Source organism: Pseudomonas sp. WS 5532 (assembly GCF_012985445.1).
Lineage (GTDB): Bacteria > Pseudomonadota > Gammaproteobacteria > Pseudomonadales > Pseudomonadaceae > Aquipseudomonas > Aquipseudomonas edaphica.
Map to the genome: position 1 here is coordinate 57,672 of NZ_JAAQWK010000021.1, position 56,397 is coordinate 114,068.

General features: G+C 60.8%; 50 protein-coding genes and 1 pseudogene (2 of these 51 running past the window's edge). 26 read left to right on the forward strand and 25 right to left on the reverse strand.

What is annotated here, in order from left to right; all coding sequences use genetic code 11:
• On the reverse strand, window positions 1–460 hold the 5' portion of the coding sequence (locus HBO23_RS26990) for a molecular chaperone (RefSeq protein WP_225933001.1). It extends 224 nt beyond the left edge of the window; the window shows 460 of its 684 coding nt (coding positions 1–460); the start codon lies at window positions 458–460; its stop codon lies off the left edge, out of view.
• A 194-nt stretch (window positions 461–654) separates the two neighbouring features.
• On the opposite strand from HBO23_RS26990, the gene HBO23_RS26995 reads away from it, so the two are divergent.
• Entirely contained in the window at window positions 655–1,176 is a 522-nt protein-coding gene (locus HBO23_RS26995) for a chemotaxis protein CheY (RefSeq protein WP_099549957.1), read from the forward strand.
• Between the two features lie 7 nt (window positions 1,177–1,183).
• Here HBO23_RS26995 and HBO23_RS27000 read toward each other — a convergent pair whose 3' ends face one another.
• Window positions 1,184–2,389 carry a DUF1835 domain-containing protein gene (locus HBO23_RS27000; RefSeq protein ID WP_170040406.1) on the reverse strand — a complete coding sequence of 402 codons (1,206 nt, stop codon included), beginning with the start codon at window positions 2,387–2,389 and terminating at the stop codon, window positions 1,184–1,186.
• A gap of 174 nt (window positions 2,390–2,563) precedes the next feature.
• Here HBO23_RS27000 and HBO23_RS27005 point away from each other — a divergent pair, with 174 nt between their 5' ends.
• Window positions 2,564–3,247: an ATP-binding cassette domain-containing protein gene (locus tag HBO23_RS27005; RefSeq protein ID WP_169988666.1), complete on the forward strand. Its 684-nt coding sequence runs from the start codon at window positions 2,564–2,566 to the stop codon at window positions 3,245–3,247.
• Window positions 3,244–4,038: an iron export ABC transporter permease subunit FetB gene (gene fetB, locus HBO23_RS27010; RefSeq protein WP_017139579.1), complete on the forward strand. Its 795-nt coding sequence runs from the start codon at window positions 3,244–3,246 to the stop codon at window positions 4,036–4,038. Before HBO23_RS27005 ends, fetB begins: the two co-directional genes overlap by 4 nt.
• Before the next feature lie 203 nt (window positions 4,039–4,241).
• Here fetB and HBO23_RS27015 read toward each other — a convergent pair whose 3' ends face one another.
• A complete protein-coding gene (locus tag HBO23_RS27015) occupies window positions 4,242–5,288 on the reverse strand; it encodes an L-idonate 5-dehydrogenase (protein WP_170040408.1) in 1,047 nt (348 codons plus the stop codon).
• 13 nt (window positions 5,289–5,301) lie between these two features.
• Window positions 5,302–6,075: a glucose 1-dehydrogenase gene (locus tag HBO23_RS27020; protein ID WP_099549962.1), complete on the reverse strand. Its 774-nt coding sequence runs from the start codon at window positions 6,073–6,075 to the stop codon at window positions 5,302–5,304.
• Window positions 6,076–6,367: 292 nt separating this feature from the next.
• On the opposite strand from HBO23_RS27020, the gene HBO23_RS27025 reads away from it, so the two are divergent.
• The 5 genes from HBO23_RS27025 to HBO23_RS27045 all read left to right on the forward strand — a co-directional run bounded on the left by HBO23_RS27025 (window position 6,368) and on the right by HBO23_RS27045 (window position 10,973).
• Window positions 6,368–7,240 (forward strand): LysR family transcriptional regulator, encoded by an 873-nt coding sequence (locus HBO23_RS27025; RefSeq protein ID WP_170040410.1) that lies wholly within the window; start codon window positions 6,368–6,370, stop codon window positions 7,238–7,240.
• Between the two features lie 105 nt (window positions 7,241–7,345).
• A complete protein-coding gene (locus HBO23_RS27030; protein WP_017139576.1) occupies window positions 7,346–7,978 on the forward strand; it encodes a glutathione S-transferase in 633 nt (210 codons plus the stop codon).
• A gap of 178 nt (window positions 7,979–8,156) precedes the next feature.
• Complete coding sequence (locus HBO23_RS27035; protein WP_017139575.1) at window positions 8,157–9,077, forward strand: LysR family transcriptional regulator; 921 nt, start codon at window positions 8,157–8,159, stop codon at window positions 9,075–9,077.
• Window positions 9,077–9,964 carry a LysR family transcriptional regulator gene (locus tag HBO23_RS27040; RefSeq protein ID WP_017139574.1) on the forward strand — a complete coding sequence of 296 codons (888 nt, stop codon included), beginning with the start codon at window positions 9,077–9,079 and terminating at the stop codon, window positions 9,962–9,964. The genes HBO23_RS27035 and HBO23_RS27040 overlap by 1 nt, the downstream gene beginning before the upstream one ends.
• Before the next feature lie 76 nt (window positions 9,965–10,040).
• Window positions 10,041–10,973: a pyridoxamine 5'-phosphate oxidase family protein gene (locus tag HBO23_RS27045; RefSeq protein WP_170040412.1), complete on the forward strand. Its 933-nt coding sequence runs from the start codon at window positions 10,041–10,043 to the stop codon at window positions 10,971–10,973.
• A gap of 34 nt (window positions 10,974–11,007) precedes the next feature.
• On the opposite strand, the gene HBO23_RS27050 is transcribed toward HBO23_RS27045, so the two are convergent.
• Entirely contained in the window at window positions 11,008–12,495 is a 1,488-nt protein-coding gene (locus tag HBO23_RS27050) for an aldehyde dehydrogenase family protein (protein ID WP_170040414.1), read from the reverse strand.
• 236 nt (window positions 12,496–12,731) lie between these two features.
• On the opposite strand from HBO23_RS27050, the gene HBO23_RS27055 reads away from it, so the two are divergent.
• Together HBO23_RS27055 and HBO23_RS27060 are read left to right on the forward strand one after the other, a co-directional pair.
• Window positions 12,732–13,901: a p-hydroxyphenylacetate 3-hydroxylase oxygenase component gene (locus HBO23_RS27055; protein WP_138452235.1), complete on the forward strand. Its 1,170-nt coding sequence runs from the start codon at window positions 12,732–12,734 to the stop codon at window positions 13,899–13,901.
• Between the two features lie 57 nt (window positions 13,902–13,958).
• Window positions 13,959–14,432 (forward strand): annotated as a pseudogene (locus tag HBO23_RS27060) (flavin reductase family protein); the annotation flags it as partial.
• 38 nt (window positions 14,433–14,470) lie between these two features.
• On the opposite strand, the gene HBO23_RS27065 reads toward HBO23_RS27060, so the two are convergent.
• Window positions 14,471–15,793, reverse strand: coding sequence for a hypothetical protein (locus tag HBO23_RS27065; protein WP_138452231.1), 1,323 nt, complete (start codon window positions 15,791–15,793; stop codon window positions 14,471–14,473).
• Window positions 15,794–16,009: 216 nt separating this feature from the next.
• On the opposite strand from HBO23_RS27065, the gene HBO23_RS27070 reads away from it, so the two are divergent.
• The 3 genes from HBO23_RS27070 (at window position 16,010) to feaR (ending at window position 19,092) form a co-directional block, all read left to right on the forward strand.
• Complete coding sequence (locus HBO23_RS27070; protein ID WP_170040416.1) at window positions 16,010–17,509, forward strand: APC family permease; 1,500 nt, start codon at window positions 16,010–16,012, stop codon at window positions 17,507–17,509.
• Window positions 17,472–18,038, forward strand: coding sequence for a DUF3156 family protein (locus HBO23_RS27075; RefSeq protein WP_170040418.1), 567 nt, complete (start codon window positions 17,472–17,474; stop codon window positions 18,036–18,038). Before HBO23_RS27070 ends, HBO23_RS27075 begins: the two co-directional genes overlap by 38 nt.
• A 112-nt stretch (window positions 18,039–18,150) precedes the next feature.
• Window positions 18,151–19,092 carry a transcriptional regulator FeaR gene (gene feaR / locus HBO23_RS27080; protein ID WP_138452224.1) on the forward strand — a complete coding sequence of 314 codons (942 nt, stop codon included), beginning with the start codon at window positions 18,151–18,153 and terminating at the stop codon, window positions 19,090–19,092.
• Window positions 19,093–19,212: 120 nt separating this feature from the next.
• Here the strand turns inward: feaR and HBO23_RS27085 are convergent, their stop codons facing one another.
• The 5 genes from HBO23_RS27085 to HBO23_RS27105 are packed head-to-tail and all read right to left on the reverse strand — an operon-like array spanning window position 19,213 to window position 23,281.
• A complete protein-coding gene (locus tag HBO23_RS27085) occupies window positions 19,213–19,968 on the reverse strand; it encodes an SDR family oxidoreductase (protein WP_170040420.1) in 756 nt (251 codons plus the stop codon).
• Window positions 19,958–20,761 carry an SDR family oxidoreductase gene (locus tag HBO23_RS27090; protein ID WP_138453179.1) on the reverse strand — a complete coding sequence of 268 codons (804 nt, stop codon included), beginning with the start codon at window positions 20,759–20,761 and terminating at the stop codon, window positions 19,958–19,960. The genes HBO23_RS27085 and HBO23_RS27090 overlap by 11 nt, the downstream gene beginning before the upstream one ends.
• Window positions 20,754–21,575, reverse strand: a complete 822-nt coding sequence (locus HBO23_RS27095; RefSeq protein WP_170040422.1) for a molybdenum cofactor biosynthesis F family protein — start codon at window positions 21,573–21,575, stop codon at window positions 20,754–20,756. Before HBO23_RS27095 ends, HBO23_RS27090 begins: the two co-directional genes overlap by 8 nt.
• An 11-nt stretch (window positions 21,576–21,586) precedes the next feature.
• A complete protein-coding gene (locus HBO23_RS27100; protein WP_138453175.1) occupies window positions 21,587–21,952 on the reverse strand; it encodes a cupin domain-containing protein in 366 nt (121 codons plus the stop codon).
• 30 nt (window positions 21,953–21,982) lie between these two features.
• A complete protein-coding gene (locus HBO23_RS27105) occupies window positions 21,983–23,281 on the reverse strand; it encodes an FAD-binding oxidoreductase (RefSeq protein WP_170040424.1) in 1,299 nt (432 codons plus the stop codon).
• Between the two features lie 208 nt (window positions 23,282–23,489).
• Here HBO23_RS27105 and hpaR point away from each other — a divergent pair, with 208 nt between their 5' ends.
• The gene (gene hpaR, locus HBO23_RS27110) at window positions 23,490–23,912 is read left to right on the forward strand and encodes a homoprotocatechuate degradation operon regulator HpaR (protein WP_138453172.1); all 423 of its coding nucleotides are present in this window, start codon (window positions 23,490–23,492) and stop codon (window positions 23,910–23,912) included.
• A 110-nt stretch (window positions 23,913–24,022) separates the two neighbouring features.
• On the opposite strand, the gene hpaI is transcribed toward hpaR, so the two are convergent.
• The 8 genes from hpaI to HBO23_RS27150 form a co-directional block, all read right to left on the reverse strand.
• Window positions 24,023–24,823 (reverse strand): 4-hydroxy-2-oxoheptanedioate aldolase, encoded by an 801-nt coding sequence (gene hpaI / locus HBO23_RS27115; RefSeq protein WP_170040426.1) that lies wholly within the window; start codon window positions 24,821–24,823, stop codon window positions 24,023–24,025.
• 16 nt (window positions 24,824–24,839) lie between these two features.
• Window positions 24,840–25,643 (reverse strand): 2-oxo-hept-4-ene-1,7-dioate hydratase, encoded by an 804-nt coding sequence (gene hpaH / locus HBO23_RS27120; RefSeq protein WP_170040428.1) that lies wholly within the window; start codon window positions 25,641–25,643, stop codon window positions 24,840–24,842.
• 11 nt (window positions 25,644–25,654) lie between these two features.
• Window positions 25,655–26,959 carry an MFS transporter gene (locus tag HBO23_RS27125; protein WP_138450187.1) on the reverse strand — a complete coding sequence of 435 codons (1,305 nt, stop codon included), beginning with the start codon at window positions 26,957–26,959 and terminating at the stop codon, window positions 25,655–25,657.
• A gap of 46 nt (window positions 26,960–27,005) precedes the next feature.
• A complete protein-coding gene (locus tag HBO23_RS27130; RefSeq protein WP_138450186.1) occupies window positions 27,006–27,398 on the reverse strand; it encodes a 5-carboxymethyl-2-hydroxymuconate Delta-isomerase in 393 nt (130 codons plus the stop codon).
• A gap of 16 nt (window positions 27,399–27,414) precedes the next feature.
• Window positions 27,415–28,272 carry a 3,4-dihydroxyphenylacetate 2,3-dioxygenase gene (gene hpaD, locus HBO23_RS27135; protein WP_138450184.1) on the reverse strand — a complete coding sequence of 286 codons (858 nt, stop codon included), beginning with the start codon at window positions 28,270–28,272 and terminating at the stop codon, window positions 27,415–27,417.
• A gap of 69 nt (window positions 28,273–28,341) precedes the next feature.
• Window positions 28,342–29,802, reverse strand: coding sequence for a 5-carboxymethyl-2-hydroxymuconate semialdehyde dehydrogenase (hpaE, locus tag HBO23_RS27140; RefSeq protein ID WP_138450182.1), 1,461 nt, complete (start codon window positions 29,800–29,802; stop codon window positions 28,342–28,344).
• A gap of 5 nt (window positions 29,803–29,807) precedes the next feature.
• Window positions 29,808–30,578 (reverse strand): fumarylacetoacetate hydrolase family protein, encoded by a 771-nt coding sequence (locus tag HBO23_RS27145; protein ID WP_138450180.1) that lies wholly within the window; start codon window positions 30,576–30,578, stop codon window positions 29,808–29,810.
• Complete coding sequence (locus HBO23_RS27150) at window positions 30,575–31,240, reverse strand: fumarylacetoacetate hydrolase family protein (RefSeq protein ID WP_138450178.1); 666 nt, start codon at window positions 31,238–31,240, stop codon at window positions 30,575–30,577. Before HBO23_RS27150 ends, HBO23_RS27145 begins: the two co-directional genes overlap by 4 nt.
• 128 nt (window positions 31,241–31,368) lie before the next feature.
• Between HBO23_RS27150 and hpaA the strand changes: the two genes are divergently transcribed.
• Entirely contained in the window at window positions 31,369–32,229 is an 861-nt protein-coding gene (gene hpaA, locus HBO23_RS27155) for a 4-hydroxyphenylacetate catabolism regulatory protein HpaA (RefSeq protein ID WP_138450176.1), read from the forward strand.
• On the opposite strand, the gene adeC is transcribed toward hpaA, so the two are convergent.
• Window positions 32,156–33,625 (reverse strand): AdeC/AdeK/OprM family multidrug efflux complex outer membrane factor, encoded by a 1,470-nt coding sequence (gene adeC, locus HBO23_RS27160; RefSeq protein ID WP_170040430.1) that lies wholly within the window; start codon window positions 33,623–33,625, stop codon window positions 32,156–32,158. The genes hpaA and adeC overlap by 74 nt on opposite strands.
• Window positions 33,625–34,419 (reverse strand): helix-turn-helix transcriptional regulator, encoded by a 795-nt coding sequence (locus tag HBO23_RS27165; protein ID WP_026013880.1) that lies wholly within the window; start codon window positions 34,417–34,419, stop codon window positions 33,625–33,627. The genes adeC and HBO23_RS27165 overlap by 1 nt, the downstream gene beginning before the upstream one ends.
• Before the next feature lie 504 nt (window positions 34,420–34,923).
• On the opposite strand from HBO23_RS27165, the gene HBO23_RS27170 reads away from it, so the two are divergent.
• Window positions 34,924–41,181: a non-ribosomal peptide synthetase gene (locus HBO23_RS27170; protein WP_170040432.1), complete on the forward strand. Its 6,258-nt coding sequence runs from the start codon at window positions 34,924–34,926 to the stop codon at window positions 41,179–41,181.
• Between the two features lie 231 nt (window positions 41,182–41,412).
• Here HBO23_RS27170 and HBO23_RS27175 read toward each other — a convergent pair whose 3' ends face one another.
• Window positions 41,413–41,715, reverse strand: a complete 303-nt coding sequence (locus HBO23_RS27175; protein WP_138454081.1) for a hypothetical protein — start codon at window positions 41,713–41,715, stop codon at window positions 41,413–41,415.
• A gap of 631 nt (window positions 41,716–42,346) precedes the next feature.
• On the opposite strand from HBO23_RS27175, the gene HBO23_RS27180 reads away from it, so the two are divergent.
• From HBO23_RS27180 to HBO23_RS27210, 7 genes are all read left to right on the forward strand, one after another.
• Window positions 42,347–43,189, forward strand: a complete 843-nt coding sequence (locus HBO23_RS27180) for a hypothetical protein (protein ID WP_170040434.1) — start codon at window positions 42,347–42,349, stop codon at window positions 43,187–43,189.
• Between the two features lie 525 nt (window positions 43,190–43,714).
• Window positions 43,715–43,882: a hypothetical protein gene (locus HBO23_RS27185; protein WP_170040436.1), complete on the forward strand. Its 168-nt coding sequence runs from the start codon at window positions 43,715–43,717 to the stop codon at window positions 43,880–43,882.
• A gap of 97 nt (window positions 43,883–43,979) precedes the next feature.
• The gene (locus tag HBO23_RS27190) at window positions 43,980–44,837 is read left to right on the forward strand and encodes an McbB family protein (protein ID WP_170040438.1); all 858 of its coding nucleotides are present in this window, start codon (window positions 43,980–43,982) and stop codon (window positions 44,835–44,837) included.
• Window positions 44,834–45,640, forward strand: a complete 807-nt coding sequence (locus tag HBO23_RS27195; RefSeq protein WP_170040440.1) for a SagB/ThcOx family dehydrogenase — start codon at window positions 44,834–44,836, stop codon at window positions 45,638–45,640. The genes HBO23_RS27190 and HBO23_RS27195 overlap by 4 nt, the downstream gene beginning before the upstream one ends.
• On the forward strand, window positions 45,627–46,826 hold the full coding sequence (locus HBO23_RS27200) for a YcaO-like family protein (protein ID WP_170040442.1): 1,200 nt from the start codon (window positions 45,627–45,629) through the stop codon (window positions 46,824–46,826). The genes HBO23_RS27195 and HBO23_RS27200 overlap by 14 nt, the downstream gene beginning before the upstream one ends.
• Before the next feature lie 8 nt (window positions 46,827–46,834).
• Window positions 46,835–47,578, forward strand: a complete 744-nt coding sequence (locus tag HBO23_RS27205) for an ABC transporter permease (RefSeq protein ID WP_170040444.1) — start codon at window positions 46,835–46,837, stop codon at window positions 47,576–47,578.
• Window positions 47,578–48,291 (forward strand): AAA family ATPase, encoded by a 714-nt coding sequence (locus tag HBO23_RS27210; protein WP_169988684.1) that lies wholly within the window; start codon window positions 47,578–47,580, stop codon window positions 48,289–48,291. The genes HBO23_RS27205 and HBO23_RS27210 overlap by 1 nt, the downstream gene beginning before the upstream one ends.
• Before the next feature lie 21 nt (window positions 48,292–48,312).
• Here HBO23_RS27210 and HBO23_RS27215 read toward each other — a convergent pair whose 3' ends face one another.
• The 3 genes from HBO23_RS27215 to HBO23_RS27225 all read right to left on the reverse strand — a co-directional run bounded on the left by HBO23_RS27215 (window position 48,313) and on the right by HBO23_RS27225 (window position 52,377).
• Window positions 48,313–49,830, reverse strand: coding sequence for a glycosyltransferase family 39 protein (locus HBO23_RS27215; protein WP_169988687.1), 1,518 nt, complete (start codon window positions 49,828–49,830; stop codon window positions 48,313–48,315).
• 26 nt (window positions 49,831–49,856) lie between these two features.
• A complete protein-coding gene (gene arnT / locus HBO23_RS27220; RefSeq protein WP_017139564.1) occupies window positions 49,857–51,515 on the reverse strand; it encodes a lipid IV(A) 4-amino-4-deoxy-L-arabinosyltransferase in 1,659 nt (552 codons plus the stop codon).
• A gap of 187 nt (window positions 51,516–51,702) precedes the next feature.
• Window positions 51,703–52,377 (reverse strand): histidine phosphatase family protein, encoded by a 675-nt coding sequence (locus HBO23_RS27225; RefSeq protein ID WP_026013879.1) that lies wholly within the window; start codon window positions 52,375–52,377, stop codon window positions 51,703–51,705.
• A gap of 275 nt (window positions 52,378–52,652) precedes the next feature.
• Between HBO23_RS27225 and HBO23_RS27230 the strand changes: the two genes are divergently transcribed.
• The 3 genes in view from HBO23_RS27230 to HBO23_RS27240 are tightly spaced (at most 1 nt apart) and all read left to right on the forward strand, a layout consistent with a single transcriptional unit that may run on beyond the window.
• Complete coding sequence (locus HBO23_RS27230; RefSeq protein ID WP_017139562.1) at window positions 52,653–53,309, forward strand: ABC transporter ATP-binding protein; 657 nt, start codon at window positions 52,653–52,655, stop codon at window positions 53,307–53,309.
• Window position 53,310: 1 nt separating this feature from the next.
• Complete coding sequence (locus tag HBO23_RS27235) at window positions 53,311–55,773, forward strand: FtsX-like permease family protein (RefSeq protein ID WP_170040446.1); 2,463 nt, start codon at window positions 53,311–53,313, stop codon at window positions 55,771–55,773.
• Window positions 55,763–56,397 carry the 5' portion of a lipocalin-like domain-containing protein gene (locus HBO23_RS27240; RefSeq protein ID WP_170040448.1) on the forward strand. The gene runs 430 nt beyond the window's last position, so 635 of the gene's 1,065 nt are visible here — the first part of the coding sequence; the start codon lies at window positions 55,763–55,765; its stop codon lies off the right edge, out of view. Before HBO23_RS27235 ends, HBO23_RS27240 begins: the two co-directional genes overlap by 11 nt.

The window sequence follows — 56,397 nt, forward strand, 5'->3', positions numbered from 1 at the left end:
TCCACACCAACTGCTGCAGCGCCTCGGCCGAGCCTCCCTTGAGCGCCGGTGGCCGATAGAACAGCTTGAGCCGTTGGCGTATCGCAAACTGCACGCTGTTGGGGTCGGCGGATTTGAGCGGAATCTCCATGATATTGAGCCAGAACAGCGATTCGCGATCGGCGGGCAGGCCTTCACCGGCATACAAGATGCGCAGCATGTGATGCTCGCCTGCGCCCAGTTGCACCAACGGCTCGGTGGCAGCAAACGGCACGGGGCTGTCGGCTGATTCGTCCTCGCTGGTGATCCAGGTTTGTACCACCACTTGCTGTGAGGCCGGGTTGACCACGCTGATGCCGGCGGCCTTGTCCTGGCCATAATAAATCAGGCGTGTGCCTTCGATCTTCAGCGCCGCGCCGGCCGGCGGTGGCGCGAGCACCAGCAGCCCGCCGGCCAGCAGCATCATTCTGAGTAAAAACATGAACACAAAAATTCCATGGCAACGTGTGGGAACGCAGCCATGGTAGGGGCGGGTGAGTGCGAGGGCTTTGAGGCGATTCTTAAAAGCGTGCAGTGCCCGTTTCAGAATCGCCTTAAAGGCATGTTCGAGCCCCGACAGTTACCGTGTTCGACGTTGAATGATCGACGCTGATGCCCAACTGTCAGGTTTACCCTATGTCCAATAAAGCCTTACGCCTTTTGATTGCCGATGCAGACCTGCTGCAGCGGATCAAGCTGGAGAAAATGCTCAACCAGCTGGGCTACCACCGCATCGCCCCCTTGAGTTCGTTCGACGAATTGCAGGCGTTGACGCGCTCCGGTTGCGTGGCATTCGACCTGTTGATCATCAATACGGCGCTGGTGCGTTCGCGGCAGGTCAACCTGTTGAAGTACTGCCATGACAACCCATTGATTCGCCATACGCTGATCTACGACGGGCAATGCGCACAGAGCTCGGTGGTGTCGGTGTCGGTGAGCCAGACCTTGCACCTGTCACTGTCGCAGTCGCCGGATTTCAACTCCCTGCGCCGCTGCATGGAGATTGTCGACCCCCTGCATAGTCTGCCGACGGTTGAGCGACCGATGTTGCGCGCTGTCGACAGCCGGGTCGCTGCACCCTCGACGGCTGCGCGTAGCGTTTACCTGGGCGACCCGGCAGTGATGGCGTGCGCCGTCGGGTTATCGCCCAAGCGCTGAGCCGGTCTCAGTTGCGCCAGGCAGGACGGTAGTCTTCGGCCAGCGCCCAATGCGGCTGGCCGGGCTTGAGGCACACGCCGCCGACCCAGCGCTCATGCCCGGCGTGGTCCAACCAATAAGCCTCGCCGCCCAGCACTCGATGCCCCAATGGTGTCAGCGCCAACTCGCGGCGCGGCCAGTCGCGCTCGGTTGCGGTTTCTATCAGCAAGGGGGTCGGGCCGTCGATCAATGGCCGCAACAGCGCGTGGAACATCATGTCGCCCAGGAACGGCAGCGGCTCACGCTTGGCCATCAGTTCGGCGAACACCCGGCCGAACGGCACCGGCCCGGCCTCGGCGATGTAGCGCAGCGACAAGCGTTCAGTCAGTGACAGGCCATCCTCAATGCCGGGCAACTCCTGCAACTGGCGCAACAACGCGTTGGCTAGAAAGGGCAGGGCCGGGTGGTTGCCGTGAGCCAGTTGCGCAAGCTTGACCGGCGAGCTGTCGCAGTAAGCCGCCCAGGCCTGTCGGGCCAGTTGCACCGCTGCGTCATCGATCAAGCGTCGTTGGGGCCACAACCACGCCAATACATCGGGCGCCAGCTGGCCGATGCCGATAAAGCGTTCGACACCCGGAATACGGTCGACTTCGATCAGCTCGAGCTTTTTCGGCGCGCGCTCAAGACCGGCCAGCGCGCGGACCAGAAACAGCTGATCATAGGCGTCCGCTTCGCACCACAGCACGCTGTGATCGGCGCTGGCCAGGGCCTGCAGGTGGTCGTATTCATCATTGACGCGGTGGGCGACTTCAGCAGCGTCCAGGGCAAAGGCCTGGCTGATAAAGGCACTGCGCATCGCGCGGAAATCTTCACTGGGCACATCGCGCACCGGCCCCATGCATAACGGATCGGTGAGCATGCGGAACTGCCCCTTGAACCCGGCCAGTTGCAAGCTGTGGGCAATGTCACTGCCACAGCGCCAGTGGGTGGTGCGGGCTTCATCGCTGGCAGCAAAGTCCGGGTGGCGGGCGGCGAAGTCGATGGCGTCGACATGCGCCTTGAGTTTGGGCCAACTGCTGAAACCCAGCTGCCTGGCGACCTGCCATTGGGCCTGGGACAAGGTGGCGTGCGGGTCGAGGGTTTTCAGGCGTGGCAACAGTTCCTTGGCGCGCTTGCGCTGTTGCTCAAGGTTGAGGCGGCCGTCGGTATTCGAGGATGAGAGGCGTTGCGACATACGATCTCCTTGCACAAACCTTTTCCGCTTTCAGGTTGGGAGTCGTAGAAATGTGATATTCAGTCAGGATCCTGGGCGCAGCCCTTTCCGCGGAAGGTGGCGTGGAGTGCGCCAGGCACGAAATATAGGCAGTGGAGTTGTGGATTGCAAGCCGTCGAGCCGAGTACCGAGTTGATGACAGACACCGTATTGATCGAAACCCGCGCCCTCACGCGCAGGGACGAGCGGCGCCAAGTGGCGTTGCTGCAACCCACGGATTTCAGCCTGAAACGCGCCGACCGTGTGTCCATCACCGGCTCCTCCGGCTCCGGTAAAAGCGTGTTCCTGCGCGCGCTGGCGTTGCTGGATGCGCCCACGTCGGGGCAGATCCTGTGGAACAACCAGCCGATCGCAAATGCGCAGATTCCCCACTATCGCAGCCACATCAGCTACCTGTCGCAACGCCCGGCGCTGCTGGAGGGCACGGTGGAGGACAACCTGCGTTTCCCGTTCAGCCTCAAGACCCTGCGCACGCGCAGCTTCGACCTGCAAGCGGTGACCAAACTGCTGGAACATGCCGGTAAAAGCCCGGACTTCCTGGGCAAAAACGCCGGCGACCTGTCCGGTGGTGAATCCCAGGTGGTGTCACTGATCCGCACCTTGCAACTGAACCCCGAAGTGCTGTTGCTGGATGAACCGACGGCCGCTCTCGACCCCACGTCCTCGCGCGATGTCGAGGCACTGATCAGCGCCTGGTATGCCGCCGACAACGCCCGCGCCTATATCTGGGTATCCCACGACCTCGACCAGGCCCGGCGCATGAGCGCCATTCACCTGCACATGAGTGCCGGTGTCCTGAGCGGAGCCGCCCAGCCATGAACTATCAAAACCTCACGGCATTGGACATGGGCATCGCCGCCTCGCTGATCCTCATTAACGGCGCGCTGTCGCTGTTGCTGCGTCTGGGCCTGGGCCGCCAATTGCTGTGGGCGGCCGTGCGTACCGTGGTGCAATTGCTGGCCATCGGTTACCTGCTGGGTTGGGTGTTCGAGTTTGCCTACTGGTATGTGGTGCTGCCGCTGATGTGTGCGATGACCCTGATCGCCGGGTTATCCGCAGCGGGGCGTGGGCGCCGCACTTACCGTGGGCAACGGGTCGACAGCATTCTGTCGGTGTGGGGCAGTTCGTGGCTGGTCACGGCGGTGGGGTTGTTTGCGGTGATCCGTATCCATCCGTGGTACGAGCCGCAGTATGCGATTCCGATCCTTGGCATGATCCTCGGTAATACCCTCACCGGCGTGTCCTTGGGCATTGAGCGCATGACCCAGGAACTGACCTCGGGGCGCAACACCATCGAGATGATCCTGGCACTGGGCGGTTCACGCTGGGAGGCCGCCCAGGAGGCGATCCGCCAGGCCGTGCGCGCCGGGATGATCCCGACGCTGAACCAGATGACCGTGGTCGGCATCGTCAGCCTGCCCGGCATGATGACCGGCCAGGTACTGGCCGGCGAAAGCCCGGTGGACGCGGTGCGTTACCAGATCGTGATCATGTTTCTGATCGCCGCGTCCTCGGCCTTGGGCACGGTAGGTGCGGTGCTGCTCACCTACCGTCGGTTGTTTTCCAACAGCCATCGGTTCTTGCGCGATCGGCTAGAGGAACGCGCTTGAGCCTCAGGTGCTGGTCTGGCCGTCCCGTCACCTGACGCCCGCTGCTCAACCCACATGACGCTTTTCTGTGGGAGCTGGCTTGCCTGCGATACGGGCACCTCGGTACATCAGGTACACGGAGGTGATGCAATCGCAGGCAAGCCAGTTCCCACATTTGACCGGGCCCCGTCCTGCCAGAAGGCCGCCACAACGGTGAATCAAGCTCAGTCAGCCACACCAAAATCCAGCACCACTTTCATCGCCTGGGTCTTGTCCGCCGCCAGTTCAAACGCCTGCACCGCCTGTTCAAACGGCACGGTGTGGGAGATCACCGGTTTCACATCGATGATCCCGCGATTGAGCAAATCCACCGCCTGGGCAAACTCGCTGTGAAAGCGGAAGGTGCCGCGCAAGTCGATCTCGCGGCTCACCAGCAGGTTCAATGGCAACGACACATCGCCGCCGAGTCCGACTGTCACCAGCACACCCCGTGGCGCGATGCATTCCAGGCCATTGCGCAAGGCCTGGGCGCTTCCGGAGACTTCGAACATTACCTCGAAATAGCCTTTTTCGGCGGTGTAGCGCTTGAGCGCATCCGCGCCGTCGGCAATGTTGTGAGTGCGCGTGGCGCCCATTTTTTCGGCGCAGGCGAGGGCGCTGGCAGACAGGTCCACGGCGACGATTTCACCGGCACCGGCGGCGCGCAGGCTACCGATCAGCAGGTTGCCGATGGGGCCGCAACCGGTCACCAACACGCGTTTGCCGAACACCGCGCCGGCGCGTTGAATCGCGTGCAGGCCCACCGACAGCGGCTCGGCCAGCGCACCTTCGGCCAGGCTCACGTGGTCGGCCAGCCGATGTGCCTGATGCGTCTCGATCACCAGGCTCTGGCGAAACGCGCCCTGAATATGCGGAAACGGCATCGCACTGCCGTAGAAACGCATGTTCAGGCAATGATTCGGCAGCCCTTGATGGCAGTAGCGGCAACCGCCGCACGGGCGCGACGGCGATACGCTGATGCGCTGGCCGACCTTGAACAACCCGGCATCCGCACCCACGGCGTCGATCACCGCCGACACTTCATGGCCCAGCACCATCGGCTCGCGCAGGCGCACGGTGCCGAAGCCGCCGTGCTGGTAGTAATGCAGGTCCGAACCGCAGATGCCGCCACGGGCGATGCGCACGCGCAGTTGATCGGGGGCGAGGGATTGCGGTTCGTCCTGGGGGTCGACCCGCAGGTCTTTGGAGGCGTGACAGACGATAGCGTGCATACAATTCTCCGGATTACAGCGAAGCGGTGATACCACCGTCGACGTACAGAATATGGCCGTTGACGAAGCTGGCAGCATCGCTGGCAAGGAACACGGCGGCACCGGCCAGTTCGGCCACGTCGCCCCAGCGGCGACTCGGTGTGCGTTGCACCAGCCAGTCGCTGAACTCGGGGTTGGCCACCAGGTTGGCGTTCAACTCCGTCTTGAAATAACCGGGGCCGATGCCATTGACCGTCAACCCATGCGGGCCCCAATCGATGGCCATGCCCTTGGTGAGCATTTTCAGCGCGCCTTTGCTGGCCGCATACGGCGCGATGCCGGGGCGGCCCAGCTCACTTTGCACCGAGCAGATATTGATGATGCGCCCACGCTTGCGCGGGATCATCGCCCGCGCCACGGCCTGCCCAACCAGAAAGGCACTGTCCAGGTTCGTGCTGATCAACTCGCGCCAGTGTTGTTCGCTGTAGTCCTCCAGCGGCCCACGCCGTTGCATGCCGGCGTTGTTCACCAGGATCTCCAGCGGGCCGAGGCGCGCTTCGATATCCGCCACGGCGGCCTGGATCGCCGTGCTGTCGGTCACGTCAAACGCCTGGGTGTGCACCGTCAACCCTTCGGCCGCCAGCAGCGCCGCCGCATCGCGCAAGGTGCTGCGGTTGCGCCCGTTGAGCACCACCTGCGCCCCGGCCTGGGCCAGGCCGCGGGCAATCGCCAGGCCGATACCGGCACTGGAGCCGGTGACCAGCGCCAGCCGGCCATCAAGGCGGAAGTTGTCTAGAACGCTTTGCATGGCTACCTCTCCTAACGCTTCACACTACCAACGACAGCAGCATGATGAACTCCAGGGCGACAAAGGGATGGACCTTGAGGTGGGTGATCAACAATATCTATCCGATAATCGTGATCAGCGCGACCCGCAGCAGATACGTGGGGTCCGTGTTCGGATTGTTATAGGCCACGCCCCGTCATATCGTGTATGAATTGGGCTTACTTCACCCCAGGCGCTGGGCAGCGTCCAATTTTCATTTGTGATCGGGTGATCACCGTTTGTGATAACCGTTTCTAATGGCTGAGAGAATTTAATGGAGTTGAAGCACTTGCGCGCCTTCGTGGTGCTCGCCCAGGAGCTGCATTTCGGTCGGGCAGCGGCGCAGCTGTCGATCGTGCAACCGGCGCTGAGCATGCAGATCAAGCTGCTGGAAAGCGGCTTGGGCGTGCGCCTGCTGGATCGTAACCGCCACTCGGTCACACTCACCGAAGCGGGGCGGGCGTTCTTGCCTGAGGCCCAGGCCACCTTGCACCAGGCCGCTCGGGCGGCAGAGGCGGCGCGGGCATCCCACCGCGGTGAAATCGGCCGGGTGCGCCTGGGGTTTGTGTCCTCGGTATTGCCGCAATTGCTGCCGCAACTGATACGCGCGGTGCATCAGCGTTACCCGCGTATCGAACTGGAACTCAAGGACATGCCCGGCCCCGACCAAGCCGCCGCGTTAAAGAATGGCCAGCTGGATTTCGGCCTGATGCGCCTGCCGGCCGCCCACCCCGGCGTGCAGACCCGTGCGGTCTTGCGTGAGAGTTTCTGCGTGGCGCTGCCGATGGACCACCCTTTGGCCGCCCTGGAGTCCATCCAGCCTGCCGACCTGCTCACGTGGCCGGTGTATATCCTCGCCAGGCGTTACGCGCCGGGGTTCTACGATGAGTTTATCCAGGCCGTCGGCATGCCCTTGGACATCGCCAGCGAACTGGGTGAGTTCACCACCATGCTCGCGCTGGTCTCCGCCGGGTTGGGCATCGGCGTGTTGCCGCAGCAGGCGGCGCGGGCGTTGCCAGTCAATTGCGTGTCGCGGCCTTTGCAATTGGGTGGGTTTCAGGCCACCACGGGGTTGGCCTGGACCGAGTTGGACAGTGCGGTGAAGACCACCTTGTTCAACCTGATCGTGGAATTGTTTGGCGAGTGATTGTTTCATCGAGTGAAATGCTCGATTGTAAAGTCTGGTGATTCCATCGATCAGGGCAGCGGTGGAGTATGTGTGGCGTCAACACCCCCACTTTTGGAGCCTCTCATGTCCCAGCCTGCGATCAAGCTTTATGGTTTCCCCTTGTCCGGCCACTCCCACCGGGTCGAGCTGATGTTGTCGTTGCTGGGCTTGCCCAGTGAATTTATCCTGGTCGACCTCAAGCAAGGCGCGCAAAAAGCGCCGGACTTTATCGCCCACCTCAACCGCTTTGGCCAGGTGCCGGTGATTGACGATAACGGCACGGTGTTGGCCGACTCCAACGCGATTCTGGTGTACCTCGCCAACCAATATGGCAACGGCCAGTGGCTGCCGAGCGACCCTGTCGGCCAGGCTCGCGTGCAGCGCTGGTTGTCGGCGGCTGCCGGCCAACTGCACGCCGGACCCGCTGCTGCGCGGTTGGCGGTGGTGTTTGGTGCCGAAGTCGATACAGTCGCGGCCATCAGCCGTTCCCATGCGCTGCTCAAGCTGGTGGACGAACAACTGAGCCAAAGCCGCTTTTTGGTTGGTGAGCAGCCGAGCATCGCCGATGTGGCGTTCTACACCTACGTGGCCCACGCGCCGGAAGGCAATGTGTCGTTGGCCGACTACCCTCAAGTGCGTGCCTGGCTTGCTCGCATCGAGGCGTTGCCGGGGTTTGTCGGCATGCCGCGCAGCGCCGTGGGTCTGCAAGCAAAGTAATGTGAACCCCCTGTGGCGAGGGAGCTTGCTCCCGCTGGGCTGCGCAGCAGCCCCAATAAGGGCAGCGCATTAATTCAGGCAATACGCGGTCATTTTTTTGGGGGCCGCTGCGCGCCCCAGCGGGAGCAAGCTCCCTCGCCACGGGTGAGTAGTTTTCAGCTAATGAGAAGGCGTGCCGATGGATCGATTTCATGAGATGCAGGTATTCCTGGCGGTGGCCGAGGAGGAGGGCTTCGCTGCCGCTGCGCGGCGCCTGAAAACCTCGCCGCCCAGCGTGACCCGAGCGATTGCCGCCATGGAACAGCGTATCGGCACGCAGTTGCTGGCACGCACCACCCGCAGCCTGCACCTGACCGAAGCCGGCCAACGTTACCTGGAAGATTGCCGACGCATCCTGGCCGAGCTCGATGAAGCCGAGGAAGCGGCGGCGGGCAGCTACTCCATCCCCGGCGGCCACCTGACGGTGACCGCGCCGGTGCTGTTCGGCGAGCTGTATGTGGCGCCGGTGCTGGGGGATTACCTGGACCGCTTTCCCTTGGTAAATATCACCGCCTTACTGGTCGACCGTGTGGTTAACATGACCGACGAAGGCGTCGATGTGGCCGTGCGTATCGGTCATCTGCAAGAACTTGGACAGCAGGCCATAAAGGTCGGGGAAGTGCGCCGGGTGGTGTGTGCATCGCCCGGTTACCTCGACCAGCACGGTCGGCCGCAACGGCCTGAGCAGTTGCGTGAAGCCAAGATCGTCACGTCATCCTCCAGCCAGCTGGTAAGTGAATGGGCGTTCGTCGACGCCGGGCAGCCGTTGACGGTACCCATCGAGCCGCGTCTGGTGGTCACGGCAAATAATGCGGCGATCAACCTGGCGCGCCTGGGTTGGGGCATGACGCGGGTGCTGTCTTATCAGGTCGCGGCAGCGGTGGCGGCGGGGGAGTTGGAGGTTGTGCTGGAGGCTTTTGAACCGCCACCGCTGCCGATCCAGGTGGTGTTCCAGAAAAGCGGCCGCGTACCGGCCAAGGTCCACACCTTTGTGGACTTCCTCACCCATCGCCTCGGGCAGGACGCTGCCCTGAACCCGGCGATGAAGCGCCGCGGCTGATGGAACGCTATCGCGACATGCAGCTGTTTGCAGCGCTGGCTGATCAGCCCAGCCTGGCTTCGGCGGCGCGCCAGGCCCAGGTTTCCGGCCCGACCCTGATCCGTGCGGTTGCTCGCCTGGAAGCCCGCCTGCGGGTGCCGTTGTTGCAACGCAGCACACGCGGCGTGAGCTTGACCGAAGCGGGCAGCGCCTATCTGGCCGATTGCGTGCGGTTGCTGGCAGCCGTCGATACCGCCGAGGCTTCGGCCAAGGGGCTGCACGTGCAGGCCCAGGGCAATTTGCAGGTGTTCTTGCCGTTTCTGTTCAGCCGTTATGTGATGGCGCCGGTATTGGCCAGCTATATGGACAACTACCCCGACGTCCGCCTGGTGGCGCGCTACCACGACTACTACCCGAACCTGCACGAAGAGGGGCTGGATGTGGCGATCCTGGTCGGCGAATTGCCCAATTCATCGCTCATCGCTCGGCCGGTGGGGCAGGTGCGGCATATCCTCTGCGCCAGCCCCGATTACCTCGCCGCCCATGGCGAACCCCGACATCCGAGCGAGCTTAAAAAGCATCGGCTGATTGCCAGTGCCGACCCGGTGGCCTGGGATTTCCAAGGCTTGCAGCTCAAGGCCCGCGCGCGCTTGAGCTGTGCCAGCGTGCAAGGTGCAATCAATGCGGCGGTGCAGGGTGCGGGGGTGATTCGTTGCGTGAGTTACCCGCTGCACCAGCACCTGCAGAGCGGCCAGTTGCGCCGTGTGTTGCCTGACTTTGAACAGCCACCGTTGCCGGTGCATGTGGTGTACCGCGAGGGCCGCAACGCACCGATGCGCGTACGCAGTTTTGTCGACCACTGTGTGGCGGCGCTGCGTGAGCATCCGGCATTTCAGTCGGTGAAATAGTGGATTGCCAAGTGTGGGCATTCTCACGTTGGCAGGTGGGGCGCAGCATGGGCGCATCCAACCTGAGGTGCTCAACATGAACCCAGTCGAACAATCTCCCTGGCATGCCGGCGAACGGCACCTGCAAGCAAGCGCTGGTGCGGCTGAGCGCATGGCCGTGGTCGGGCTCAAGGTGATTCGCGATCACTTGCCGGAGCAGCATCGCGACTTCTACCCGCTGTTGCCCTACCTGATGCTCGGCGTGGTGGATCCCCAGGGCATTCCCTGGGCGACCATGCTTGAAGGCGCGCCGGGCTTTGCGCATTCACCCGACCCACACACCTTGCAGATCGACAGTTTGCCGTCCAAAAGCGACCCGGCGCTTGGCGCCTTGCACTTAGGTGCCAGCGTGGGTTTGCTCGGCATTGACCTCAACACCCGGCGCCGCAACCGCATGAACGGCCGCATCGGTGGTTTGGACCACGAAGGTTTTTCGGTCGATGTGGTGCACACCTATGGCAACTGCCCCAAATACATCCAGTTGCGGCCCGTCGACGGCATCGCCCGCAAGCCCGGCACCACGGTCGAGCGCCTCAACAGCCTGGACGCTGCGGCACAAATGTTGATCCGCAGCGCCGACACTTTCTTCGTCGCCAGCTACGCCGACGTGGATGGCGCACGCTCGGTGGACGTTTCACACAGAGGCGGCAATACGGGGTTTGTGCGGGTTGAAGGCGACGTGCTGACCATCCCGGATTTTGCCGGCAACCTGTTCTTCAATACCTTGGGCAATTTGCAGCTCAACCCGGTGGCGGGGTTGCTGTTTATTGATTTTGAGTCGGGCGATGTGTTGCAGGTTGCCGGGCGCACTTCGCTGATCCTCGACGGGCCTGAGGTGGCCAGGTTCGAGGGCGCCCAACGGCTGTGGACAGTGACCGTGGAGCAGGTAGTACGCCGCCCGGCGGCATTGGCGCTGCGCTGGCATTTTGCGGAGTTTTCGCCGCATAACCTGGCGATGGGCGGTTGGTAACTTCTGTGGGAGGTAGTGTTTACAGCATGTGTAATCAGTACCGAATCATCACCGACTTAAGCTCGGTGTAATCCTCGATAAACGCACTGCCAAACTCGCGCCCAACCCCCGAAGACCGATTGCCTCCAAACGGCACCGCCGGGTCGAGCAGGGTGTGCATGTTCACCCACACAGTGCCGGCATTGACGGCCGGGATCATGCGCAGCGCCTTGCCGAGGTCGTTGGTCCACAGGCTGGCGCTCAACCCATAAGGGCCGTTGTTCATCAGTGCCAGCAGTTCGTCTTCGCTGTCGTAGGGCAGGAAGGTGGCGATGGGGCCGAAGGTTTCTTCGTTGAGCAGAGTGTCGTTGATGCTATTGGCCAGGATCACGGTGGGTTCGAAGTAGGAGCCGGGGCGCTCGATCAGGTTGCCACCGTGAATGATTGTGTTTTTTTCGGCGCGGGCCTGATTGATGTAGCCGAGCAGTTTTTGCTGGTGCTGCCGGTGAGTCACCGGGCCGAATTCGGTGCGTTCGTCCAGGGGCGAGCCGATGTTAAGGGCGCTGAGGCGCTGGCTGAGCGTGTCGAGCACGGCGTCGATCTGCGAGCGATGCACGAAAAAGCGTTCGGCCGCCGCGCAGATTTGCCCGGAGTGTAAAAAACCGGCTTCGATGATGCCGCCCACGGCTTTGTCCACGTCCATATCGCGCAGGAATCCGGCGGCATTTTTGCCGCCCAGCTCCAGGGTTGCGCGGGTCAGGCCTGCGCCCATGGCGCTGCGGCCGACGGCGATGCCAGTGGGCACGGAGCCGGTGAACGATACCTTGTGGGTGCCCGGATGCTCCACCAGGCCTTTGCCGACATGGCCGCCGCCCGTCAGCACGTTGAGCACACCGGCAGGCAACCCGGCGTCGATCGCCAGTTCAGCGATGCGCAGGATCGTCAGCGGCGTGAATTCGCTGGGCTTGATGATGATGCTGCAACCGGTGACCAGCGCCGAGGCGAGTTTCCAGATGGCGATCATGGTCGAGAAATTCCACGGCACGATGCCCACCACCACGCCCACCGGTTCACGCAGGGTAAAGGCGGTGTAGCGCTCGCCATTGAAGGAGGGCAGCGATGGCGTGAGCGTCTGGCCGCTGATCTTGGTGGCCCAACCGGCGTAGTAGCGCAAAAAGTGCGTCGCCTGGTCGACCTCGAATGCTCGGGAAATCTGGATGATCTTGCCCGACTGGCAGGTTTCGATCTGCGCCAGTTCTTCGCGGTTTTGCTCCAACAGATCGGCCAGTTTGAGCAGCACATTCCCGCGAGTGGCGGGTGCGGCCTGGGACCACTGCTTAAAACCCCGATTGGCAGAAGCCACCGCCGCGTCGATATCCGCCACGTCCGCATCGGCAACCTCTGCGATCACCTGGCCGGTTGCCGGGTTGGTCACTGTCAGCGTCTGGCTGGCGTGGCTGCGCACGCTGACGCCGTCGATAAACAGCCCATGTTGGCGACGTAAAAAAGTTTCGACGTGGGGCAGCAGCGCAATATCACTCATGGCAGGTTCCTGGCAGTTCACAAAGGAAAACTCGAGGGTAACCAACCCTCCTGGAGGCGGCTTGACTGTGCCTGCCAGGTTTTATGCCTGTGCCTGCCGTGCTTGTGAAAAGTACAACCTTGCCTGCCGAATGTGCATGTTGCGCCGCTGCCCCGCGGCCGATACTGGGCCTGCATCCAGCGCCGCTCTTGACCTCGGAGCGCCTGCCGGACTTCCAATAATAAGCAGGGCTATCCATGAAAAAGCCAAACCCGCTGCTCGAAGACCTCAAACCTCTCTTGCCTGCCATTGCCGCGAATACCGCACGTGCCGAACAACTGCGCCAAGTGCCGGATGAAAATATCGCCTGGCTCAAAAGTATCGGCCTGCACCGTGCCTTTCAGCCCAAAGCCTTTGGCGGCCTGGAACTCTCGCTGCCCGAGTTCGCCGACTGCATCGCCTTGCTCGCCGGCAGCTGCGCCAGCACTGCCTGGGCCATGAGTTTGCTGTGTACTCACAGCCATCAGTTAGCGTTGTTCAGCGTACAGTTGCAGCAAGAAATCTGGGGTGCGAACCCCGACGCCACCGCCAGCAGCAGTATTGCGCCCTTCGGGCGTGTCACCGAGGGCGAGGGCGGCGTGTATTTCAGCGGTGAGATGGGTTGGAGCAGTGGTTGCGACCATGGCGAGTGGGCGATTGTCGGCTGCCGTCGCCAGAACGCCGAAGGCAACCAGGATTACTGCTTCGCCGTGCTGCCGCGCAGCGACTACCAGATCCGTGACGACTGGTACGCCGCCGGCATGAAAGGCAGCGGCACCAAGACCTTGATCATCGACCGTGCCTGGGTGCCCGAGCATCGTATCCAGAAAGCCAAGGACATGATGGAAGGCAAATCCGCAGGCTTTGGCCTCTACCCCGACAGCAAGATTTTCTACGCGCCGTACCGGCCGTATTTCGCCAGCGGGTTCTCCACCGTGAGCCTGGGCGTGGCCGAGCGCATGTTGGAGGTGTTCCGCGAAAAAACCAAAACCCGCGTGCGCGCCTACACCGGCGCTGCCGTGGGCGCGGCGACCCCGGCCTTGATGCGCCTGGCCGAGTCCACCCATCAGGTCGCCGCCGCTCGCGCCTTCCTGGAGAAGACCTGGCAGGAACATGCCGAGCACAGCGCCGCGCACCAATATCCCAGCCGCGAAACCCTGGCGTTCTGGCGCACCAATCAGGCCTACGCGACCAAAATGTGCATCGAGGCGGTGGACCGTCTGTTTGCGGCAGCAGGCGGCAATGCCTGGTTCGAGCATAACGAGATGCAGCGCCTATTCCGCGATTCCCATATGACCGGCGCACATGCCTACACCGACTACGACGTTTGTGCGCAGATCCTCGGCCGCGAGCTGATGGGCCTGGAACCTGACCCGAGCATGGTCTGACGGGTTTGCCACCACACTAATCAGGGCGGCCGTTTAGCCGCCGTCCGGGAGTCTTGCATGTCTGACAGCAGCCTTTTCGACCCACGCGCCTTTCGTCGCGCCCTGGGCAATTTTGCCACCGGTGTGACCGTGGTCACCGCCGCCACCGCCTCCGGGCGTAAGGTCGGTGTGACTGCCAACAGTTTCAACTCGGTGTCTCTCGACCCGCCGCTGGTGCTGTGGAGCATCGACAAACGCTCCAGCAGTCACGAGGTGTTCGAGGAGGCCAGCCACTTTGCCGTGAATGTACTGGCTGCCGACCAAGTGCACCTGTCGAATAACTTTGCGCGCCCGCGTGAAGACCGTTTCGCCTTGATCGAATACGAACCGGGCGAGGGTGGCTCGCCCGTGTTCGCCGACTGCTCGGCGCGCTTTCATTGCGAGAAATACCAGCAGATCGACGGTGGCGATCACTGGATCATGATCGGCAAGGTAGTGGCCTTTGATGACTTCGGGCGTGCGCCGTTGCTTTATCACCAAGGCGCTTACGCAGAGGTTCAGGCGCTGCGTCCGTGCGCGCCCGAAGGGCTTCAAAACGGTACGGCAACCACCAACTGACTGTAGACATTGGTGCCGTTACCGACGACCTGGTTGCCGCCGGTTTCGGCATCCTTGTTGGGCTTGTACAGGCCCATCAGCGGCGTAATGATCAGGTGCTCGTTGACCGCCCACTCGGCGTACAGGTCCAGCTCACGGCCATCCAGGTTGAGCTGGCCACGGGTGCTGACGGTGCTGTAGTCAAAAAACAACGCGCCGAGGGTCAGGTTGTCCAGTGGCTTGAGCTTGAACGCCACGTGCTGCACCCCCGTGTTGCTGTTGTAGGGGCCGGAATAGTTGCCCGCCACTTCGCCCTGAACCCAGGTACCGTAGCCGCGATTGAAGCCTGAGAACATGCCGTCCCAGTTTCTTGAGTAGCGCGCATAGCGATAGGTCAGGTCGGGTGACCACGGCAAGCCAGCGAAGGTGTAGCCGGCCTCGGCGTAACCGGCGTTTTGCTGGCTGTCGCGGCGGTCCTGACGCGCCAGTTCAAAGGCAAAGTGCGCGTTATCGATACCGGCATTGCCGCTGCCGCGCAGGCTATAGAGGTTCATGCCCTTGCGCTGGCGTTGCAGGTCAGTGGCGTAGCGCTCATCCACGTCAATGCCGTGAATATAAGTCAGGCCCAAGGTGCCCGGCGCGGCGCTGTAATCGAGGGTGCTGATGGCCATTTCGGTCATGGCTTGCGCCGGGTTGTCGGACTTGAGCCACATCAGGCTGCCGTGCACGCCGTCCTTGCCGCCCAGGCGGATCACCGCCGCCTTGTCGAACGCGTGGCGCGCAGCAATGTAGTAGGCACCGCCGCGATTGAACTCGCCATCGCCCACGCCCTTGCCCAGGTTGGGGCCGTCGTCGTTGATGATAAAACCGTCCCCCAGCGTGATGATTTGCCGCCCGAAGGACAGGTCGACGCCATCCTTGCCCAGCGCCGGAAACAGGTCACCGGAGCGCCAGCCGGCGAAGGCTTCGTCGAATTTGGTGGTGCGCTCGGTGCCGTTGGTGACCCCGGACGCATCGCCATCGCCCCAGGTGCCGGAACTCACCAGGTTGGCGGTGCCGTACACGCCGCCAAAGTTGCCCAGGTTTTGCTCGACGCTCAGGCCGTACTTAATGAACGCCTCACGCCAGGTCGAGCCGCCGCTGCGCCCGTCGTAGTTTTTCGGGCTATTGAACATGCCGTACACGGCGAGGAAGTTACCGGTGACCCTGGTGTCGGCATCGCTGTACAGCTCGATGGCTTGAACCTTGCCGACCAGCAACGCGATGCCCAGCCCTACCGCCTGGCGCAAGCGACGGTTTTTCAGTGTGTGCTCCATTGTTATTGTCCCCAGCTTGGTTAAGAGTGAGGGCGCATTAGGGCGAGCGCTGCAGGCGCAAGTCTTTCATTTGCGTGCCAGGGAATTGACCCTGGCCGCCAGGCAATACGCCGTGGCAGGCAGCAACAAAACCGGCGGCAGACAGGGGCAAGACGACCAACTTGGGTGGGGCGCACAGTGCTGGCACATTAAAAAAACGCTTTCGAGGACCCCATTATGTCGATCAATGACCGACTCACCGCGCACCTCAACCGGGGCACGGTAGGTTTTCCCACCGCCTTGGCCAGTACCATTGGCCTGATCATGGCCAGCCCGGTGATCCTCACCGCCACCATGGGCTTCGGCATCGGCGGCAGCGCGTTTGCCCTGGCGATGCTGATCGCCGTGGTGATGATGCTGGCCCAGGCCACCACTTTCGCCGAAGCCGCCTCGATCCTGCCCACCACCGGCTCGGTGTACGACTACATCAACTGCGGCATGGGGCGGTTTTTTGCGATCACCGGCACCTTGTCGGCCTACCTGATCGTGCACGTGTTTGCCGGCACCGCCGAAACCATTCTAGCCGGCGTAATGGCCTTGGTGAACTTCGAGCACCTCAATACCTTGGCCGAGTCCGCTGGCGGTTCCTGGCTGCTGGGCGTGGGCTTCGTGGTTGTTTTCGGGGTGCTGAATGCCTTTGGTGTCAGCGCTTTCGGCCGGGCAGAAATCATCCTCACCTTTGGCATGTGGACCACCTTGATGGTGTTCGGCGTGCTTGGCCTGATCGCCGCGCCAGCGGTGCAGTTGGACGGCTGGTTCGGCGTGTCATTGGTCGGCACCGACACGATCACCGTGCTGTCCCTGGTGGGTATGGCGATGTTCATGTTCGTCGGCTGCGAGTTCGTCACGCCGCTGGCGCCAGACCTGCGCCAATCGGCCAAGGTCATGCCCCGGGCGATGATGCTCGGGCTGGTGGGCGTGGCCACGTGCATGTTCATCTACGGCGCTGCAATGAAGCGCCAAGTGGAAAACGTGGTGCTGGACGCTGCGTCGGGCGTGCACCTGCTGGACACACCCATGGCCATCCCCAAGTTCGCCGAGCAGGTGATGGGGCAGGTCGGCCCGCTGTGGCTGGGCATCGGCTTCCTGTTTGCCGGCGCGGCGACCATCAATACCCTGATGGCCGGTGTGCCGCGGATTCTCTACGGCATGGCGGTGGATGGTGCATTGCCCAAGGTCTTTACCTACCTGCACCCGCGCTTTAAAACACCGCTGCTGTGCATCCTGGTGGCGATGCTGATTCCGTGTCTGCACGCGCTGTACCTGGGCGGCAACACCGACAACATCATGCACCTGGTGCTGGCGGCGGTGTGTGCCTGGAGTTTCGCTTATCTGCTGGTAACGGTGTCGGTGGTGAGCCTGCGCATTCGTCGCCCGGATTTGCCACGGGCCTACCGTTCGCCGTGGTTCCCGCTGCCGCAGATCGTCTCGAGCATCGGCATCTTGCTGGGCATGTGGTTTATCACACCGCCGGGCATGAACCCGGCGGATATCTACGTGCCGTTCGGCGTGATGCTGGCGATCACCGCCGCCTATGCGTTGTTCTGGACCCTCGTGGTGCAGAAGGTCAACCCCTTCAAGCCGGCCTCCGTGGAGGAGGTGCTGGCCAAGGAATTCGGCAATGAACCGGGGCATTCCCATGAAGGTTATAGCGACTTTGCGGCAAAAGCTGTTTGAGCTGTTTCGCGCGGATCGTGCGCCTTCCGGCTATCGGCCTGGGGTAACGCTGGAGCGTCTGCGGCGCAATTTGGGGCTGGCGACACTGGAAGTGGAGGGTGTGGCGTTCGAGATTGTCGAACGCGCCGAATCGCAGTTGCTGATGCACCTGGTCATGACCGAGTTCGTGCTGCATGTGCCTGCGACGACAGGAGGCACGGGCAGTTTTGCGGTGCACCATGGCGGCGCGATTCGGCGCACTGGCGTGCGTGTACGCCGGCGTGCAGGCAACCAGGCGCTGGGCCGTGAATTGCAGGCGCGTTTGCTGGCGGATGAGGCGTTGTTTCGGGCTTTGATGCCGCTGGATTTCAAGCGCCTGCGTATCGAGTTGCAGGACCAGCAATGGTGTGTGCGCCTGGAACATATGGGCGGCAGCGAGGTGGTCAATCGCCTGCCGGCGTTTCGGCGTTACATTGCCCTGAGCCCTGTGCAGAGCGAGCATTTGCTGGTGACACTGGTGGGGCTGCAACGGGTGTTGTCGAACCTCTGATTGGCATCAATAGTGCTTCTGCAAGGGTAAACCGGTAGTTGTTGCGCGCATATAGATAACATGTTAACTATTGCAGCAGAACAACAAGAACAAGCCATTGCGGAGGCACCCCATGAGCATCCAACAGCAGGCACACGACGGGCTGGACAGCTGGAACCACGAACTGCGCGCTGCGTGTGGGCACTTCGACACGGAACTGGCCTTCAACCGCTCGCTGTTTATCGGCGAGATCAACAACTTGCCCCGTGGCCTGGCGATCCTGCGCACCAATGCCGGGCTGATCAAGCGCCCCACGCACCATGCCGACCACGACAACGACCAGGAGTGTTTCCTGGTCAGCCAGCGCAGCGGTTATTCGCAAATTGTGCAGAACGGCCAGATCCTGCAACTGGCGCCTGGCGAGATGCTGTTGATGGACTCGGTGGGCTCCATCGAGATTACCCCTTTTGGCTTGATCGAACACGCGTCGCTGTCGCTGTCGCGGCCTGAGGTGTGCAAGCACTTGGGCGGGGAGTCGCGCGCGTTTGGCAAAATTTCTTCGACCAAGGCCTGTGGGCGCATGTTGCATGTGTTGATGGACCAGCTGTGCAAGGACGATACGGCCGATGGGGCGGGCGAAGTGGCGGCGCTGCAGACGGCGTTTGTGTCGCTGTTGGGTTCGGCGCTGGAGCAGGGTGACGAGTGCCGCGAAGGGCTGGCGGCGTTGCAGGGCAATAACCTGCGCAGCTATGTGCAGAAGGTGATTGACGAGTCGCTCAGCCAACCCGGCCTGAGCCCGGTGGGTTTGGCCAACCGGCTGAATATTTCGGTGCGGCATTTGTATCGGTTGTTTGAGGAACAGGATGACAGTGTGTGCCGCTATATCCAGCGGGCGCGGCTCAAGCGCAGTGCGGATGACCTGACTAACCCGTTTTTGCGCAGTGAGTCGATTACGTCGATTGCGTATAAGTGGGGGTTTACGGATTCGGCGCATTTCAGCCGATCGTTCAAGAAGCAGTTTGAGCTGTCGCCCAAGGATTTCCGGTCCAGCCGGTTGCAGGCGGTGGGGGCGTAAGAAAATGCGTTGTGGGCTGGTGTGGGAGCTGGTTTGCCTGCGATGGCATCACCGCAGTGTGACTGACACGCCGAGGTGGCTGTATCGCAGGCAAGCCAGCTCCCACATTGGAATTGGGTTTTAGACTTCTGGCAGGGTTGAACCGCCATCCACCACTAAGGTCTGGCCAGTGATGTAGCCCGCCAGATCCGAAGCCAGAAACACCATCGCCCCAGCAATATCCTGCGCCGAACCCAGGCGCCCCAACGGCACGCGCCCGGCAATGCTGTCATTCAACGCAGCATCACCCAGGTTCCCCATCGCTGGCGTAGCGGTCATCCCCGGCTCCACACCATTGACCCGCACATTCAACGACGCCAATTCCAACGCCGCATTGCGGATAAAACCATTGACCCCGGCTTTCGACGCCGCATAGTGAGTGAGCCCCGGATAACCCACCCGATTGCCAGTGACTGAAGACGTCACCAGTACGCAACCACGGCCTTGCTCACGAAACATCGGCAACGCCGCCTGAGTCAGCCAGAACAACGCCGACAGGTTCACCGCCAAGGTGCGCTGCAGAATCTCTGGGGTAATGTCGTCAAACGCCGTCAACGGAAAATACCCGGCGTTGTGCACCAGCACATCCACCCGTGCCAGCCCCTGAACGCAAGCAAACACCGCGTCCGACTCCGCCAGGTCAACTCCGACGGCCTCCACGCGATAACCCTGTGCACACAGCTCAGCGGCCACAGCCTGGGCCTGTGCCAACATCCGATCGGCAATCACCACCTGCGCGCCACGTTGGGCAAACGCGTCGACAATGCCCAATCCAATGCCCTGGGCGCCGCCAGTTACCAGCACCACTTGCCCGCGGAAATCCAGGTCACGGCGCATGGCTGGCCTCCAGGCGCGTGAACGCCAAGGTCGGCACATCAACAATGCTTGAACCGCCGTCGGCCACTATCGTCGCCCCGGTGATGATCGATGCATCGCTGGACGCCAGGAAGCGGCAGACCTTGGCAATTTCCTCGGGCTGGGCGGCCCGACGCAGTGGCACGTCGGCGCAAACTCGTGCATAGGCCTGCTGCAAGGTATCGCCATAGGCGTCCATCAAGGGCTGCATTTCCGCATCGGCCATGGGCGTTTTTACCCAGCCGGGGCACACGGCATTCACCCGCACACCGTGAGGCCCGTAATCGCGCGCGAGCGAGCGGTTTAGCCCCAGTAGCGCATGCTTGGCGGTGGTGTAGCCGCAGACTTCCGGCCCCGCCGCCAAGGAGGCGATGGAGCCGATCAGTACGATGTTGCCCGCACTTGCCTGCAACAACGGCAAGCAGGCACGGGCGCTGTAGAACGCGCTGTCGAGGTTGCTGCGCAGGGCGCCTTCCCAGGTGGCGGAGCTGGTCTGGGTGGCGCTGCCCAAGCCATGGCCACCGGCGCAGGCCAGCAGCACATCGAGGCGCCCGTAGTGCTCATGGATCAGCCGGATAAACCCGTCCCAGGTGCCAGGACAGGCGGCATCGCCCACCAGGATCAAGCCGCCGGTGTCGCGCGCCACCTGTTCCAAGGGTTCACGGCGCCGCCCGATCAACACCAGCTGCGCACCTTGCTCGGCATACAGGCGCGCGCAGGCGGCGCCGATGCCGGTGCCGGCCCCGGTGATCACCACCGTGCGCGGCTCAGTCACGGGGGTACTCCGTGCGGTTAAGCACCTGGCAATACGAGCTGATCGGGAAGTTCGACAGCGCATCGAACGACGCCCCGGCATAGCCGAAGATCTTGCCGTCGCTGCGGTGCTGTTGCAGGTCGATCAACACCAGTCCGAGGGTGGGCACAATCTTCTCCTGCCACACAAACAGGTACAACTGCTCGGCGATCTTGTAGTAATGGCAGCGGTCGATGTCGCACAGGCCTTGCTCCACGCCCTTCAAGCATTGCCAGGCGTAGAAGCGCTCATTGAGGTAGATGTGCTCGTAGACCTCACTGGGGCTGTAGCGATATTGGTTACGCAGGCCCACCAGCTCATCGGTTGGCGCGTGCTTGCAGTGGCCGTCCTGCCACGGGCGGTCGAGGCTGCCGTGCAGGAAGTCGACCTGCACCGAGGTCAGCGGTTTGCCGGCCAGGGCTCGGTGGTAGAGACCTTCGTGGGTCTCTGCCGGGTCCGGCATACGCCCGATCACGGCAGTAAAGGACGCATTCGGCGTATCCAGCACCAGGCTGATCGACCAGCTTTGGCCAGCCTCATGCTTGATGAAGTCGACCAGGTACAGGCCCGCTCGAATCGAGGTGGCGCGGTAGGCTGCGCTGCCGCTGGAATGACCGTCGGCGGCGTGCCAATTAAGGCGCTCCGGCGCGAAACGGTGCTCGATCTGCCAGCCATTTTCAAAGTGCAGGGTGAAGGTCTTGCCGGCCAGCTCGGCCAGGTTCGGCAGTATAAAGGCTTGGGGAGCGAAACCGTCGGCCAGGGCGCCCACGGTGATCCAGTCTGGGGAACTCGTCATGGGAGGCCTCCTCAGGCAACGGCGAAGTAGTGTTTGACGAAATGCTCGCTGACCACTTCCCACAGCACGGGCGTGCCCTTGGTCACGAACCAGCTGTCGCCGGCCTTGAAACGCGTCGATTGACCGGTGGATTCGTCGGTCAGCACTACTTCGCCGCTGACCACCGTGGCCTGCTCGGCAAACGGGTAGACCATGCGGAACTTGCCCTGGGTCGTGCCAAAATATGCGCTGCTGACCGGGTCGGTGGGCGCGCCGAAGGTCATCTTGCCGAAGGCTCGCACTTCGCCTGCAAGGATCTCGGAGCCGAGGTCGGCCACGGTGCCCCAGGCATCGAGTTCAGACAGCTGGACGTTGTGCTTGATGGTGGTAAGGGTCATGGCAGTTGCTCCTGATGAGTAAAAAGGGGGTTAGCGGCGCCCGTTCCAGTAGCCGGAAAGTTGGTGCCAGGATTTGCCCGCCGTTAGCAACAGAGGGCGGATCGCGTCCTTGCCGATGATGGTCGGGCGGTGAATCGAACTGACCAGGTCATAGCGTGCCGAGCCTTCGCTCATACCTTCGGCCAGGACCTTGCAGATGATGTGGCTGGGGGTGACGCCAAAGCCCGAATAGCCCTGTACGAAAAACGCATTGCTGCGTCCCGGCAAGGTGCCTATCTGTGGGAACAGATTGGGGCTGCACGCCATCGGGCCGCCCCAGGCCAGATCAATTTTCACGTCCTTGAGGTAAGGGAAAATCTTCAGCATCAGGTTGCGGTTCCAGGCCTTGAGGTCACCGGGGATATGCTCGACCAAGGGTGTCGCGGCGCCGAACAGCAGGCGGTTTTCATTGGTCACGCGGTAGTAGTCGATCACTGGGCGAATATCGCTGTAGGCCCCGCGGATCGGGCTGATGCGCTGGATCAGCTCTTCTGACAACGGCTCGGTCATCATCTGGAACGCGTAAGTGTTGATGGTCGAGCGGTGCAGCTCGGGTTCGAGCTTGTTGAGGAAGCTGTCGCAGGCCCACAGCAACTTGCTCGCGCGCACCGAACCACGCCCGGTGCGCACGGTGATGCGCTCGCCATAGCTGACGTCCAGGGCCGGGCTGTTCTCGAAAATCCGCACACCGTGGCCCGCCAGCGCCGTGGCCTCGCCCAGCAGCAGGTTGAGCGAATGCACATGCCCGCCGCCCATGTGCAATAGGGCGCTGGTGTAGGCGTTGGAACCGATGATCTGCTGCACGTCGGAGCCACCCAGGAAGCGAATCTCGTGCTGGCTGTTGATTGACTTGAAGTCTTTCTCCCAGGCGCGCAGGGTTTTTTCCTGGCGGGCGTTGAAGCCCATGTAGCCGTAGCCGTGGCAGAAGTCCGCGTCGATGTTGTACTTGGCAATGCGGTTCTTGATGATGTCGGCGCCCAGGTCGCTGATCTCGAAGACCTGTCGCAGGCCGTCTTCGCCCACATCCTTCTTGATCTTCTCCAGGTCATGGCCGATGCCCGCCATGATCTGCCCGCCATTGCGGCCGGTGCCGCCAAAGCCCAGGTAGCGCGCCTCCAGCACAACAATGTTGGTGATACCTTTTTCCGCCAGTTCAAGGGCGGTATTGATGCCGGAGAAACCGCCGCCGATCACCACGACGTCGGCGTCGATATCCTGTTCCAGCGTGGGAAAGCCGAGGTTGTACTTCTTGGTTGCGGTGTAATACGTGGGGGTTTCAATGTTGATCATGGCGCAGCCTGAAAAGGTGAAGGAAGGCTCTAAAGCGGATGCCTCCATTAGGTACCCTGGCGGGATGGAAGTCTTGACCCTGCGTGCCCAGGCTTTTGATTCAGCGCGCCACGGGCAGCTGTTGCCAACAAGTTATAGCGCGCTGGGCGACCGGGAATGCTAGAGTTTCGTTAAATTATTAACTAAATAACCCGTGACCCTGATCCCTATGTCCAAACCTCGACAATCCTTGACGCTGGCGCTGCTGCAAGCCCGCGAAGCCGCCATGAGTTTTTTCCGCCCATCCCTGAATGAACACGGGCTGACCGAACAGCAATGGCGGATCATCCGCATCCTCGAACAGTACGGTGAGCTGGAGATTTACCAGCTGGCGGAACTGGCCTGCATCCTTAAACCCAGCATGACCGGCGTGCTGGTGCGCATGGAAAACGCCGGCATGGTGCACCGCCGCAAGGCCGAGCAAGACCAGCGCCGTGTACTGGTGACCCTGGCCGACAAGGGCAAGGCGAGCTTTGAGTCGATGAGCCAGTGCATGGAGGCCAACTACCAGCGTTTGCAGGATCAGTTTGGTGCAGACAAGTTTGAGGCGCTGCTGGGGCTGCTGGATGAGCTGAAGAACATCAAGCGCTGAATCACCACACATCCAAATGTGGGAGCTGGCTTGCCTGCGATGCGGACACCTCGGTATGCCTGGTAAACCGAGTTGATGCTATCGCGGGCAAGCCAGCTCCCACAGGTGTCTCAGTACACACTGCCTGTGTGGTTGGCAGTGGGAGCGCCGTTGAATTTCCCCGCCAACGCCTGCAACCCACGCATCAACACGGTGGTATCCACGCCCACCGCTACAAACGTCGCTCCCAGCTCGATATAACGCCGCGCCAAACCCTCATCGGCACTGAGAATCCCCGCCGCCTTGCCCGCCTGCACAATGCGCTTGATCGCATCTTCTATTGCTGCCTGCACGTCAACGTGCCCCGGATTACCGCGATGCCCCATCGACGCACTCAAATCCGCCGGGCCGATAAACACACCGTCCACGCCGTCGACCGCCGCAATCGCATCCAGATTGGCCAGGCCTTCAAGGCTCTCAATTTGTACCAACAGGCACATCTGCTCATCGGCCTGGTCGAGGTAACAGGCAATGCTGTTCCAGCGCGACGCCCGCGCCAACGCACTGCCAACCCCGCGAATGCCCTGTGGCGGGTAGCGCATGGCGCGCACCAGTTCGCGGGCCTGGGCGGCACTTTCCACCATCGGCACCAGCAAGGTCTGGGCGCCGATATCCAGCAGTTGCTTGATCAGCGCGCTGTCGCCGATGACCGGGCGAATCAGCGCCTGGCTGGGGTAGGGTGCGATGGCCTGCAATTGGCCGAGCATGCTGTGCAGCTGATTGGGCGCGTGTTCGCCGTCGATCAGCAGCCAGTCGAAACCGGCGTTGGCAGCCAGTTCGGCGCAGTAGGCATCGGCGAGGCCGAGCCACAGGCCGATCTGCACCTCGCCGTTGCGCAAGCGTTGTTTGAAGCGGTTGATGGGCATGTTCATGGCTAACCTCCAGGGCTCAAACGAAACGGCAGGCAATTGACCCGAGCATGTCGTAGTCGACATGGAAGGTATCGCCAGGGCGGGCCGCCACCGGGCGGGTGAATGAGCCACCGAGGATCACTTGCCCGGGCAGTAGCGTGACGTCGTACGCGGCCAGCTTGTTGGCCAGCCAGGCCACGCCCTTGGCCGGGTGGTTGAGCACCGCCGCTGACACGCCGGACTCTTCGATCACGCCATTGCGGTACAGCACCGCCGGCACCTTGCGCAGGTCGATCTCGGTGGGCCGCACGGCGCGGCCGCCCAGCACCACACCGGCATTCGCGGCATTGTCGGAGATAGTGTCGAAGACCTTGCGGGTAGCGTTGGTCTGCGGGTCGACCTGTTGGATGCGCGCGTCGATGATCTCCAGCGCCGGGATCACCCACTCGGTGGCGTCGAGCACATCGAACACCGTGCAGTTCGGGCCTTTGAGCGGTTTACCGAGAATGAAGGCCAGTTCCACTTCCACCCGTGGCACGATGAAACGCTCGAACGGAATGTCGCTGCCTTCGTCGAAAAACATGTCATCGAGCAGCGCGCCAAAATCGGGCTCGGTGATGTTCGACGAGACCTGCATGGCCCGCGAAGTCAGGCCGATCTTGTGGCCTTTCAAGCGGCGCCCGTCCTGGATCTTTTGCGCCACCCAGGCGCGCTGGATGGCGTAGGCGTCTTCAATGGTGATGCCGGGGTAGTCGAGGGAAAACTGGCGCACCTGTTCGCGGCTGCGTTCGGCGCGGTCCAGGTGGGCGGCGGCGGCGAGGATTTGCTGGGAGTCGAGCATGGCAACGGTCTCTAGTGTGGGTTGACGATGGCGGCGTGGGTGCGCAGCACCAGCAGGCCGCCGAGGGCGATAAACAGGGCGAGTACGTAAAGCGCCAGGCTGGCGCTCTGGGTCGCGTCGCGCATCCAGCCGATCAGGTACGGCGCGAGGAACGCGGCGATGCTGCCGAACGAACTGATCATGGCGATGCCGGCAGCTTGGGTGGTGGTCGAGAGGAACGCCGGCGGCAGCTGCCAGAACATCGGCAAGGCGGCACTGGCGCCCATGCCGGCGACCACCAGCCCGCCCATCACCAGCAGCGGGTTGCCCGGCGCCAGGCCCGCCACGGCGATGCCGACGGCGGCCATCTGCAGTGGCACACACAGGTGCCACCGGCGTTCGCGATGGCGGTCGGATGAGCGCCCGCAACCGATCATGAAGAAGCAGCCGGCCAGGTAGGGTACGGCGCTGAGCAGACCGACCTGGCTGTCGCGGCCGATGCCGGCGCCGTGGATCAGCGTGGGCATCCAGAAGGCGAGGGTGTTGACCGCCAACATCACCGCAAAGTACACCGCCACCAGCAGCCACACTTGCGGGTCACGCAGGATGCCGCCGAATGAAGTGATGGTCTTGCGCTGTTCCTCGCTGCTGAGTTGGGTGCGCAGTTGCTGCTTTTGCGCGTCCGTCAGCCAGCTCACTGAATCAAAACCATCCGGCAACCACTTGAGCACCACCAGACCGAGCAGCACCACCGGCGCGCCTTCGATCAGGAACATCCACTGCCAGCCGCGCAGGCTGCCGACATCATGGAAGTTTTCCAGGATCGCGCCGGAAATCGGCCCGCCCAGCACGCCGGCCATCGGCACCGCAATCGCGAACAGTGCGGTGACCTGGGCGCGGCGGCGTGCCGGGTACCAACGGTTGAGAAACACCAGAATGCCGGGGAAAAAACCGGCCTCGGCCACCCCCAGCAGAAAGCGCAACACGTAGAAACCACGCGCACTTTCGACCCACAACATGCCGGTGGACAACAGGCCCCACACCACCATCAGGCTGGCTATCCAACGCCTCGGCCCGACCCGGTCCAGGGCCATATTGCTTGGCACGCCAAACAGCGCGTAGGCGATAAAAAACAGCCCGGCGCCGAAGCCGTAGACCGTGTCGCTGAAGTGCAGGTCGCTGCTCATCTGCATTTTGGCAAAACCGATGTTGATGCGGTCCAGATGGGCGAACAGGTAACACACCAGCAACAGTGGCATTAGCCGCCAGGTGACTAAACGATGGGTGCGGTCGTGCTCAGCCAGCACGTGGCTGGCAGTGGAATTGGCTGTGCTCATGGTGTTGTACTTTTTGTTTGAGTGGCCGTGAGAGGGGCGGCGGGGCTTAGCCCGTCGGGTTGTTCAGGAACGCATGCACATTGTTCTGCTTGAAATTGAGCTGCGGGTGCAGCTCGACCATCTCGAATGACAGCGCCAGCAAGCGTTGCGCTTGCAACGGGGCAAAGTGTGCGGTGATCACCGCGAACAGCGCTTCGGCCACCGCCTGGCGGGTGGCAAGGTCGCGGCCATGGCCGACTTTTAGGGTCATGTGTACAAAGGCGTAGTCGTGCTTGCCGTCAGCCATGCGCCAGCTGTCCAGGCGCACGCCACGGCTGCGAATGCCGCCGAGTGGGAACACGCCAGTGTCGCCCAGCACGTGATGGACTTTTTCAAACAGGCTGGGCAGATCGGCCTGTTGCTCAATGTTGTCGGTGTACTCGGCGATAAAATGCGGCATGGTTTTTCTCCCAGGTTTACAGCGGGAAAATCGCGTTGATCTGGCCGGTGCCCGAACTGCCGAACGGCGGCGTGATGATCTCGGCAGGCTTGGCATAGTCCGGCCCCCCGAGCAGGCCCAGGAGCATGGCGGTGTCGTGCATCTTGCCTTCGCCAAAGCAGTGTTCGGCGTAGTCGGGCAGCATCGCGCAGAACTCCTCGAAGCGGCCTTGCTTCCACATCTCCACTACGTGCAGGTCCACTTGCTTGTCGAACTCACGGGTCCAGTTATGGATATTCGCCTCGGCCTGGCGGTCATCCGAAAAGCGGTGGGACAGTGAACCGGAAGCCAGCACCAGTACCTTGCGATCACTCTTTTCGATAGCCCGGCGCACAGCGGCGCCAAACGCGAAACTGTCCTCCAGGCGATGCCAGGCGCACCAGGCCGCGATGGAGATGACCTTGAATTTCTCATCCTCCGGCACGCCCATGTGCATGTAGCGCATGGGCACCAGGGTGCCGTATTCCAGCTCCAGGCTCGGGATGTTATGGGCCATGCTGCGCACGCCGGCGAGGTTGGCTTCAGCGGCAATCAGCTCACCCAATTGCGGGTCGCCTGGGTAGGCGTACTCCATGTTCTTGATAAAGTGCGGCAGCTCGTTGCTGGTGTAGGTGCCCTGGAACTGCGCGCCACAGTTGACGTGATAGCCGCTGTTGACCAGCCAGTGCACGTCGAACACCACGGCGGTGTCGGCGCCCAGCTCGCGGGCGCGCCGACCGATTTCCTTGTGGCCGGCGATCGCCGCTTCGCGACAGCCGTGATGTTTGCCGGGCAACTCCGACAGGTACATCGACGGTACGTGGCAGATCTTCGCTGCCAGAACCACTTCGCCCATGATCATTCTCCTGAGTACTTATTCTTGTAATACCAGTGAGGCCCCTTTGGGAGCTGGCTTGCTCTGGTGCTACACACCCCAACGCGGGATGTGATGGCTGCCCATGGAAATGCACACGTTCTTGATCTCGGCAAACACTTCAAAGCTGTACTGGCCGCCTTCGCGCCCGGTACCGGAGCCTTTGACGCCGCCGAACGGCTGACGCAGGTCGCGCACGTTCTGGCTGTTGATAAATACCATGCCGGCTTCAATTCCGCGCGCCAGGCGATGGGCCTTGCCGATGTCCTGGGTCCAGATATACGAGGCCAGGCCGTACTCGGTGTCGTTGGCCAGTTGCAGCGCCTCGGCCTCGTCCTTGAATGGAATCAGGCACACCACCGGGCCGAAGATTTCTTCCTGGGCGATGCGCATCTTGTTGTTCACATCGGCAAATACGGTCGGCTGGATAAACTGGCCTTTGCTCAAATGCGCGGGCAGATTGGCCGGGCGTTCCAGGCCACCGGCGAGCAAGGTGGCGCCTTCTTCCAGGCCAATCTTGATGTAGCCGGTGACCTTGTCGTAGTGCGCCTGGGTGATCATCGAGCCGACCTGGGTTTTCGGGTCTTGCGGGTCGCCGACGATCAAGCGTTTTGCGCGTGCGGCAAACTCGGCGACAAACTGCGGGTAGACACTCTCCTGGATAAAGACCCGGCTGCCGGCGGTGCAGCGTTCGCCGTTCAGCGAAAAGATCGTGAACAGCGCGGCATCCAGGGCGCGTTCAAGGTCGGCGTCTTCAAAGATCAGCACCGGCGACTTGCCGCCCAGTTCCATCGAGTACTTTTTCAGCCCGGCGGTTTGCATGATCTTCTTGCCGGTGGCGGTGCCGCCCGTGAAGGAGATAGCGCGCACGTCCGGGTGGCGCACCAGTGCATCACCGGCGGTGGCGCCGTAGCCCTGGATTACGTTGAGCACGCCGTTGGGAATTCCGGCTTCCACCGCCAGGCGCCCGAGTTCATTGGCGGTCAGCGGCGACAGCTCGGACATCTTCAGCACTGCTGTGTTACCCAGCGCCAGGCACGGCGCGGTCTTCCAGGTGGCGGTCATGAACGGCACGTTCCAGGGCGACACCAACCCGCACACGCCCACCGGCTGGTAGAGGGTGTAGTTGAGCATCTGATCGTCCACCGGGTAGCTGTGGCCGTCCATGCGCGTGCAGACTTCGGCGAAGAAATCAAAGTTGTGCGATGCGCGGGGGATCAGCACGTTCTTGGTCTGGTGGATCGGCAAGCCGGTATCGAGGGTTTCCAGCTCGGCCAGGCGCGGCACGTTCTGCTCGATCAACTCACCCAGTTTGCGCATCAGCCGGGCGCGTTCTTTGGCCGGGGTGTTGGCCCATTTCGGGAAGGCTTCTTTGGCGGCTGCAACGGCCTGCGCAACTTCCTCGGCGCCGCCGCTGGCGACTTCGCCAATGGCTTCGCCGGTGGCCGGGTTGTAGTTGATGAAGGTGTCTTTGCTTTCGACCTCACGGCCGTTGATCCAGTGTTTGATCATGCTGCTCACGCCTCTTTACGGGCGGAGAAAAACTCCGCTTCGCTGACAATTCGGTTGACCAGGCGACCTACGCCTTCGACTTCCACCACCACTTCATCGCCTGGCACCACATCGGCCAGGCCTTCGGGCGTGCCGGTGGCGATCATGTCGCCGGGTTGCAGGGTCATGAAGCTGGAGAGGTACTCGATCAGGTAGGGGATATCGAAAATCATGTCGCGGGTGCTGCCTTCCTGACGCAGTTCACCGTTGATCCAGGTGCGCAGGGTCAGGTTGCTCGGGTCGGGCACGTCCGCGACATCGACGATCCACGGGCCGACCGGGGTGGTGGCGTCACGGTTTTTCACGCGCAGGTTGGGGCGGTAGTAGTTTTCCAGGTAGTCGCGGACCGCATAGTCGTTGCACACCGTGTAACCGGCCAGGTAGTCCAGGGCATCCGCGCGCTTGACGTTGCGCGCGGTCTTGCCGATGACCGCCACCAGCTCGCACTCGTAGTGCATGTAGGCAACGTTATCCGGGCGCCAAGTGACTTGGCGATGGCCGGTGTAGGTGCCCACCGACTTGATAAATGCCAGCGGTTCGGTGGGCGGTGTGAAGGCCAGCTCGGCAGCGTGGTCGGCATAGTTCAGGCCCAGGGCGAACATGCTGCCGGTGGCCGGTGGCAGCCATTGCACCTGTTGTTCGGCGAGCAGGCGGCCGTCGTTGAGGCGCACGCTGCAATCAGCCTCTACCTGTACGTGATGGGTTTCGCCTTCAAAACGGATACGAGCGTGTTTCATGCGTGTGCCTCCGCCTGCACGGTGTTGGCCAGGCGACCGATACCGTTGATTTCAACCTCAACCTGGTCCCCAGGCTGCACATCCACGCGGCCCTCCGGTGTGCCGGTGATCAGCACATCGCCGGGGTATAGGGTCATGAACTCGCTGATCTCGGCGATCAATTGCGGGATGTCGCGCACCCAATGGGTCGTCGAGTTTTCCTGGCGCAGTTCGCCGTTGACGAACAACTTGAGGCTCAGTTGGTTAGGGTTTGCAACTTGATCACGCGGGATCAGCTCGGCGCTTAACGCGCAAAACCCGTCACGGCATTTGGCTTTGACGGCGGGGCGGTAGTAGCTGTCTTCCGGCAGGCTGAATTCATTGACCACCACATAACCGGCCACATGCGCCATGGCGTTTTCCAGGCTGACGCGGCTGGTGCGCTGGCCGATCACCACGCCCAGCGCCGGCCCCGGTTGCAGGCGTTCGCCCGCGGGATGCAGCACTACACCGCCATGCTTGTTGCGTGTGTTGGGGGTCTTGATAAACAGCACCGGCTTGGCAGGCGGCTTCTGGTAGGGCGCCTGCTGGAAGGCGGCGAGATGCTGGTCCAGCAGACCCTGGTAGTTCAGCGCAACGCCGAACAAGGTGCCGCTGGCAACATCATGCAGGGTACGGCTCATGCGTTTCTCCTGGCGGTGGCGACTGCTGCATAAGCAGTTCGTTAATGTGTTAACGTTATAATTAATATGTTAACTACCGTCAAGCGTGGCAAAATCCGGCGGGATCAAAACAATAAGAAGAGTGTTCTGTGAAACCGATTCCGAACATCAACATCGGGCAGGTCTACGACCAGCGTTACAGCGATGCCGAGGTGCATTACGACAAGCTCGGCAACCTGGCGGGGTTTTTCGGGCGCAATATGCCCGTGCATCGGCATGACCGGTTTTTCCAGGTGCATTTCGTCAAGAGTGGCGCGGTGCGGGTGTACCTGGATGACCGCCAGTTCGTGGAGTCGGGGCCGATGTTTTTCCTCACTCCGCCCACAGTGCCCCATGCGTTTGTTACGGAGCCGGATGCCGACGGGCATGTGCTGACCGTACGTCAGCAACTGGTGTGGGCGTTGATCGACGCCGACCCCAGCCTTGCATCGGGCGCCGCCTGCGTGGCGCTGACCGCCGATGCCGAAGGGCTGGATCAACTCTTCGGGGAACTCAGCAGCGAGATCAACGCGCAAAGGGCAGGGCGCGCCGCCGCATTGGAGAGCCTTACCCGCCTGATCATGATTCGCCTGCTGCGTCTGTGCGCCAACAGCCTGCCGGCCCGCCCGACACGGCATGAAGACCTGCGCATTTTCCATCGTTTCAACGAACTTATCGAAGCCCACTACCTGGAACACTGGCCGCTGGCGCGTTACGCCGAGGGGATTGGCGTGACCGAAGCGCGGCTCAATGAGGTGTGCCGACGCCTGGCCGACCTGCCGTCCAAGCGCCTGATCCTGGAGCGGCTGATGCAGGAAGCCAAGCGTCTGCTGCTGTTTACCGGCAGCTCCGCGAATGAAATCTGCTACCAGCTGGGGTTCAAGGACCCGGCGTATTTCAGCCGGTTTTTCCTTCGTTATGCGCAGGTGACACCGGGGGAATATCGGCTGCGGCAGTCGGGCTTGGGTTGACGCTCCAGGCGCCGCCCAGAGCCGTGTACAGGTTCACCTCCGCGACCAGTTGCGCCAGCCGATCGACGATCAGCGCCTGCTGCGAACTGAACAAGGAACGCTGCGCATCGAGGAACGTCAGGTTGCTGTCCACACCGCTGCGGTAGCGGTGCTGGGCCAGGTCGTAATAGGCCTGGTTGGCGGCGACAAAATCCCGTTGCGCGTCCAACTGGTCGTTAAAGGTTTGCCGGGCGGCGAGGCCGTCGGCGACTTCCTGAAACGCCGTTTGAATGGATTTTTCGTACTGCGCCACCGTAATGTCTTTCTGCAGTTTGGCGTAGTCGAGGCTGGCGCGCAGGCTGCCGGCGTTGAAGATCGGCAGGTTGATTTGCGGCTGGAAGGTCCAGGTGCCCGCGCCGCCCTTGAACAGCCCCGACAGCTCCTTGCTGGTGCTGCCGGCGTTGGCGGTGAGCGTCACCGACGGAAAAAATGCTGCCCGCGCCGCGCCGATATTGGCGTTGGCGGCTTGCAGTTGGTATTCGGCCTGGAGGATATCCGGGCGCCGTTGCAGCAGGTCGGAGGGCAAGCCTGCGGGCAGGCGCGCCACCAGGTCATCAGCGAGCGGGCGCGACGGCAGGTTTTCATCCACCGGGCCGCCCACCAGCAGGGCCAGGTTGTTGACATCCTGGGCGACCTGGCGCTCATAGCGGGCCACGCTGGCGCGGGTGCTTTCTACTGCCGTGCGGGCTTGCACCACATCCAGTGCCGAGGCCTTGCCCGCGGTTTTGCTGCGGCTGGTGAGCTGCCAGCTGTGGTCGTTGGCGGTCAGGGTTTGCTGCGCCAGGGTCAGCAGCTCCTGGTCGGCGCGCCAGGTCAGGTAGGCATTGGCGACGTTGGCCACCAGGCTCAGTTGCGCGCTGCGCCGCGCCTCTTCGGTGCCCAGATACGTGAGCATCGCCTGCTCGCTGAGGCTGCGCACCCGTCCGAACAGATCCAGCTCATAGCCACTCAGGCCCAGGGTGGCCGAATAGTTGGAAGTGATCGCCGACTTGCCGGTGCCGGTCAGATCGCCCGGCACTTTCTGGCGTTTGCCGGCGCCGCTGGCCGATATCGCCGGGAACAGGTCCGCTCGCTGGATGCGGTACTGCGCCTGAAACGCCTGCACATTCAGCGCCGCTACCCGCAGGTCGCGGTTATTGGCCAGCGCTGCGCCGATCAGCTGTTGCAGCGCCGGGTCGTGGAACAACTGCTGCCAGCCCGGCTCGACCGCCACAGTGCCGGCTTGCGCCAGGCTGTAGACCCCGCCTTGTGGGTACTGCGCCGGCACCGGCGCAGCGGGCCGCTGATACTCGGGGATCAGCGAGCAACCGCCGAGCACCCAGGCCATGCCAACGGTGGTGAGGGCGAATTTTTTCATCAGGCGCCAACCATCCATTTTGCCAGGCCATGGCGCCCGCTGACGCCCAGTTTGGCGGCGGCACGCTTGAGGTAGGTTTCGATCGAGCTGTTTTTCACGCTGAGTTTTTCCGCCATTTGCGGCACGGTGCCGCCGGTCAACAGGCCCAGGCACACCTCCTGCTCACGCGCCGACAGGGTGATATCGCTGAGGGACAGGCGCTTGTAGAACTCGCGCTGCAACTGTGACTGTTCCAGCTGGCTGTGGGCTGGTTCGGCCTGGCTGTGAGGGGCCTGGCGCAAAATCCGCGCATGCCGTTCCATCAACGGCAACAGGGTGTCCGACAAGCACTTGAGAAACGACAGTTCTGCCAGGGAAAAGCCTTGTTGGGTCGGCGGGCGGTAGAACGAAATCACGCAGCGTCGGTTGCCCTGGCGCGAGACCAGGTTGCACTGGTGCGAGGTGCCGCGTGGGTGTGCGCTGTTGGCCTTGGCCTTCATCTGGATCAGCAACGGGTCTTGCATGCGCAGCATTTCCCGTAGCAGCGGGTGGTCGTTCAACGCATGTACGGGCTGGGGCGCCAGCAGGTGTTTTTTCAACCCGGCGCTGCCCAGCAGCTGAATATCGATCGCGCTGTCACGCAGTTCGTCGAGTGTCCATTCACTCAGGTCGACCAAGTGAATCGGCACCCATTTATCCACCAGATGCAGCATGTTGGCGGCGAAATTTTCCTGGCCGCTGTTTGAAATCAATTCACCCATTTCGGCGTAGAACTGCGGGCTGTGGGCGCCGCCAATACTAGAAGTCAGACTCATAGCCATCTCATCCTTGATGTCGAAAACCGTCAACGGGTGCCCTGGGTCTGTGTGGGGCGGCCCGTACTCCTTGAACGTGACTCTTCTTCAGCGTCATTCGGCGTTCGAGATTTTATTTAGCCATAGCGATTTGTCCTACGTATGTAGCGGAAACGAGGGACACAAGCTGCCATAAAAACTACGTCATTAATTCGACGTTTCAGACGGAGAATTCCGCCAACGAAAAACCATGGCTAAAAATTAGAGCTGATTAACCAATTGATATTTATAGTAAAAATAAGTAATTGGGGCGTGTTGAGAAAAACTGACTGCGGCCATGTGTAGTCAATTTCCTACAGCGCTTTAATCGTTTCAGCAGTCAACCATCAGCCAAGCCCGTTTCCATCCATATGAATGTCCGGGTTTCGGGTGACAGACACCTTCGGATCGCCATGCTCAAATCCGGCAATTTTGGCGAAATGGGCCCGTGTGCGGCCGTGCCGGACTCCTATTGAGAAGGATCTTATGAAGCATTCCCCAAGCTTCCCCCTGACTGCCGCCCAGCAGGACATCTGGCTCGACCAACTGCGAGCAGGCGACTCGCCGTTGTACAACATTGGCGGCTATATGGATTTCGCCGGCCCCTTGGTGCCGGAACTGATCCAGCGCGCCGTCGAGTTGCTGGTGGCCAAGCACGATGCCTTGCGCACCCAGTTGCACACCGATACCGACGGCTTGCCTCGACAGACCTTCGACGCTGCGCTGACGGTGCAGGTACAACGGCACGACTTCTGCGCGCTGCACAACCCGCAGGCCGCGAGCCAGGCGCTGATGCAAGCGCAAATGGCCCGGCCCTATGCGATGAGTGGTGAACCGTTATTGCGGTTTGTCCTGGTCAAGCTCGATGACGACCACTACCGCCTCGGCATCCAGGCCCATCACCTGATTCTCGATGGCTGGGGCTTTGGCCAGGTGCTGCAATCCCTGGCCCGGCTGTACACCGACCTTGAACAGGGGCGGAAACCGGAGCCGTACGCCCCGTCCTATATCGACTTTATCGACACGGACCTGCGTTACCAGGCATCGGCCCGTTACGCCCGTGACCGCGCCTACTGGCTGGACAAATACCAGGTGCTGCCCGAGCCGCTGCTGACGCCGCGCCACAACGCCCCGGCGCCGAGCAACACCTGGGTGGAGCCGTTCCCGGTGGTGCTGCTCAACCGCATGGAGCAAGTCGCCAACCGTTACCAGGCCTCGGCCTTCCATGTGTTGCTGGCGGCGCTGTACGTGTATTTCACCCGCACCAGCCAGCGTGAAGAGTGGGTGGTGGGGCTGCCGATTCTCAACCGTTCCAACGCACGTTTTCGTTCCACCGTGGGCTTGTTCACCCAGGTCAGTGCAGTGCGTTTCCAGTTCGATGCGCAATTGCCGTTCAGCGCGGTAGTGCGCGGTGTGCGTGACCAGCTCAAGCAGGACTTTCGCCACCAGCGTTTTCCCCTGAGCGAGATGAACCGTGAACTAGGCCTGCGCCGTACCGATCGCGGCCAGTTGTTTGATTTGTCGGTGTCCTTTGAGCAGGACGATCACGACCTGCGCTTCGGCCAGGTCCAGGCCCGCGCGGTCAAGGTATCCAACTACCACGAGCCGCTGCCGATTGCCTTCCACCTGCGCAGCAACCGTTACCAGGACACTGCTTGCCTGCACTGCGTGTACAACGAGGCGTGGTTTCGCGAGGACGAGGTGCAGGCGTTGGCGCAGCGCTTTACCTGGCTGCTGGAGCAGGGGTTGGCAAATACCGCGTTGACGCTGGCTGAGTTTGCCTTGGTGACGCCGGCCGAACAGCTCCGGTTGCAGCAGTGGAATGCCACCGCACAAGCGCCTGCCAGCGCGCAAACACTGCATCGGCGCATCGAGGCGCAAGCAGCGCGCACGCCTGACGCCATTGCGGTGGTGCATCAGGACCGGCAATTGACCTACGCCCAGCTCGATCAACAGGCCAATGCCCTGGCCCACCAATTGCTCGAACATGGCGTGCAGCCGGATGACCGTGTGGCGATTGTGGCGCGGCGCGGGTTGGACACCGTGGCCGGGTTGCTGGCGATCCTCAAGGCCGGCGCCTGCTACGTACCGGTGGACCCGGCTCACCCGGCCGAGCGCCTGAGCTACCTGCTGCACGACAGTTCCCCGGTGGCGGTGCTGGCCCAGCACAACGTGCTGGCGCGCCTGCCGATGCTCGACGTGCCGATAATCCGTTTGGACCTGCCGACGCATGGCCGCAGTGACAGCCCACCGGTGGCGGTCACGCCGTCGAACCTCGCGTATGTGATCTACACCTCAGGCTCCACCGGTTTGCCCAAAGGCGTGATGGTTGAGCACCACACCGTGTCGAACCTGGTGGACTGGCACTGCCGCGCCTTCAACCTGCACGCGGGCAGCCAGACGGCCAGCGTGGCCGGCTTCGGTTTTGACGCAATGGCCTGGGAAGTGTGGCCGGCGTTATGCGTGGGCGCGACCTTGCACCTGGCGCCGGCACAGGACGACGCCCAGGACATCGACGCGCTGCTCGACTGGTGGCGTGCGCAGCCGTTGGACGTGTGCTTTTTGCCGACGCCGGTGGCCGAGTACGCCTTCAGCCAGCGCCTGCAACACCCGACCCTGCGCACCCTGCTGATCGGCGGCGACCGCCTGCGCAGTTTCAGCCGCGCACAAACCTTCGACGTGATCAACAACTACGGCCCCACTGAAGCCACCGTGGTCGCCACCTCCGGGCGCGTCGAGGCGGGCCATGCGCTGCACATCGGCGCGCCGATCGACAATGCCACGGTGTACGTGCTGGATGAACAGCGGCGCCCGGTGCCGATTGGCGTGGCGGGGGAGCTGTATATCGGCGGCAAGGGTGTGGCGCGGGGTTACCTGAACCAGCCTGAACTGAGCGCCGAGCGCTTTGTGGATGACCCGTTCAGCGAGGGCCGGATGTACCGCACCGGCGATCTGGCGCGCTGGCTGCCCGACGGCAACCTTGAGTACCTGGGCCGCAATGACGACCAGGTGAAAATCCGTGGCGTGCGCATCGAACTGGGGGAAATCGAGTCCGCGCTGGCCAGCCATCCGGCGGTCCAGGAAGCCGTGGTGCAGTGTCGCGAGGGCCAGTTGTTGGCTTGGTTTGTCGCCCGGCACAGCGTCGAAATCGAAGCGTTGCGTGCCCATCTGCAAGCCTCGCTGCCCGATTACATGCTGCCGGCAGCCTATGTGCAGTTGGAGGCGATGCCGCTGACCGCCAACGGCAAGCTCGACCGCAAGGCGCTTCCTGCGCCCACCCAGCAAGCCTTTGTCACGCGCCAGTTCGAAGCACCGTACGAAGGCGCGGAAACCCTGCTGGCGCAGATCTGGGCTGAACTATTGCAGGTGCAGCAAGTGGGGCGCCATGACCATTTCTTTGAACTGGGCGGCCATTCGCTGTTGGCGGTGCAGTTGGTGCAGCGCATGCGCCAGGCCGGCTTGCATGCCGATGTGCAGGTGTTGTTCGGCCAGCCGACGCTCGCCGCGCTGGCGGCGGTCAGTGGAGGCAGTGAGGTACAGGTGCCGGGCAATCGTATTGCGCCAGGTTGCAGCCACATCACCCCGGACATGCTCGCACTGGCCGAACTCGACCAGCCGAGCCTGGATCGTATCGTCGCCGGCATCCCCGGTGGGGCTGCCAATGTGCAGGAAATCTACCCGCTGGCGCCGTTGCAGGAGGGCTTGCTGTACCACCACCTCACGGACGCGCGCGACCCCTATCAGCAACATGCACTGTTCAGTTTTGCCCGTCGCGACCAGTTGGAGGCGTTTGCCCAAGCGTTGCAGCAGGTGATCAACCGTCACGATATTCTGCGCACCAGCCTGGTGTGGGATGCGCTTGAACAACCGATGCAAGTGGTGTGGCGCCAGGCGCAGTTGCGCGTCGAACCGCTGCAGGATCAGCACGCACCGCTGGATCTGCGCCAGGCGCCGCTGATGGCACTGGATTACGCCGAGGAGCCGCACAACCAGCGCTGGGTCGCCAAGTTGCGCTTCCATCACCTGGTCAACGACGCCACCTCGACCACTGTGCTGGTGGATGAAATTCGCGCCCACTTGCTGGGCCAGCAGGCGCAATTGCCGGAACCGGTGCCTTACCGCAACGTGGTCGCGCAGGCCCGCTCGGCAGCGCGCCAGGCGGCCCATGAGGCGTTCTTTCGCGAGCGCCTGGCCGACGTTGACGAGCCGACCCTGGCGTTCGGCTTGCAGGAGCGCCAGGCCAATCGCGCCGACATCGAAGCGGCCGAACGGCCCCTGGCAGACGCCCTCAACCTGCGCCTGCGCGCCCAGGCGCGAGCGCTTGGGGTGAGTGCCGCGAGCCTGTTTCACCTGGCCTGGGCCCAGGTACTCAGCCGGGTCGCGGGCCGCGATGATGTGGTGTTCGGCACCGTGTTGCTCGGCCGTTTGCAAGCCGGCGAGGGCGCCGACCGTGCCTTGGGCATGTTCATCAACACCTTGCCGCTGCGCGTGCGCCTGGCCGGGCAAAGCGTGGTCGCTGCGCTGGCAGACACCCATGCGCAACTGAGCGCGCTGGTCGCCCATGAACAGGCATCGCTGGCCCTGGCCCAGCGTTGCAGCGGTGCATCGCCGCTGTTCAACAGCCTGCTCAACTATCGGCACACGGCGGCGGACAGGGACCTGAACCTGGTGCCGGGCATTGCGCTGCTCAGCAGCGAAGACATCCTCAGCTACCCGCTGATGCTGACGGTCGACGACGTCGCCAGCGGCTTTCGCCTCACGGCCAAGGCGCCGCGCAAGGTCGGTGCCGAGCGCTTGCTGGATTATATCGAGACGGTGTTGTGCGGCCTGGCGGAAGCCCTTGAACACGCGCCGACCACACCCCTGCGCGAGGTACAGGTGCTGCCGGCCAGCGAACTGAAAACGCAGTTGCTGGACTTTAATGCGACCCACACCGACTACCCCGAAACCCTCACCGTCCAAGCCCTGTTCGAAGCCCATGCGCGGCAGATTCCCAATGCCATTGCGGTGCAGGCCGGCGAACGGCAGTTGACCTACCGCGAGCTCAACGAGCGTGCCAACCAGCTTGCCTTTCACCTGCGCGAGCGCGGCGTCCAGCCGGATTCGCGTGTGGCCCTGTGCGTCGAGCGCGGGCTGGAGCTGGTGGTTGGGTTGTTGGCGATCCTCAAGGCGGGTGGCGCCTATGTGCCGCTGGACCCTGGCTACCCGCGCGAACGCCTGGCCTACATGCTCAGCGACAGCCAGCCCGTGGCGTTACTGGTACACGCGGCCACCCGTGACTTGCCCGGCGAGGTGTCGATGCCCGTGATCGACTTCGACCGCTGCGCCTGGAACCAGGCACCTATCGGCAACCCGTTGGTGCCCGGTTTGAGCGTCGCCAACCTGGCCTACGTGATGTACACCTCCGGTTCCACCGGCACGCCCAAAGGCGTGATGATCGAGCATCGGGGCTTAAGCAACCTGATGCACTGGGGCTCCCGGTTGTGCCCGAATGCCCGGGGCGGCGCCTTGTTGCAACGTGCGCCGTTCAGCTTCGATGGCTCGGTGTGGGAGCTGTTCTGGCCGCTGACCAATGGCATGCGCCTGGTGCTCGCACGGCCCGATGGGCACCGTGAACCGGCGTACCTGGCCCAGGTGATCCGCGAGCAACAGATCAGCGTGATCAAGTTCGTGCCGGCGATGTTGCAGCAGTTTCTGGAACTGGAAGAATCCGCGCTGTGCACCAGCCTCACCGACGTGCTCTGCGGCGGCGGTGAGCTCACTGAAGCCCTGGCCCGAGGCGTGCAGGCACGCTTGCCCAACGTGCGCTTGCATAACGTCTACGGCCCCACCGAAGCCACAGTGGACAGCAGCGCCTGGACCCTGGAACCCGGCGCCGCCGTGCCGGCCCTGCAACTGCCGATTGGTCGGGCGATCAACAACACCCGCCTGTATGTGCTGGATGAACATGATACGCCGGTGCCCATGGGCGTCAGCGGCCAACTGCATATCGGCGGCGTCGGCGTTGCGCGGGGCTATTTGGGCCTGGAACAGATGACCGCCGAGCGCTTTATCGACAGCCCGTTTGTGGCCGGTGATCGGCTGTATCGCACCGGCGATCTGGTGCGTTACTTGCCCGATGGCAACCTTGAGTTCCTGGGGCGCAATGACTTTCAGGTCAAGCTGCGGGGCGTACGCCTGGAGCTGGGCGAAATCGAATCGCGCCTGGCCGCGCACCCGGCGCTGCGGGACGTGGCGGTGCTGATTCGTGATGAGCGTTTGGTGGCGTACTTTACCCTGCGCGGGCAAGCGCCAAGCCTGGAAGCCTTGCGTGCGTACGTGTTGGAACAGTTGCCTGAATACATGGTGCCGGCGGCCTTTGTGCAGCTTGATGAATGGCCGCTTAACCCGGCTGGCAAACTCGACCGCAAGGCCTTGCCGGAGCCTGGGTTGGAGGCGGTGGTGAGTCGCGCGTATGAGCCGCCGCAGGGTGAGGTGGAAACCCTGATGGCGGGCATCTGGGCCGACGTGTTGAAACTTGCTCGGGTAGGGCGTCACGACCACTTCTTCGAGCTGGGTGGGCATTCGTTGTTGGCCGTGAACCTGGTGGCGCGGATGCGCAAGGCCGGGTTAGAGGTGGATGCGCGCACCTTGTTCAGCCAGCCGACGTTGGCGCAATTGGCGGCCTGCACCACTGCTCAGGTACAGCGCGTAGAAGTGCCGCAAACCGCGATCCCCCAACTCAACCGCCGCCGCCGGATCTGAAGCCTGGAGGCGGGCGATGTGGGAGCCGGGCTTGTCGGGTCGCCGCATCGCCGCGATAGCGGTAGTTCAGGCAACGCCTCTGTTGCTGATACGCCGCTATCGCAGCATGGGTATCTACACAACGTTTGAAGGCAGCCAATTTCTCCACAACAGCCCACCTGCCACAAAACCGGTTGTGTAGATACCTATGGCTATCGCAGGCAAGCCAGCTCCCACATTTTTAGACCACAGTCAGGCAGTTGGTTTTGGAGGATTCAGGCACTCGATAGAGCGGTCCACCGTGGTCTTGGCCACCTCCAGCAAATGCCACACCGCCAGAATCTTCTCCCGCTGGGGGCTGGCCAGCAGATCACCGCAATTGAGCGCGGTCGCTGAAGCGCTGTCGAGCAAGCTGGCGGTGTAGAGCAGGGCGTCTTCGAAGCTCAGGTCTTCGATTTGAACACCCTTGGAGGGCAGGTAATGGTCGATGGCGCGATTGAAGGCGGCGCGGTCTTTGGTGCAATTGCGGGGTGGGTCGGGGACGACTTTTTTCATGGTGTACCTTCGCGTTAGATAAGGGACGGACACCCTTCGCGACTAAACGAGGGTGGCGGCTGTACGCAGGTTAGTCGACCGGCTCCAACGCGAAAATTCCGGCGCACCCGAAGGTGCCCTGCGCACAGCCACCATAAAACCTCATGGAGGACCATGCACGCGTTGGAAGGTCGGGCGACTAAACCCGATCACTGATAAGCAGTGACGGATCGCAGACTAGCCATCGATTCCAACAGGCACAAGGCGGCAGGGATTGTCTAGGAAACGTCCTGCAATTAAAAGAGACACGCCTTGCTGGCCCTTTACAAACCATGACCAAACGCCATCAACCGCAGGTTCCGATTTGATCGTTCCCACGCTCCGCGTGGGAATGCAGCCCGCGACGCAAGTGCGCAATGGTGGAGAGACGCAGCGCGTCCCAAGAGGCGTTCCTTTGCTGCGCGTGGGAACGATCGCCATCAACCGCAGGTTCCGATGGAACCTTTTTTGCCGTCACCACCAACACACTGTGCAGTTTCGCCTGAAACGTCGGCGTCAGCGTTTCGACGCCGTTGGATTTTGATGGACAACCTGGCTCATGACCCCAACGCTTGGACACTTTCAGCCTTTCATACAGACGCGCGCGCCGACGTTGCCTACCCCTCGCACAGAGGCCGACACCTCCAGCCTGCCGACGCGCGCGCAAACACGGCCGGCGGATGATCAACGCTCAGCGACGCAAATCTACAAGGACAACCCCATGCTGGGCACGGGCATCATGTCACGCGCCTATGGCTGGAACCCACAAAGGCGTGAGCGCCAAACCCGATTGATCACCCACTTGAAGCGACAGGTGGGCGACTTTACCGCCGCCAACCCAGACCCCGTGTCGCGCGCCGACGCCATGTATCGCCTGGCGCGGGTGATCCACCACATCGACAACGACCCCTGTCTGCGCCGGGTCAAAGGCAGTTATCCAGGGGATGGGCGCCTGGACGTGCAGGGTATAAAAGGGTTTGCGTCCGAGGTGGACCGCCTGACTCAGTTCGCCGAGCAAGGCTACCGCGTACTGGGGGAGGGCGGTCGTGGGGTCGTCTGGCCAAAGCCTGCCCCCCACGGCCGCGCAGCAGGTGACCGACGCGCGGTGCAGGCAATCACTGTGAATCCCTTGTTCAAGGCACTTGATAACGTGCTCGACGCGAACGAACGGCTCGCCTTCAAAGTGCTCGTAGGCGGTGACTGGAACGACCCCCGGTTACCCGCCGATGTTCGCGCAGCCAGTGCCGCGAATGCTGAACACCTCCTTGAATTCATTGATCAGCAAGGCGGCGCCCATTCCACGGCCAGTAACGGCGAAATAGACGGAAGGGTGGAGGACGTTCCTGACCTTCCTGCGTCTTACCTGACACGTGACCATTTCACTTACCCCGGTTCTGAAGCGCGGCGGCTGTCGGATTTTGCTTATGTCGGTTATGCCGTGTTTGAGAAGCGCTAGCCGTGTTGCCGACGGGCACGTACTGCTGGCGTTCAATATCCTGTTGCATCACTGCGCAAATCAACACCAGCGAGCGTGCAGTGATTGTCGCGGACTCATTCGGTCATGTCCGATGTGTTGCGTTGCAATTGGCACAGCTCGAATGTTTGAAGTTAATCAGGTTGGAGCGAAAAGTAATACCGTTTATCGGATGGCTTGCCTGTTTTCTGAAAAAACATCTTCTGTTGTGCATGGGTTTTTTAATGTGGGGCGGAGGGTGTTTATAGAGTGGTGGTTTCTAAATTATTAATTCTACACGAATAAAAAGTAGTCATTGAAAGTTGGTTTCTTGTTGTCGGTTGTGCGCAATCGTTAGTCTTCTGATTTTGTTGAGGGATATTTCCTATTGCCTAGCGCGACTTTTCCTACGTCTGCGCCGCGAGAGATTTGCATTTTTTTTTAGTAGGGCTAAATTGGTTTTGTTGCTTTTAATAAGCAGCTTAAACACAGCTTATATATTAATGCTCTGGAGAAAGAAAATGAATATTGTTGAAGAATTTGGCGAGTTTGTTTTTGATTTTGATGACGAGTTTGGTTTTACATCACATAGCGGCAACGCTGGTGGATCAGGAAGCCAAGGGGGGTGCGGTGGTAGTGGTGGATGTGGGGGTGGCGGGGGATGCAGTGGTGGAAGTGGTGGGCACAACTCTTTAACGGAGCAATCGCCTCCTACTGAGTAGGTCAAGCTATCTATGCCCAACTAAAAGAGGTTTTCCAGCCGTCGGTGGAAAACCTCTATGGGGGTCGAGCGATGAATATAACTATACCTAATTATGAAATATTGAATTTTGAAACGGAAAGCTTGGTTATCTCTGAAGCAGGCATTTCCAAGGTGCATTCACAGTCACTGCTGCAAGCACTTAGACAGATAAAGCTATCGAGTGTAATGACAAGGGAGGAATTGGACGAGGTTTTTTGTGAAAATGGTTTGAATGCCTGTGATGCATTTGAATTTTTGGAGAAAATCATACCTCTCATAGCGAGAGAGGAAATGTACTTCGAAAAGACGATTGTTGTACATGATTGGAGCGGTCGGGCAAATGTTGAAGATCTTTTCAGGCAGGAGTTGTCCGGAACGTTAGAAATAAGGAGGTTTTCAAGTGATATAGTCTCGTCGCTTAGTGGGGGGAGATATTTCATTGTGTTGATATGCCGCGCCTACGACTATTCCAATGTTAAAAAGCTACATTTCGATTTGTCGAAAGCATCACCACAAAGTGCGATCACCGTTTGTTGGCCTATGGGCGGTTTTTTTTGCATTGGCCAACCCTATATTGCGGAAATTGGAAACCCTTGCCATTTTTGCAATGTCGATAGACTGGTTCATAGTGCGTCGATTGTGTCGGTGAAAAATGACTGGGCACGTGTCTTGAATTTTTGTAAGGGTAAGCACGTCAGTGTGCCTTCTAAAGAACTTAGTTTCTATCAAGAGCTGATAGTGGTCGGAGCTATTGTCAGAAAGATTAAGTTTTTTACTGAGCCCGGAAGTGCACGTAAATATCAAGACGATGTATTGTATGTTTCATATCTCCAACTGAGTGATGGTCAGCTTTATGAAGAGCCCACTTCGCACTGGTACATGTGTGACTGCTTGGGGGAAGGGACATGAAAAACATACCGCATGATTATTATCTCAGGTTTCTAGACGGTTCTGTGCATGATGAAGTTCTTGATTTTCATAATAAGGGCAATTTTACTTTTCATAAGTCGTTGGAGAATCGCACAGTTCTCCATTTTCTTGATGAGAAGCATCTCGCACAATTAACGGGCAATGAACTGGTTCTTTATCCGGATATGAACTTAACAACTGAAATTACTTTGTTGGGCGAGGCTCCGGAAAATAAGTTGTGTAGAAATGAATCGTGTGAGCGTTTCCTATCTTCGGGGTTGAGATTTTCAGAAATCGAGAGTTTGATTTTTCCGCTGCTGTCAAGAAATGGAGAGTCATACAAAAGAGGGTATCCAAGTGGCGGAGCACTTTATCCCGTTGAGGTTTTTATCTGCTCACTTACTGAGGAGAACTATCAGTGGCCTGGGGCTGGAAAAATTTTGCATTTGCTTCCGAAATCAAAGCGATTTGAACTGTTGCAAGTTGAGCATGATGTCGAAAAAATAAAGTCCGCTGTTTTGGCATCGCCCAATAATATTGGTAGCCCGAGTTTAGCCATTATTTACGCAGTCTATATACCGAAAAACTTGTTTAAATATAGGTATCGCGGGTATCGAATGGCGCTCATGGAGGTAGGGTCAATTTATATGCTGGTGGAGCTCCAGGCAAAATCGCTTGGGTTGGCGTGTCGGTTATGGTCTGCCTATACGGATTCAATGGTCTGTAAGGTGCTTGGGTTGAATCCGGCCTTGTTTTTTCCTATGTGTGTTCATTTTATAGGTAGAAATCATGAAATTAATTAACCCAATGCACAAGCCTGATCTCCCATGCACGATGCTATTTCAACCTTCAGGATTAATCGATTTTCCCAACTCTGTAGAAGTTTTCGATGCGCTGTCAGCTACAGGTTCGGGTGTAGGGAACGGTTCGAATTCAATCAGATCCGCGTTGGGCGAGTATTTTGAACGTCGTCATTTTTATAGAGAGATACTTTCAAAAAAGCGGGGGGCTCTTAATGAATCACTCACCAATGCGGAGGTCGATAGCTTTACAGGTGCATTTGTCCAAACGGCTTCTAATGGTATTTCTATTGCAGCGCTTGAAAGCTATAAATTTTTTATGAGTGAGGTGGTAAGAGTATCGGATTTTTCCAGTTGTTTTATTCCAACTGTCTGCCTCTCCCTTTCCTCGCGGGGCCTTGAAAGTGACACGTTTATTTACCCTCAGAGAGATACGTGTGGGTGCAGTTTTCATTGGCGTTCAGAGGTCGCTTTTTTGGGGGCGATAAAAGAGTATCTTGAACGACAGTTTCTTCTGAGATTTTGGCTGACAAAAAAATGTCGTTCTTTGGTTTCTCCTGTTTATGTGGATAGCTCATTAGTTGGTCGGCGTGTTATACACCTTTATCACGCTTTGCTTGCAGCAGGAAAGCTTTCAGTTTTCGATATTTCAGATTCCAGGTTTCCAGGCGTTTGTATATTAGTCGTCTACGGTCAGAACAGGCCCCATCACAATGTAAACTATTGTGCAGGTATGTCTTATGCTTCTACAGAGTCCGAGGCACTTGAGAAGGCGTTGCTTGAGTTGTGGCAGACTTATCGATTTATGGATCTATTCGGTGCCGTTGACTCTGATATAAGTAAGGTTGAAGATCCGTATTTGCGATATTTTTTAAGTTGTAATTCATTTGCAACTTATCACGAGATTACCGATGTGTTGGTCGTCGAAGAATCTTCAGTGTCTCGCGCCGTGGGGTTTACATTGCAGGGTTTGTTGTCGGTATTGAAAGGTTTGGGTGTGGCGGGTTACTTCTATTCACGTTACTCGACAGTTAACGGTGTCGGATGTTTTTTTTGCCGGTATCTTTCACCTGATCTTTTTTTACATATGGATAATTCGGGGAGTATAAATTTGATAAACAAGTACTCCAAGAGTTTTCTGGCTTCTGTGCTGCCCTCTCGTTTGGAGAGAATGGTGCCTTTCCCATGAGGTGGTTAATGAATATTGATTTATTATTCAAGTCGGGCTTGTTGGCAGCTCTTTTTATCAAAGAACAATTGAAGGAGCCTCTTGCGTTATTTTGGATCGTCCTCTCCCCAGTTGTCACCTTTTACTTAATTATGTATGCCCGGATGACCCGTGCGGAAATGTCGGCTGATTACATTTCGGTGACCTCATGGTTCTACGCCTTCGTATCGTCGAGTGTCGCCATGTTTGGGCTGGCGTTTTATATAGTGGGGAGAAGAGAGAGCGGTTTTCTTCGATCGTTTGTCTATACGAATCGCACGAAGAGGGTCTTTCTTGTTGGTCAGTTTTTGGCCTATTCAATTATGTCAATGGTTTATTGTTTGGTGTTCTATGTTCTGACGCGGGTGTACTTTGGTGAGATGAGTTTTGTTGAGTTTCTTGTTGTCGCTGGAAGATTCTACATTTGTTTTTTGCTGTTTTCGATACCGTCACTGTTATTGACGCTGGTTCCGCTGGGGTTTCAAAATGCGAATACTGTGTTTTCAGTGTTGTCTTTCCTGATGTTGGCGCTTGGGATTGTGAGTATAAGCTCGTCCCATCCGGTGATAGAAGTGGTGAAATTTTTCAATCCGATGTGGTGGGCTAGCCAGATTATGCAGGGGGGTGTCTTTGAATCTTTATATGTAGTGATGACCATTGTAGTGCTGTTTGTTTTGTCGCTGGCTGTGGTCTATAAATTTTTGCTCGTCAATCCGGTTTGGAGTCGTTACTGATGAAACGTTTGATTGTGAATTCGCTAGACGTCCGGTATGAGCGCCATACGGTATTTAATAAGGCGTCAATGGTGGTCGAAGCGGGCTCCATCTCAGGCTTACTGGGGCCTAACGGATCTGGAAAAACTACTTTTTTTGATGTGATTTGCCGTCTGAAGAAAATGGAGGCCGGTGAGATAGTCAATTCGTTCTCAACGTTTCTTTACTTGTCTCAAGTTATCACTACGCCTCCAGTGCTTCGAATGTTTGATGTGTTTAAAATGATGATGATTTTTTGTGCTGATGTGCCGGTTACTCAAAAGCATGCGTTAGAAAAAATCGAAATGTGGAGCCCGGGGGTTGCCGAGCGCTATTGCGACATCTGGAACAAAAAATCCTCGCTTTGCAGTTATGGAGAAAAGCGTTGGTTTTTTACGCTGTCTCTGCTCGCTGTAGGGGCCGATCTGGTCATTCTGGATGAGCCTACAGCGGGCGTGGATCCGGAGTTTCGTTATCATATTTGGAGGTGTTTGGAAGGCGCTGCGCAGCAGGGTGTTGCTGTTCTCGTCTCGTCACATAACGTTGACGAAATCGTCAATCATTGCGATGACTTTTACATGCTGAGTCAGCAACGCTTTAACCGCTTTACTGACGCAGGAGGGTTCATGGGGGCGTATGACGCCAAAAGCCTGGATGAGGCCTTTATTCACGCGGCAAGCTTGCCAACAAATTAAGTCAGACTTTGCCGCGCGACGTTATTTACCTATGGGAACAAACGCCACGCTGCCACCCGAGCGCTTCTGGAACAACCGCTCGCCATTATCCGGCTGTGTGGTGATCACCGTGTGATCCGCGCCCAGGTAGGCCAGCGGCGTCGGGTCTTCCTTGGAATACTGCGCGACGATAATGGTGTGCTGCGGGTCGAAGCCCTGGCCGCTGGTTTTTTCCAGCCAGGCCATCAAGGCGGCGCTGTCGCCCTGGCGCGGGAAGTCCTGGGTCTCGCTGACGTAGTAGAACGGTTTGCCGCCATTTTGCAGGTACATGGGCACCTTGTTGTCGACTTCTACCATCACCATCTGCCAGTGAGCCCACGGCGCACTTTTGACCGCCTCGGCCTGTACGTCGTCGGCGAAGCGGGTCACGCCGCCATTGCCGTTGACCCAGGGATAGATCCCTCCGAGCACCAGCAACAGCAGGCCTGCAGTGAAGCCGAAGCCTTTTTGCCAACGCGGCCAGCTGGCGGTTTTTTGCTCCAGGCGTTCACTCAACCACCAGGCCGCCAACAACTGGGCAAAAGGTACCAGCGGCAGCACGTAGTAGCTGCGCCGGCTGCCACTGGCGGTGAAGAACACAAACAGCAGGCCCAGGCCCCACACCAGCCAGCGCACGTTCGGTGGCGTGTGGCGCCAGTTGCGCAGCGCCAGCCACAGGCCCAGCAACCAGCACGGTGCCCAGGGCAAGGTGTAGGCGGGCAGGTAGATCAGGTAGGTGTAGATCGGCCCCATGTGGTCGAACGGGTCGAAGAAACGCACGACGTTTTCCTTGAACACCAGTTCAAGGCCACTCTCGCCGTAAGTCGGCGCCCCATAGAGGTGGGACAGCACGAAGGGAATCGCATAAAACGCCGCTGCAATCAGCATGGCCAGCAGCAGGCGCAGGTTGAGGTGGCGTTTGTAGCGGTGCTCGCTGAGCAGGTGCGGCAGCAGCACCAGGCCCGGCAGCACAAAACCGATCAAACCTTTGAACAACGAGGTGGCCGCCAGCAGCAGGAAAAACACCGTGTAGCGCCCCAACCGTGTGTCGTCCGGCCCGCGCCAATACCACCACACCGCCGCCAGTACGCCGCACACGGTGAGGATATCGGCCGTGGCCACGCGCGCCCAGAACAGAAAGTAGAAGGTGGTGGCGAGCATCCAGCCGGCAATCAGCCCGGTGCCTTTGCGAAACAGGCGTTCGCCGATCAGGTACACCAGCCAGATGCTCAGCCACGCCGCAATCACCGACGACAAACGCAGCGACCAGGGGCCAAGCCCGCCCATCAGGTTGGCGAAGCCGGTGATCAGCCAGTAGGAGGGCAGGGGTTTGTCGTAGTAGGGCGCGCCCTTGAGGTAGGGGTCGAAGTAATCACCGCTTTGCAGCATCTGCAACGCGATGTTGGCCCAGCGGGTTTCCGGCCCCCACAAGTCGCGACTGCCCAGGCCCAGCAGCAGGAGCAGCGCCGAGACGCCCAGCAGCAGCACCAGGGCGCCGCGTTCGGTTTTGAAGACACTCATGGGCGGCTCTCAAGGCAGGCGTAACGTTAAGGAAGCTGCGGATAAATAATCAAGAGCAGGGCGCCTTTGCGATAGCGCTTGCCACCCGGTGGCAGTTGCCCTTCTTCGCGGTGTTCGCTGGTGCTGCGCACGCGCATCAGCACACCGACCGAACCTTGCTGGCGCGCCTGCGCAAGCCAGGTCTGCACGCTGTCCAGGTCGACCTTGCGGTGCACCGAGTCGGCGTACTTGAGGCCATAACGCAGCTCGCCTTCGGTGTCGTAAAACGCCACTTCCGTGCGACCCAGGCGCCAGGACAAGGCCGACGCCGAGCCCAACTCGTTGCTGATCAAAGCATGGGTTTGTTGCAATTCGTCCAGATGCTCAAGCACGAACTGGTCGGGCATTTCGGTATCGGTGATCATTTCCGGCATGCCCGCCGGCAGCAACGCCACCAGCAAACCGATGCCCAGTGCCGGCATTGCCCACAGGGTCAGCGGGCGCAGCGCTTGCAGCAGGTTGGCGAGGATCCAGGCCAGCAATACGATAAACGCCAGGGACAGGCTGAACATCTCCGCGTGGCTGTTGCCGTACATCGGGTTGCTGATTTGCAGGTAGATCAACGCCACCATCGCCGCCAGGCCAATCACGGCGTTTACCAGCCCGTTGATCAGGATCGCGCGGGCCTTGCCTTGCTGGATCAAGTCGATCAGCGCGTGGCCCATCAACAAGGCCAGTGGCAGCAGGCACGGCATGATGTAGGTCGGCAATTTGCCGCGGCTCATGCTGAAGAAGGCCAGGGGCAACAGCAACCACAGGGCCAGGAACACGATGGCCGGCTGGGCTTTGTCTTTCCAGGTTTTGATCAGTGTGGCTGGCAGCAACGCCGCCCAGGGCAGGCAGGCGACCACCATGATCGGCAGGAAGAACCACCAGGCCCGCGCATGCTGGGCATTGTCGGCAGAGAAGCGACGGATATGCTCGTGCCAGAAGAAGAAACGCCAGTAGTCAGGCTCCTGCAAGTGAATGGCCAAGGCCCACGGCACACACAAGATCGCGGCGACCACAATGGCCAGCGGGCCGTAGCGCAACAATTCGCCCAGGCGGCGCTGCCAGAGGATATAGGGCACGGCGATCAGCACGGGCAACAGCCAGGCCAGAAAGCCCTTGGTCATAAAGCCCATGCCGCAGGCCACGCCCAACACTGCCCAGGCACCCAGACGGCTGCGCGGCGTGCGGCTGTCGAGGGCAAACCACAGCGCTACCAGGCTGAGGTTGACCCAGAAGGTGAATTGCGGATCGAGGTTGGAATAACCTGCTTGCCCAGCCACCAGCCCGAAGCTCATGTAGAGCAGGGCGCAGGCGAAGCTTTTGCGCGGGTCGTTCCACAGGCGGCGAGCGATAAGGTAGGCCAGCACCACGCTCAGGCCGGTGGTCAAGGCCGAAGCCACACGCACACCGAACAGGTTTTCGCCGAACACCGCCTGCCCGAGGGCGATCAGCCAATAGCCGGCGGCGGGTTTTTCGAAATAGCGCACACCCATGAAGTGCGGTGCGACCCAATTGCCGCTCTGGAGCATTTCCTGGCTGATCTGGGCGTAACGGGTTTCATCCGGGATCCACAAACCGTGCAGGCCCATGGGCAGTAGATAGAATACCGCGAAGGCCAATAGCAATAGAGGTAAGGGTTTAAGCAGTCGAGTCATGAAAACGTCGCTCCTTGACGTTTAATGGCGAAGTAAGCAGATGTGTAAAAGTTTGTAGGAAGAATCACTAAGTTCACTAAGTCGATGAAAGTATTCATGACGTCCAATAGTAGCGGGCGCAGTTGAACATGCCAGAACAGGGCTGTCGTTTTGCTGAACATGAAGAAAGTTATAGGTAAAAAAGTGTCTATAGCTTTTTAAGTACGGCGGCCCAGGCGGGGCCTTTCATGATGCCAAGCGTCTCGAATTTGCCGTTGGCCAGTACGCGCACGAACAGGGCACTGCCGTACTCGGAGAACGTCGCATGGGGGTAGCCCAGGGCGCTTTCGAAGTCGGCAATACAGCCGCTGTGGGTGACAAAGACGAGGTTACGACCAGGTCGTTTGCGGCTGAGCAGTTCTTCATCGATGTCCTCGCCACAGATGGTCTTTTCCCCAGCGGTCAGCTCGGCTTTGCCGAACATGAAGTGCGAGGTCTGTACCGTGCGCAAGGCCGGGCTGGCAACGATGTCGCTGTTTTCCAGGCCCAGTAGTTTGAAGGCCTTGCCCACTTCTTCAGCGCGTTGGGTGCCGACGGTCGTCAGGCCTTCAGGTGCGCCGAAGCAGGCATTGGGCGAGCGGTCGCAGCGCTCTTCGTGACGCACCAGCACGATCAGGTCGCCATTACGCCAGGCCGGCAGCACTTGCGAGGTCAGCAGGCGATTGCCGACGCTCAGGTCGCGCGGCGAGAACGGCCACACCAGGAAACCGGCGAGCAGCAAGCCGATAACGGCAAGGCCCGCCCACCACTTTCGCAGGCGCTTGAGATAGCCCCGGCGTGAGCGCGGTTTGGTCAGGGTAAGGTCAACCACATCATTCACCATGGGCACTGTCTTCAGTGTTTTATTCAAATAGGCGCAACGCACTGACGGATGCCCGTAGTTGAAGCGGAGCGTGTCATAGCGCTGCTGTCTTTTGGCTGAACATCCGACGGTTAAAAGTTGCCGTGGGCGGTAACTAACAAGTTGCCGTCTAGCGACGCATGGCGGGCAATTTAGAGGGGCGAGGGTGGGCAAGCGGTGAAATCCATGTGAAAAATTTGCGTGGGGCCGTCAACCAGCCGTTATGCTCGTTTGCAGTCCTTTAAACGAGCGTGTTTATGTTGCAGGTGCAAGGTGTTGTTAAAAGCTACGCCACCCCGCAAGGTCCACTGCCGGTGCTGGCGGGTGTCGACCTGTACCTGGGAGAGCGTAGCAGCCTGGCGCTGATGGGCGAGTCCGGCAGCGGAAAAAGTACGTTGCTGCATCTGGTCGCCGGGCTCGACCGTGTGGACAGTGGCACTGTTCAGGTGGGCGAGCAGCGCCTGGACCAACTGAGCGAGGCGCAACTGGCGCATTGGCGGCGTACCGAAATCGGCCTGGTGTTCCAGCAGTTCAACCTGATCGGCAGTTTGCGTGTCGACGACAACCTGGCGTTCCAGGCACGTCTGGCCGGGCGCTTCGACCCGCAATGGCAGGCGCAACTGGTTGAGCGCCTGGGCCTGGGCGATTTGCTCAAGCGTTATCCCGAACAACTCTCCGGCGGCCAACAGCAGCGGGTTGCGGTGGGCCGTGCGTTGGCCTCGCGCCCCGGCTTGTTGCTGGCGGATGAACCCACCGGCAATCTCGACGAGGCCACCAGCGATGACGTGCTGCAATTGCTGCTGGACCTGCTGCGAGACAGCCCCACCAGCCTGTTGATGGTGACCCACAGCCCGCGCATCGCCGCGCGCCTGGACCGCCAGGTGGTGTTGCGGCGTGGTCGTGTGGTCGCATGAGATGAGGGTATTTTATTGGGCACTGCGCGCATTGTTGAGCCATTGGCGACGACACCCGGTGCAGTTCTTCAGCGTGCTCACCGGCTTGTGGCTGGCCACCGCGTTGTTGACCGGCGTGCAAGCCCTTAACAGCCATGCGCGCGACAGCTATGCACGTGCCAGCCAATTGATCGGCGGTGAGCCCCAAGCCAGCCTGACTGCGCCGGACAGCGCGAGCTTCCCGCAAGCACTGTTTGCCGAGCTGCGCCGCGCCGGCTGGCCGGTGTCGCCGGTGGTGCAGGGGCGGCTGCAGCTCAAGGGGCATGAAGATCTGCGCCTGCAATTGATGGGCATCGAGCCGTTGTCCTTGCCCGCTGGCGGTGCGGTGGCGGGGCAGCGCTTGAGCCAGGCGCAGATGCTCGGGTTTTTCAACCCGCCTGGGCAAACCTGGATCGCCGCGCAAACTTTACAGGCGTTGGGGTTGCAGGCCGGTGCGCGACCGTTGACGGCGAACGGCCAACGGTTGCCACCATTGCAGGTTCAGCCTGACATGGCTCCCGGCCTGTTGCTGACCGATATCGGCTTCGCCCAACCGTTATTGGACATGCCGGGGCGTCTGTCGCGCCTGCTGGTGGACAAGGCATTTGCCGCCACCCACCCGACGCCTCCCGCCGCGCTGCAACTCAAGCAAGGCGAGGACAACAACCTCTCGCGCCTCACCGAGAGCTTTCACCTGAACCTCGATGCCTTGGGTTTTTTATCCTTTGTAGTCGGCCTGTTTATTGTCCACGCCGCCATCGGCCTGGCCCTGGAGCAACGCCGTGGCTTGCTGCGTACCTTGCGTGCCTGTGGGGTCAGCGCGCGCCTGCTGATCGTCAGCCTGGCGGTAGAGCTGGGCGTGTTGTCGTTGCTGGGTGGCGTGTTGGGTGTGATCAGTGGTTACCTGCTGGCCAGCCTGTTGCTCCCGGATGTGGCCGCCAGCCTGCGCGGGCTGTATGGCGCCGAGGTGGCGGGCCAATTAAACCTCAGCCCGTGGTGGTGGCTGGCCGGCTTGGGCTTGAGCCTGCTCGGCGCGCTGCTGGCGGGCGCCAGCAGCCTGTGGCGCGCGTCGCGTTTGCCCTTGCTGGCGCTGGCCAATGCCCAGGCCTGGCATGAGGCACACGGGCGCTGGCTGCGACGTCAGGGTTGGGTGGCGGCTACTGCGTTGGCGATTGCAGTGCTGGCGCTGTGGTGGGGTAACAGCCTCGCCGCCGGGTTTGTGCTGATGGCAGCCTTGCTGCTGGGCGCGGCGCTCGGCCTGCCGGTGGTGCTCAATGGCCTGTTGACGGCGGTGCTTGGACGTAGCCGTTCGGTGTTGGGCCAGTGGTTTCTTGCCGACTGCCGCCAGCAGTTGCCGGCCTTGAGCCTGGCGCTGATGGCGTTGCTGTTGGCCCTGGCGGCGAACATTGGTGCGGGCTCCATGACTTCGGGGTTTCGCCAGACGTTCAATAACTGGCTGGAACAACGCCTTACCGCCGAGCTGTACCTCAACCCGCAAAACCCGGCCCAGGCTGAGCAGCTTTCCACCTGGTTGGCGCGGCAACCGCTGGTGCAGGCGGTGCTGCCCACCTGGCAGGTGGCGGTGCAATTGCAGGGCTGGCCGGCGGATGTGTTCGGGGTGGTCGACGATCCGACCTATCGCCAGCACTGGCCGTTGCTGCAAACCGCCAGCACACCGTGGGATCAACTGTTGCAGGGCGACAGCGTGATGCTCAGCGAGCAATTGGCGCGCCGCTTGAAGGTGGGCCTGGGCGACGCCATCAAGCTCCCCACGCCGCAAGGCGTGTGGTCGCCAAAAGTGGTGGGGGTTTACGCCGACTACGGCAACCCCAAGGGCCATCTGCTGGTCAATTCGCAACACCTGCTGGCGCACTGGCCGGGCCTGGCACCGGCGCGCTTCAACCTGCGCGTACTGCCCGGCAATGTGCCGGCGCTGGTGCAGGAGGTGCGGCGCGCCTTTGCCCTGGAGGACAGCCGCATCGTCGATCAGCAGCAGCTCAAAGGCTGGTCGAGCCAGGTGTTCGAACGCACCTTCGCCGCCACCGCGGCACTCAACAGCCTGACCCTGGGTGTCGCCGGTGTGGCGCTGTTTATCAGCCTGCTGACCCAGAGCCAAAGCCGCCTTGGCCAACTCGCACCGCTGTGGGCGCTGGGCGTGACGCGCCGGCAATTGATGCTGCTCAACCTCGGCCAAACCTGGCTGCTGGCGGTGTTGACGCTGGTGTTGGCCTTACCCTTGGGCCTGCTGCTGGCGTGGTGCCTGGACGCGGTGATCAATGTGCAGGCATTCGGCTGGCGCTTGCCCCTGCAAGTGTTCCCATGGCAGCTGGCGCAATTGCTGGGGCTGGCGATGCTTGCCACGCTGCTGGCCTCGGCCTGGCCACTGTGGCAGTTATACCGCAGCCGCCCGGCGGATTTGCTGAGGACCTTTGCCCATGAAGATTAACGCCTGGTGCTGGGCCGCCGTGTTGCTATTGACCGCCTGCGACAAAGCCCCCGCGCCGCAGGAAAGCTTCGCCGGCCTTGGCAGTGAAGCGGCGGATTTCGCCCAGGTGGTGCCTGGCAAGGTCTTCAGCTTTCCCGAAGACCACGGCCCGCACCCCGGCTTTCGCATCGAATGGTGGTACGTCACCGCCAACCTCAAGGATGCCCAAGGCCATGTGTTCGGCGTGCAATGGACGTTGTTTCGCAACGCGCTCAAGGCCGGGCCGGTACATGCGGGCTGGCGTGACTCGACGATCTGGCTGGGCCACGCCGCCGTCACCTCCGCCACCCGGCATTACGCCGCCGAGCGCTACGCCCGTGGCGGTGTTGGCCAGGCCGGCGCCCAGGCAGCGCCATTCACTGCCTGGCTCGACGATTGGAGTTTTGCCACCCGGCCCGATGCCGCCAGCGCCTTGGCCGATATGCAACTCAAGGCCACAGGCCCACAGTTTGCCTACGACTTGCACCTGACTTCCAGCCGCCCGCTGGTGCTGCAAGGTGATAACGGCTACAGCCGCAAATCCGATCAAGGCCAGGCGTCCTACTACTACAGCCAGCCGTTTTTTACCGCAGCAGGCAATGTCAC

Excerpts from the sequence above, each read along its gene's own strand:
- HBO23_RS27085 (WP_170040420.1), bottom strand. The coding sequence starts at position 19,968 with ATGCGCCGTGACCTGGATTTCCGCGGGCAAGTGGTGCTGGTAACTGGC.
- adeC (WP_170040430.1), bottom strand. The coding sequence starts at position 33,625 with ATGAAAAAATTCGCCCTCACCACCGTTGGCATGGCCTGGGTGCTCGGC.
- HBO23_RS27215 (WP_169988687.1), bottom strand. The coding sequence starts at position 49,830 with ATGAGTGTCTTCAAAACCGAACGCGGCGCCCTGGTGCTGCTGCTGGGC.
- hpaE (WP_138450182.1), bottom strand. The coding sequence starts at position 29,802 with ATGATCAAACACTGGATCAACGGCCGTGAGGTCGAAAGCAAAGACACC.
- feaR (WP_138452224.1), top strand. The coding sequence starts at position 18,151 with ATGAGCATCCAACAGCAGGCACACGACGGGCTGGACAGCTGGAACCAC.
- HBO23_RS27170 (WP_170040432.1), top strand. The coding sequence starts at position 34,924 with ATGAAGCATTCCCCAAGCTTCCCCCTGACTGCCGCCCAGCAGGACATC.
- HBO23_RS27150 (WP_138450178.1), bottom strand. The coding sequence starts at position 31,240 with ATGAGCCGTACCCTGCATGATGTTGCCAGCGGCACCTTGTTCGGCGTT.
- HBO23_RS27130 (WP_138450186.1), bottom strand. The coding sequence starts at position 27,398 with ATGCCGCATTTTATCGCCGAGTACACCGACAACATTGAGCAACAGGCC.
- HBO23_RS27210 (WP_169988684.1), top strand. The coding sequence starts at position 47,578 with ATGAAACGTTTGATTGTGAATTCGCTAGACGTCCGGTATGAGCGCCAT.
- hpaD (WP_138450184.1), bottom strand. The coding sequence starts at position 28,272 with ATGGGCGAAGTGGTTCTGGCAGCGAAGATCTGCCACGTACCGTCGATG.
- HBO23_RS27075 (WP_170040418.1), top strand. The coding sequence starts at position 17,472 with ATGAAGGTTATAGCGACTTTGCGGCAAAAGCTGTTTGAGCTGTTTCGC.
- HBO23_RS27205 (WP_170040444.1), top strand. The coding sequence starts at position 46,835 with ATGAATATTGATTTATTATTCAAGTCGGGCTTGTTGGCAGCTCTTTTT.
- hpaH (WP_170040428.1), bottom strand. The coding sequence starts at position 25,643 with ATGCTCGACTCCCAGCAAATCCTCGCCGCCGCCGCCCACCTGGACCGC.
- HBO23_RS27050 (WP_170040414.1), bottom strand. The coding sequence starts at position 12,495 with ATGAGTGATATTGCGCTGCTGCCCCACGTCGAAACTTTTTTACGTCGC.
- HBO23_RS27065 (WP_138452231.1), bottom strand. The coding sequence starts at position 15,793 with ATGGAGCACACACTGAAAAACCGTCGCTTGCGCCAGGCGGTAGGGCTG.
- HBO23_RS27035 (WP_017139575.1), top strand. The coding sequence starts at position 8,157 with ATGGATCGATTTCATGAGATGCAGGTATTCCTGGCGGTGGCCGAGGAG.
- HBO23_RS27095 (WP_170040422.1), bottom strand. The coding sequence starts at position 21,575 with ATGACGAGTTCCCCAGACTGGATCACCGTGGGCGCCCTGGCCGACGGT.
- HBO23_RS27235 (WP_170040446.1), top strand. The coding sequence starts at position 53,311 with ATGAGGGTATTTTATTGGGCACTGCGCGCATTGTTGAGCCATTGGCGA.
- HBO23_RS27000 (WP_170040406.1), bottom strand. The coding sequence starts at position 2,389 with ATGTCGCAACGCCTCTCATCCTCGAATACCGACGGCCGCCTCAACCTT.
- HBO23_RS27070 (WP_170040416.1), top strand. The coding sequence starts at position 16,010 with ATGTCGATCAATGACCGACTCACCGCGCACCTCAACCGGGGCACGGTA.
- HBO23_RS27165 (WP_026013880.1), bottom strand. The coding sequence starts at position 34,419 with ATGAGTCTGACTTCTAGTATTGGCGGCGCCCACAGCCCGCAGTTCTAC.
- HBO23_RS27055 (WP_138452235.1), top strand. The coding sequence starts at position 12,732 with ATGAAAAAGCCAAACCCGCTGCTCGAAGACCTCAAACCTCTCTTGCCT.
- HBO23_RS27225 (WP_026013879.1), bottom strand. The coding sequence starts at position 52,377 with ATGGTGAATGATGTGGTTGACCTTACCCTGACCAAACCGCGCTCACGC.
- HBO23_RS27025 (WP_170040410.1), top strand. The coding sequence starts at position 6,368 with ATGGAGTTGAAGCACTTGCGCGCCTTCGTGGTGCTCGCCCAGGAGCTG.
- HBO23_RS27230 (WP_017139562.1), top strand. The coding sequence starts at position 52,653 with ATGTTGCAGGTGCAAGGTGTTGTTAAAAGCTACGCCACCCCGCAAGGT.
- HBO23_RS27125 (WP_138450187.1), bottom strand. The coding sequence starts at position 26,959 with ATGAGCACAGCCAATTCCACTGCCAGCCACGTGCTGGCTGAGCACGAC.
- HBO23_RS27195 (WP_170040440.1), top strand. The coding sequence starts at position 44,834 with ATGAAAAACATACCGCATGATTATTATCTCAGGTTTCTAGACGGTTCT.
- HBO23_RS27030 (WP_017139576.1), top strand. The coding sequence starts at position 7,346 with ATGTCCCAGCCTGCGATCAAGCTTTATGGTTTCCCCTTGTCCGGCCAC.
- HBO23_RS27020 (WP_099549962.1), bottom strand. The coding sequence starts at position 6,075 with ATGCAAAGCGTTCTAGACAACTTCCGCCTTGATGGCCGGCTGGCGCTG.
- HBO23_RS27015 (WP_170040408.1), bottom strand. The coding sequence starts at position 5,288 with ATGCACGCTATCGTCTGTCACGCCTCCAAAGACCTGCGGGTCGACCCC.
- HBO23_RS27190 (WP_170040438.1), top strand. The coding sequence starts at position 43,980 with ATGAATATAACTATACCTAATTATGAAATATTGAATTTTGAAACGGAA.
- arnT (WP_017139564.1), bottom strand. The coding sequence starts at position 51,515 with ATGACTCGACTGCTTAAACCCTTACCTCTATTGCTATTGGCCTTCGCG.
- HBO23_RS27105 (WP_170040424.1), bottom strand. The coding sequence starts at position 23,281 with ATGATCAACATTGAAACCCCCACGTATTACACCGCAACCAAGAAGTAC.
- HBO23_RS27045 (WP_170040412.1), top strand. The coding sequence starts at position 10,041 with ATGAACCCAGTCGAACAATCTCCCTGGCATGCCGGCGAACGGCACCTG.
- hpaR (WP_138453172.1), top strand. The coding sequence starts at position 23,490 with ATGTCCAAACCTCGACAATCCTTGACGCTGGCGCTGCTGCAAGCCCGC.
- HBO23_RS27175 (WP_138454081.1), bottom strand. The coding sequence starts at position 41,715 with ATGAAAAAAGTCGTCCCCGACCCACCCCGCAATTGCACCAAAGACCGC.
- hpaI (WP_170040426.1), bottom strand. The coding sequence starts at position 24,823 with ATGAACATGCCCATCAACCGCTTCAAACAACGCTTGCGCAACGGCGAG.
- HBO23_RS27100 (WP_138453175.1), bottom strand. The coding sequence starts at position 21,952 with ATGACCCTTACCACCATCAAGCACAACGTCCAGCTGTCTGAACTCGAT.
- HBO23_RS26995 (WP_099549957.1), top strand. The coding sequence starts at position 655 with ATGTCCAATAAAGCCTTACGCCTTTTGATTGCCGATGCAGACCTGCTG.
- HBO23_RS27040 (WP_017139574.1), top strand. The coding sequence starts at position 9,077 with ATGGAACGCTATCGCGACATGCAGCTGTTTGCAGCGCTGGCTGATCAG.
- fetB (WP_017139579.1), top strand. The coding sequence starts at position 3,244 with ATGAACTATCAAAACCTCACGGCATTGGACATGGGCATCGCCGCCTCG.
- HBO23_RS27145 (WP_138450180.1), bottom strand. The coding sequence starts at position 30,578 with ATGAAACACGCTCGTATCCGTTTTGAAGGCGAAACCCATCACGTACAG.
- HBO23_RS27200 (WP_170040442.1), top strand. The coding sequence starts at position 45,627 with ATGAAATTAATTAACCCAATGCACAAGCCTGATCTCCCATGCACGATG.
- HBO23_RS27005 (WP_169988666.1), top strand. The coding sequence starts at position 2,564 with ATGACAGACACCGTATTGATCGAAACCCGCGCCCTCACGCGCAGGGAC.